50 protein-coding genes, 1 tRNA gene and 1 riboswitch (1 of these 52 cut by a window edge) are annotated in these 56800 nt (G+C 61.8%); of the genes, 18 read left to right on the top strand and 33 right to left on the bottom strand.

Annotated features, from left to right (window positions below; translation table 11 throughout):
• From ACIPO9_RS13770 to ACIPO9_RS13760, 3 genes are all read right to left on the bottom strand, one after another.
• Positions 1-330, bottom strand: the beginning of a protein-coding gene (locus ACIPO9_RS13770; protein WP_400604682.1) for an MDR family MFS transporter. It extends 1179 nt beyond the left edge of the window; the window shows 330 of its 1509 coding nt (coding positions 1-330); it begins with the start codon at positions 328-330; the stop codon falls past the left edge of the window.
• Positions 331-454: 124 nt separating this feature from the next.
• Positions 455-631 carry a hypothetical protein gene (locus tag ACIPO9_RS13765; RefSeq protein WP_274134801.1) on the bottom strand — a complete coding sequence of 59 codons (177 nt, stop codon included), beginning with the start codon at positions 629-631 and terminating at the stop codon, positions 455-457.
• 1261 nt (positions 632-1892) lie between these two features.
• Positions 1893-2774: a LysR substrate-binding domain-containing protein gene (locus tag ACIPO9_RS13760; protein WP_400781485.1), complete on the bottom strand. Its 882-nt coding sequence runs from the start codon at positions 2772-2774 to the stop codon at positions 1893-1895.
• A gap of 160 nt (positions 2775-2934) precedes the next feature.
• Between ACIPO9_RS13760 and ACIPO9_RS13755 the strand changes: the two genes are divergently transcribed.
• Together ACIPO9_RS13755 and ACIPO9_RS13750 are read left to right on the top strand one after the other, a co-directional pair.
• Complete coding sequence (locus tag ACIPO9_RS13755; RefSeq protein WP_400781483.1) at positions 2935-4572, top strand: 5-guanidino-2-oxopentanoate decarboxylase; 1638 nt, start codon at positions 2935-2937, stop codon at positions 4570-4572.
• A gap of 14 nt (positions 4573-4586) precedes the next feature.
• A complete protein-coding gene (locus tag ACIPO9_RS13750; protein ID WP_400781780.1) occupies positions 4587-6029 on the top strand; it encodes an aldehyde dehydrogenase family protein in 1443 nt (480 codons plus the stop codon).
• Here the strand turns inward: ACIPO9_RS13750 and ACIPO9_RS13745 are convergent, their stop codons facing one another.
• Positions 6030-6917, bottom strand: coding sequence for an AraC family transcriptional regulator (locus tag ACIPO9_RS13745; RefSeq protein WP_274136693.1), 888 nt, complete (start codon positions 6915-6917; stop codon positions 6030-6032).
• 409 nt (positions 6918-7326) lie between these two features.
• Here ACIPO9_RS13745 and ACIPO9_RS13740 point away from each other — a divergent pair, with 409 nt between their 5' ends.
• Complete coding sequence (locus ACIPO9_RS13740) at positions 7327-7680, top strand: antibiotic biosynthesis monooxygenase family protein (protein WP_274136689.1); 354 nt, start codon at positions 7327-7329, stop codon at positions 7678-7680.
• 178 nt (positions 7681-7858) lie between these two features.
• Complete coding sequence (locus ACIPO9_RS13735) at positions 7859-8098, top strand: hypothetical protein (RefSeq protein WP_274136688.1); 240 nt, start codon at positions 7859-7861, stop codon at positions 8096-8098.
• On the opposite strand, the gene ACIPO9_RS13730 is transcribed toward ACIPO9_RS13735, so the two are convergent.
• The 7 genes from ACIPO9_RS13730 to bglX all read right to left on the bottom strand — a co-directional run bounded on the left by ACIPO9_RS13730 (position 8099) and on the right by bglX (position 17653).
• Positions 8099-8722, bottom strand: coding sequence for a flavin reductase family protein (locus tag ACIPO9_RS13730; protein WP_400604675.1), 624 nt, complete (start codon positions 8720-8722; stop codon positions 8099-8101).
• 187 nt (positions 8723-8909) lie between these two features.
• Positions 8910-9389: a hypothetical protein gene (locus ACIPO9_RS13725; protein ID WP_400781481.1), complete on the bottom strand. Its 480-nt coding sequence runs from the start codon at positions 9387-9389 to the stop codon at positions 8910-8912.
• 421 nt (positions 9390-9810) lie between these two features.
• Entirely contained in the window at positions 9811-10275 is a 465-nt protein-coding gene (locus ACIPO9_RS13720; RefSeq protein WP_400604672.1) for a hypothetical protein, read from the bottom strand.
• A gap of 250 nt (positions 10276-10525) precedes the next feature.
• Entirely contained in the window at positions 10526-11854 is a 1329-nt protein-coding gene (locus ACIPO9_RS13715; RefSeq protein ID WP_274136683.1) for an MFS transporter, read from the bottom strand.
• 266 nt (positions 11855-12120) lie between these two features.
• On the bottom strand, positions 12121-13464 hold the full coding sequence (locus ACIPO9_RS13710) for a sigma-54-dependent transcriptional regulator (RefSeq protein WP_400781479.1): 1344 nt from the start codon (positions 13462-13464) through the stop codon (positions 12121-12123).
• Positions 13458-15215, bottom strand: coding sequence for an ATP-binding protein (locus ACIPO9_RS13705; RefSeq protein WP_400781477.1), 1758 nt, complete (start codon positions 15213-15215; stop codon positions 13458-13460). Before ACIPO9_RS13705 ends, ACIPO9_RS13710 begins: the two co-directional genes overlap by 7 nt.
• A 137-nt stretch (positions 15216-15352) precedes the next feature.
• Positions 15353-17653 (bottom strand): beta-glucosidase BglX, encoded by a 2301-nt coding sequence (gene bglX, locus ACIPO9_RS13700; protein WP_274135864.1) that lies wholly within the window; start codon positions 17651-17653, stop codon positions 15353-15355.
• A gap of 292 nt (positions 17654-17945) precedes the next feature.
• On the opposite strand from bglX, the gene ACIPO9_RS13695 reads away from it, so the two are divergent.
• The 4 genes from ACIPO9_RS13695 to ACIPO9_RS13680 all read left to right on the top strand — a co-directional run bounded on the left by ACIPO9_RS13695 (position 17946) and on the right by ACIPO9_RS13680 (position 21438).
• Positions 17946-18569 carry a LemA family protein gene (locus ACIPO9_RS13695; protein WP_274135862.1) on the top strand — a complete coding sequence of 208 codons (624 nt, stop codon included), beginning with the start codon at positions 17946-17948 and terminating at the stop codon, positions 18567-18569.
• Positions 18569-19318 carry a TPM domain-containing protein gene (locus ACIPO9_RS13690; protein WP_400781475.1) on the top strand — a complete coding sequence of 250 codons (750 nt, stop codon included), beginning with the start codon at positions 18569-18571 and terminating at the stop codon, positions 19316-19318. The genes ACIPO9_RS13695 and ACIPO9_RS13690 overlap by 1 nt, the downstream gene beginning before the upstream one ends.
• Before the next feature lie 26 nt (positions 19319-19344).
• Positions 19345-19965: a TPM domain-containing protein gene (locus ACIPO9_RS13685; RefSeq protein WP_400781474.1), complete on the top strand. Its 621-nt coding sequence runs from the start codon at positions 19345-19347 to the stop codon at positions 19963-19965.
• 255 nt (positions 19966-20220) lie between these two features.
• Positions 20221-21438 carry a class I SAM-dependent methyltransferase gene (locus ACIPO9_RS13680; RefSeq protein WP_400781471.1) on the top strand — a complete coding sequence of 406 codons (1218 nt, stop codon included), beginning with the start codon at positions 20221-20223 and terminating at the stop codon, positions 21436-21438.
• Here the strand turns inward: ACIPO9_RS13680 and ACIPO9_RS13675 are convergent.
• On the bottom strand, positions 21435-22334 hold the full coding sequence (locus ACIPO9_RS13675; RefSeq protein WP_274135855.1) for a DMT family transporter: 900 nt from the start codon (positions 22332-22334) through the stop codon (positions 21435-21437). The two genes, ACIPO9_RS13680 and ACIPO9_RS13675, sit on opposite strands and share 4 nt — an antisense overlap.
• A gap of 248 nt (positions 22335-22582) precedes the next feature.
• Between ACIPO9_RS13675 and ACIPO9_RS13670 the strand changes: the two genes are divergently transcribed.
• Positions 22583-22813: a hypothetical protein gene (locus ACIPO9_RS13670; RefSeq protein WP_274135854.1), complete on the top strand. Its 231-nt coding sequence runs from the start codon at positions 22583-22585 to the stop codon at positions 22811-22813.
• Between the two features lie 298 nt (positions 22814-23111).
• The gene (locus tag ACIPO9_RS13665) at positions 23112-23570 is read left to right on the top strand and encodes a type II toxin-antitoxin system PemK/MazF family toxin (RefSeq protein WP_400781468.1); all 459 of its coding nucleotides are present in this window, start codon (positions 23112-23114) and stop codon (positions 23568-23570) included.
• Between the two features lie 35 nt (positions 23571-23605).
• Here the strand turns inward: ACIPO9_RS13665 and ACIPO9_RS13660 are convergent, their stop codons facing one another.
• Positions 23606-24637, bottom strand: a complete 1032-nt coding sequence (locus ACIPO9_RS13660; RefSeq protein WP_400781466.1) for a DUF4917 family protein — start codon at positions 24635-24637, stop codon at positions 23606-23608.
• Positions 24638-24823: 186 nt separating this feature from the next.
• On the opposite strand from ACIPO9_RS13660, the gene ACIPO9_RS13655 reads away from it, so the two are divergent.
• Complete coding sequence (locus tag ACIPO9_RS13655) at positions 24824-25051, top strand: hypothetical protein (RefSeq protein WP_274135866.1); 228 nt, start codon at positions 24824-24826, stop codon at positions 25049-25051.
• A gap of 98 nt (positions 25052-25149) precedes the next feature.
• Positions 25150-25401: a DUF2188 domain-containing protein gene (locus ACIPO9_RS13650; RefSeq protein ID WP_400781465.1), complete on the top strand. Its 252-nt coding sequence runs from the start codon at positions 25150-25152 to the stop codon at positions 25399-25401.
• Positions 25402-25453: 52 nt separating this feature from the next.
• Here ACIPO9_RS13650 and ACIPO9_RS13645 read toward each other — a convergent pair whose 3' ends face one another.
• Together ACIPO9_RS13645 and ACIPO9_RS13640 are read right to left on the bottom strand one after the other, a co-directional pair.
• Complete coding sequence (locus tag ACIPO9_RS13645) at positions 25454-25813, bottom strand: type II toxin-antitoxin system HigA family antitoxin (RefSeq protein ID WP_400604650.1); 360 nt, start codon at positions 25811-25813, stop codon at positions 25454-25456.
• Positions 25803-26111: a type II toxin-antitoxin system HigB family toxin gene (locus tag ACIPO9_RS13640; protein WP_400781463.1), complete on the bottom strand. Its 309-nt coding sequence runs from the start codon at positions 26109-26111 to the stop codon at positions 25803-25805. Before ACIPO9_RS13640 ends, ACIPO9_RS13645 begins: the two co-directional genes overlap by 11 nt.
• Before the next feature lie 223 nt (positions 26112-26334).
• Here ACIPO9_RS13640 and ACIPO9_RS13635 point away from each other — a divergent pair, with 223 nt between their 5' ends.
• Positions 26335-28632 (top strand): TonB-dependent receptor, encoded by a 2298-nt coding sequence (locus tag ACIPO9_RS13635; protein ID WP_400781462.1) that lies wholly within the window; start codon positions 26335-26337, stop codon positions 28630-28632.
• A gap of 128 nt (positions 28633-28760) precedes the next feature.
• The gene (locus tag ACIPO9_RS13630; protein ID WP_400604646.1) at positions 28761-29660 is read left to right on the top strand and encodes a LysR family transcriptional regulator; all 900 of its coding nucleotides are present in this window, start codon (positions 28761-28763) and stop codon (positions 29658-29660) included.
• Positions 29661-29663: 3 nt separating this feature from the next.
• Here the strand turns inward: ACIPO9_RS13630 and ACIPO9_RS13625 are convergent, their stop codons facing one another.
• The 13 genes from ACIPO9_RS13625 to ACIPO9_RS13565 all read right to left on the bottom strand — a co-directional run bounded on the left by ACIPO9_RS13625 (position 29664) and on the right by ACIPO9_RS13565 (position 46515).
• Positions 29664-30881 (bottom strand): YbfB/YjiJ family MFS transporter, encoded by a 1218-nt coding sequence (locus ACIPO9_RS13625; protein WP_400781460.1) that lies wholly within the window; start codon positions 30879-30881, stop codon positions 29664-29666.
• Positions 30882-31095: 214 nt separating this feature from the next.
• Positions 31096-31169 (bottom strand) — tRNA-Gly (locus tag ACIPO9_RS13620).
• Between the two features lie 168 nt (positions 31170-31337).
• A complete protein-coding gene (locus tag ACIPO9_RS13615) occupies positions 31338-32222 on the bottom strand; it encodes an alpha/beta fold hydrolase (protein ID WP_274135844.1) in 885 nt (294 codons plus the stop codon).
• A 310-nt stretch (positions 32223-32532) separates the two neighbouring features.
• Positions 32533-33225 (bottom strand): pseudouridine synthase, encoded by a 693-nt coding sequence (locus tag ACIPO9_RS13610; protein WP_400781457.1) that lies wholly within the window; start codon positions 33223-33225, stop codon positions 32533-32535.
• Positions 33226-33414: 189 nt separating this feature from the next.
• Positions 33415-33630: a cysteine-rich CWC family protein gene (locus ACIPO9_RS13605; protein ID WP_400781455.1), complete on the bottom strand. Its 216-nt coding sequence runs from the start codon at positions 33628-33630 to the stop codon at positions 33415-33417.
• Positions 33627-35108, bottom strand: coding sequence for a sensor domain-containing diguanylate cyclase (locus ACIPO9_RS13600; protein ID WP_274135841.1), 1482 nt, complete (start codon positions 35106-35108; stop codon positions 33627-33629). Before ACIPO9_RS13600 ends, ACIPO9_RS13605 begins: the two co-directional genes overlap by 4 nt.
• 101 nt (positions 35109-35209) lie before the next feature.
• Positions 35210-38422, bottom strand: a complete 3213-nt coding sequence (locus ACIPO9_RS13595; RefSeq protein WP_400781453.1) for a dermonecrotic toxin domain-containing protein — start codon at positions 38420-38422, stop codon at positions 35210-35212.
• A gap of 161 nt (positions 38423-38583) precedes the next feature.
• Positions 38584-42210, bottom strand: coding sequence for an urea carboxylase (uca, locus tag ACIPO9_RS13590; RefSeq protein WP_400781450.1), 3627 nt, complete (start codon positions 42208-42210; stop codon positions 38584-38586).
• A gap of 121 nt (positions 42211-42331) precedes the next feature.
• Positions 42332-42955: an urea amidolyase associated protein UAAP2 gene (locus tag ACIPO9_RS13585; RefSeq protein WP_400781449.1), complete on the bottom strand. Its 624-nt coding sequence runs from the start codon at positions 42953-42955 to the stop codon at positions 42332-42334.
• 10 nt (positions 42956-42965) lie between these two features.
• Positions 42966-43691: an urea amidolyase associated protein UAAP1 gene (locus ACIPO9_RS13580; RefSeq protein ID WP_400781447.1), complete on the bottom strand. Its 726-nt coding sequence runs from the start codon at positions 43689-43691 to the stop codon at positions 42966-42968.
• Positions 43692-43703: 12 nt separating this feature from the next.
• A complete protein-coding gene (locus ACIPO9_RS13575) occupies positions 43704-44468 on the bottom strand; it encodes an ABC transporter ATP-binding protein (RefSeq protein ID WP_400781445.1) in 765 nt (254 codons plus the stop codon).
• Complete coding sequence (locus ACIPO9_RS13570) at positions 44465-45280, bottom strand: ABC transporter permease (RefSeq protein WP_274135834.1); 816 nt, start codon at positions 45278-45280, stop codon at positions 44465-44467. The genes ACIPO9_RS13575 and ACIPO9_RS13570 overlap by 4 nt, the downstream gene beginning before the upstream one ends.
• Positions 45281-45447: 167 nt before the next feature.
• Positions 45448-46515, bottom strand: coding sequence for a putative urea ABC transporter substrate-binding protein (locus ACIPO9_RS13565; RefSeq protein ID WP_400604624.1), 1068 nt, complete (start codon positions 46513-46515; stop codon positions 45448-45450).
• 62 nt (positions 46516-46577) lie between these two features.
• Positions 46578-46679, bottom strand: a riboswitch (guanidine-I (ykkC/yxkD leader).
• Between the two features lie 280 nt (positions 46680-46959).
• Between ACIPO9_RS13565 and ACIPO9_RS13560 the strand changes: the two genes are divergently transcribed.
• A complete protein-coding gene (locus tag ACIPO9_RS13560) occupies positions 46960-47487 on the top strand; it encodes a hypothetical protein (RefSeq protein WP_400781442.1) in 528 nt (175 codons plus the stop codon).
• A 159-nt stretch (positions 47488-47646) separates the two neighbouring features.
• Here the strand turns inward: ACIPO9_RS13560 and ACIPO9_RS13555 are convergent, their stop codons facing one another.
• On the bottom strand, positions 47647-48759 hold the full coding sequence (locus ACIPO9_RS13555; RefSeq protein ID WP_400781441.1) for an enoyl-CoA hydratase/isomerase family protein: 1113 nt from the start codon (positions 48757-48759) through the stop codon (positions 47647-47649).
• 170 nt (positions 48760-48929) lie between these two features.
• On the opposite strand from ACIPO9_RS13555, the gene ung reads away from it, so the two are divergent.
• A complete protein-coding gene (ung, locus tag ACIPO9_RS13550) occupies positions 48930-49625 on the top strand; it encodes a uracil-DNA glycosylase (RefSeq protein WP_400781439.1) in 696 nt (231 codons plus the stop codon).
• Between the two features lie 93 nt (positions 49626-49718).
• Here ung and ACIPO9_RS13545 read toward each other — a convergent pair whose 3' ends face one another.
• The 4 genes from ACIPO9_RS13545 to ACIPO9_RS13530 form a co-directional block, all read right to left on the bottom strand.
• Positions 49719-50750 (bottom strand): AbrB family transcriptional regulator, encoded by a 1032-nt coding sequence (locus tag ACIPO9_RS13545; protein ID WP_400781437.1) that lies wholly within the window; start codon positions 50748-50750, stop codon positions 49719-49721.
• Positions 50743-52257, bottom strand: coding sequence for a tripartite tricarboxylate transporter permease (locus ACIPO9_RS13540; protein WP_274135541.1), 1515 nt, complete (start codon positions 52255-52257; stop codon positions 50743-50745). Before ACIPO9_RS13540 ends, ACIPO9_RS13545 begins: the two co-directional genes overlap by 8 nt.
• Position 52258: 1 nt before the next feature.
• Positions 52259-52717: a tripartite tricarboxylate transporter TctB family protein gene (locus ACIPO9_RS13535; RefSeq protein ID WP_400604615.1), complete on the bottom strand. Its 459-nt coding sequence runs from the start codon at positions 52715-52717 to the stop codon at positions 52259-52261.
• 77 nt (positions 52718-52794) lie between these two features.
• A complete protein-coding gene (locus ACIPO9_RS13530) occupies positions 52795-53781 on the bottom strand; it encodes a Bug family tripartite tricarboxylate transporter substrate binding protein (protein ID WP_400605183.1) in 987 nt (328 codons plus the stop codon).
• 437 nt (positions 53782-54218) lie between these two features.
• Here ACIPO9_RS13530 and ACIPO9_RS13525 point away from each other — a divergent pair, with 437 nt between their 5' ends.
• Both ACIPO9_RS13525 and ACIPO9_RS13520 read left to right on the top strand, forming a co-directional pair.
• Positions 54219-54890 carry a response regulator gene (locus ACIPO9_RS13525; RefSeq protein WP_400781434.1) on the top strand — a complete coding sequence of 224 codons (672 nt, stop codon included), beginning with the start codon at positions 54219-54221 and terminating at the stop codon, positions 54888-54890.
• Positions 54883-56295: a sensor histidine kinase gene (locus ACIPO9_RS13520; RefSeq protein ID WP_400781433.1), complete on the top strand. Its 1413-nt coding sequence runs from the start codon at positions 54883-54885 to the stop codon at positions 56293-56295. Before ACIPO9_RS13525 ends, ACIPO9_RS13520 begins: the two co-directional genes overlap by 8 nt.
• Positions 56296-56800: the final 505 nt, after the last annotated feature.

Raw genomic sequence — 56800 nt, 5'->3', positions numbered from 1 at the left:
CTGCAGCACTCGCGCCAGCACCAGTTGTTCCATGTTTTGCGCCATGGCGCAGAACAGCGAGGCGAGGGTGAAGGTTCCCAGGCCAAACAGCATCAGGCGCCTGCGGCCGTACAGGTCGCCCAGTTTGCCGTAAATCGGCACGGCGACGGTCAGGGCTACCATGTAGGCCGAGATCACCCAGGCGAGGAGGTCGAAGTCGTTGAACTGGGCCGAGATGGCGGGCATCGAGACCGCGACTATGGTCTGGTCCAGCGCACTGAGAAAGACGGCCATCATCAGCGCGAAAAGAATGCTGCGGATGTCCGTATGGGATTGATTCAGACTGGTCACGGGGCAGGACTCGAACAGGCAGTTTGACCCGCCGCAATCACGGCGGGGGAGTGTGCCCAGTCTAATCCGTTAGCTTCCTAATCGATAGCGTGCACGTGCCGTTTTATCGAGTCAGCTGGATAGGTCAGCGCAGTGAGCTGAAGGTGGCATCGGCGGGGGCGCAATGGCCGAAGGTGCAGACCAGGGCGCCGCGTGGCTGTTGTCGCAGTTGTTCGATCCGGTAGGCGCCTGCGCCATAAATGGCCAGAACCACTGCAACGGCGACTACATAAACGCATTGTCTTTTTATTGTGGTTTGCATGACAGTTGCCTCGATCCGGTTAAAAAATGATCTTTTCTACGGATAAGGTCAGTGTAGGCCCGTATCGGGGGTGATGGCGTGGTGATGGGTATTGAATGTTTATATCGGCAGCGCCGGGGTGTTGGCGTTATGACGATGGAACTAAATTCTGAGGCTTGCTGATCGTTCCTATGGTGATCGTTCCCACGCTCCGCGTGGTAACGGATGTCTTGACGCTCCGCGTCGGCTGGCGACGCTGACGTTGCGTGTATATCCGTTCCCGAGGGTGATGCTGATTTGGCTTTCCGCCCTTACGGCGGGTCACTTTTTCCAAGAGCTGAAAAAGTAACCAAAAAAGCCCTGCGACAGGCTGGGGTCCTTCGGACTTCCCTCGACTCCGGCGCCGTTCCGGGGGCACGCCATGATGGGCCATCCATGGCCCGCACGGCTTTCGCGGCATCCCTGCCGCTCATCCCCCTCCACGACACCTGCGCTCGGCCTGGCGCCTTAACGTCGCGCCCTGTGTCGCCTGAACCATCGCGCACCAAGATCAAAAGCAAGATCAAAATCTTTGGTTGTACACAGCTCCGTAGCAGCACGGCTTGCCGGCGGGGACGTCCTCAAAATCGCCCCCGCCGGCAAGCCGTGCTGCTACGGGCTGGTGTTCGCATCTGTAGGAGCGCGCTTGCCCGCGACGGCGGCCTGTCAGTCACATCTTCATTACCCGAGACACCGCCATCGCCAGCAAGCTCCCTCCCACGGCCCCCGGCCAGAAACACTTCGAGGCCACCCCACCAAACCCGTAGCAGTCCGGCTTGCCGGCGTCGGCGGCGTCAAAATCGCCCCCGCCGGCAAGCCGTGCTGCTACGGGCCGGTGTTCGCATCTGTAGGAGCGCGCTTGCCCGCGACGGCGGCCTGTCAGTCACATCTTCATCACCCGACACACCGCCATCGCGAGCTAGCTCCCTCCCTCGGCCTCCGGCCAGAAACAGTTCGAGGCCACCCCACCAAACCCGTAGCAGTCCGGCTTGCCGGCGTTGGCGACTTTGAGGGCGCCCCCGCCGGCAAGCCGTGCTGCTACGGGCCGGTGCTCGCATCTGTAGGAGCGCGCTTGCCCGCGACGGCGGCCTGTCAGTCACATCTTCATCACCTGCCGCACCGCCATCGCGAGCTAGTGCTCTCCCACGGGCCCCGGCCAGAAACACTTCGAGGCCACCCCACCAAACCCGTAGCAGTCCGGCTTGCCGGCGTTGGCGGTCTTGAACGCGCAGCAGGCTTTGGATCAGCGTTGTGCCGCCTGGATCAGCAGCCAGTCGAGCAATTGCTGAAGGTGCGGGGAAGGCGCGGTGCGGTTGGGATAGACGAAATAATAGGCCGCGCCGGTGCGCACCTTGAGGTCGAACGGGGTGACCAGCCTTCCGGCGCTGAGGTCTTCGCCGATCAGGGCCCAGTCGCCCATCGCCACCCCCGAACCCTGGGAGGCCACGGTCATCGCCAGGTCCATGGTGTCGAAATGCTGCCCCTTGCCGAGGTTGCTGAGCCTGACGCCTGCTGCCTTGAGCCACTGCCCCCAATCCTGTTCGCCCAGGGTCGGATGCAACAGCATGTGCTTTTCAAGGTCGCTGAAACGCTCCAGAGGTTGTGGCGCTTCAAGCAATGACCGCGAACACACAGGAGTCAGTTGTTCGTCGAACAGGTGGTGAACCTGCATCGAATCGTCAGGATGTACGCCGTACACCACCGCAGCGTCGAACCCTTCATGGCGGAAATCCACGCCATGGGCGATGGTCGTGGTCAGCTCGACCGGAACGTCCGGGCGTTCCCTCTGCCACTGCATCAACCGGGGCAGCAGCCAGCGAGTGATGCACGTCGGCGCCTTCAATTGCAGCGCCTGGCGGCGTTCGCCGACCTGATCCACAGCGTCTTCGATGAGCCCGAAAATATGCTCTATCCGTGGAAACAGCTCGCGCCCCTCGGGCGTCAGGCTCAAGCCCCTGGCCTGGCGCTGGAACAGCCTATAACCCAGATGACTTTCCAGCCCTGCGATCTGCCGGCTCACCGCGCCTTGGGTGATGTGCAGCAGTTCGGCGGCCCGGGTGAAATTGCAGCATCGGGCAACCACCAGAAATGTGTGCAGCGAGGGCAGGGGAGGCAATCGTTTCATGGGGCTACTGGTCATGAGGCATGAGCTGGGGACATGGCTAAGCATGACATTTTTTGCGTTGTCACCGATATCTCCCCGCAGGTCCAATGTTCGCCTTATCTGCCGCTTTTTCCAGGCAGACCCGTGAACCGGCAATCAGAACAACGAAAGGTCCAGGCATATGGCGACGTGCGGCGAAGTATTGGTCAAGTTACTCGAAGGCTACGGTGTCGAGCAGGTGTTCGGCATTCCCGGTGTGCACACGGTGGAGCTGTACCGTGGGCTGGCCGGTTCCTCAATCAGGCACGTCACTCCGCGCCATGAGCAGGGCGCAGGCTTCATGGCTGACGGCTATGCACGCACCAGCGGCAAGCCGGGGGTGTGTTTCATCATCACCGGGCCTGGCATGACCAACATCACCACTGCCATGGGCCAGGCCTATGCCGATTCGATCCCCATGCTGGTGATCTCCAGCGTGCAGTCGCGCAGCCAGTTGGGCGGCGGGCGCGGCAAGCTGCATGAGCTGCCTGCGCAGGGAGCTCTGGTTGCAGGCGTGGCGGCCTTTTCCCACACGCTGATGTCGGCGTCCGAGTTGCCATCAGTGCTGGCGCGGGCCTTTGCGTTGTTCCAGGCAGGGCGTCCGCGGCCGGTGCACATCGAAATCCCGCTGGATGTGCTGGTGGAAAACGCCGATGACCTGCTCACCAGCCAGCCGGTGTCGGTCACCCGTGCAGGCCCGTCCCCTGCGGCGATCAAGCAGATGGCGAGTTTTTTGGCCAACGCCAGGCGGCCGTTGATTCTGGCCGGTGGCGGCGCCATCGATGCCGCACCTGCACTGACCCGCCTGGCAGAACAGCTGGACGCGCCGGTCGCGCTGACCATCAATGCCAAGGGCATGCTGCCTTCGCACCATCCGCTGCTGATCGGCTCGACCCAGTCGCTGGACCCGACCCGCGAGATCATCGAGGGCGCCGACGTGGTGCTGGCCATCGGCACCGAGCTTGCGGAAACCGACTACGACGTCACCTTCCAGGGCCATTTCAAGATCCCGGGCACCTTGCTGCGCATCGATATCGACCCCGATCAGACGGTGCGCAACTTACCGCCGAAAGTGGCGTTGGTGTCCGATGCCACAACCGCTGCCCAGGCGTTGGTCGACGCCCTGGCTGAGTTCACCCTGGCCGAGCGCTCCCAGGATTGGGGCAGCAAACGCGCCGCCGCGCTGAAAGCCACGCTGGACACCTCATGGGATGAAGCCACCCGCGGGCAGACGCTCTTCCTCAACACCGTGCTCGAAGTGCTGCCGGAGATCGTGATCGTCGGCGACTCCACCCAGCCGGTCTACACCGGCAACCTGACGCTGGATCTGGACAAGCCACGCCGCTGGTTCAACTCATCCACCGGCTACGGCACCCTGGGTTACGCGCTGCCGGCTGCGATTGGCGCCTGGCTGGGCAGCCAGGACGCAGGCGAGCGCAACCCCGTGGCCTGCCTGATCGGCGACGGCGGCCTGCAGTTCACCCTGTCGGAGCTGGCCTGCGCGGTCGAGGCGAAGACTCCGATCATCGTGCTGCTGTGGAATAACCAGGGCTACGAGGAGATCAAGAAATACATGGTCAACCGCGCCATCGAGCCGGTCGGCGTGGACATCTACACCCCGGACTTCATCGGCGTCGCCAAGGCGCTTGGCTCTGCGGCGGAAGCGGTGGACGGCGTCGAGTCCCTTAAGGCAGCGCTGCTGACGGCGAGCGACCGTCAGGGGCCGACCGTTATCGAAATCGACCAGCGCGGCTGGATGAATGGGTTGAAAGCATCGTGAGTGAGGCAACTGTGTTGAGTCCGGTTCTGGCAGGTCTGTACATCGATGGCAAATGGCGCTCGGGCGACGAGCAATTGCCGGTTATCAATCCTTCAACCGAGGAACGTCTGGCCATCGTCACCGGTGGCGATGCCCGTGCGGTGGACGATGCAGTCCATGCAGCTCGCGCAGCGTTCGGCGGCTGGTCACAGACCACTGGCGCGGCGCGGGCGATGATTCTGCGCAGAATTGCCGAAGGGGTGACGGCGCGTCGCGAACGGCTGATTGAGTTGCAGTCGAGCAACAACGGCAAACCGGGCTTCGAAGCGGCCATCGACGTGGACGATGTGATTGCCACCTTCAACTATTACGCCGACCTTGCCGAAGCGTCCGATGGCCAGCAGGATCGCGCAGTGCAACTGCCTGTCGAGGACTTCACCGCGCGGCTGCGGCGTGAGCCCTGTGGCGTGGTCGGGCTGATCGTGCCGTGGAACTTCCCGATGGTCACCACCGCCTGGAAACTGGCCCCGGCACTGGCGGCCGGTTGCTGTGTGCTGCTCAAGCCGTCGGAGGTCACGCCACTGGCCGAGCTGGAACTGGCGCAGATCATTGCCGCCAGCGGTGTTCCGGCAGGCGTGTTCAACGTCGTCTGCGGCACGGGTGTGTCGGTGGGCGCGTCGTTATCTGCGCATCCGGGGATCGCCAAGGTTTCGTTCACTGGCAGCAACGCCGTGGGCGTGCAGGTCATGCAGCGCGCCGCCGAAACAGTGAAAGGCGTGAGCCTGGAGCTGGGCGGCAAATCTTCGCTGCTGGTTATGGCCGATGCCGATCTGGACCTGGCGGTGGATCTGGCCAGTGGCGGCGGCTACTTCAATGCCGGGCAGATGTGCTCGGCCACCAGCCGCGTACTGGTTGCGCAGGAGATTCTGGAGCCGTTTCTCGAGCGTCTGGTGGCCAAGGCCCGGTCGATCAAGGTCGCAGGCCCAGGCAACGAAGACGCCGAGATGGGCCCGCTGGTGAACCAGGCGCAGTACCGGCGCGTGGTCGCGCATATCGAGGCGGGCAAGGATTCAGGCGCGCGCCTGCTGTGCGGCGGTGTGCGGCCGGCGGATCAGCCTCGCGGCTATTTCCTCACCCCCGCGATTTTCACCAACGTGCCGCTGGACAGCGCCCTGTGGCGTGAAGAGATCTTCGGCCCGGTGCTGTGCGTGCGTGGTTTCAGTTCCCAGGCCGAGGCCATCGCGCTGGCCAACGACACCCAGTTCGGCCTGGTGGCCAGTGTGGTCAGCCGCGATCTCGACGCCGCCGAGCGCATCGCCAACGCCCTTGAGGCGGGCATGGTGTGGATCAACGCGCCGCAGGTGATCTTCCCGCAGGCCTCATGGGGCGGCTACAAGCAAAGCAGCCTGGGGCGCGAACTGGGGCCTTGGGGTTTGCAGGCCTTCCAGGAGATCAAGCACGTGGTGCGCGCGGTCTGATCACAGCGTCTTGCGCAGGCGCGCCAGATCCCGCAAGGGCGGCGCGCCGAACAGCCGGCTGTACTCGCGGCTGAATTGCGAGGGGCTTTCATAGCCCACCTTGTACCCGGCCGCCGACGCTTCGAGCCCGTCGGACAACATCAGGCGGCGGGCCTCCTGCAAGCGCAGCTGCTTCTGATATTGCAGCGGGCTCATGTTGGTCACGGCCTTGAATCTATGGTGCAAGGTCGAGACGCTCAGGTTCACTTCTTTTGCCAGCTCATCGATGCGTAGCGCTTGCTGAAAGTTTTCGTTCAGCCATTTGATTGCCTGGGTCACGCGATGGGTCTGGCAGTTGGAAATGGCAATCTCGTACAGCCGATACCCTTCGCTCCCACGCAGCAGGCGGTAAAGAATTTCCCGGGTAATCAGCGGTGCGAGCATGGGGATGTCTTTCGGGCTGTCGAGCAGGCGAATCAGCCGGATCACGGCGTCGAGCAATTGCGAGTCGATGCGCTCGACATACATCCCGCGTCCGCTGGGGCGGCTCGGAACGCTCATGGGGCCGGCCTCGGCGATCAAGGCATTGATTTGCGCAGGGTCGATGTCCAGGCGCATCGCCAGGTGCGGCTCGTCCGGTGTCGCATAGATCACCTTGCCGCTGATCGGCAGGGCGACTGACAGCACCAGGTAATTGAGTGGATCGTAAGTGAACACCTCGTCACCCAGAGTCACGTCCTTGCGCCCCTGGGCCATGATGCACAGCGCTGGATGCACAAGCCCCGGCACTGACTGCTGCGCATGGTCGTGGCGCACCATGAACAGGGACTTGATGACGGTCTGAAAACTGCCATCGGTCGGCGCATGCCGGCGAATCAGTTCTGCCAGCTCGGCGCGCTGTTGCTCCATCTGCGGGGTCAGTTCTGCAATGGGCTGGCTATCTGTCCCGGCTGGCGGGGCGGAAGAGGCGACGGTGGGCAGCATGGGAAACGTCCTCTGGCGATGCATCGATGGGGCACAGGATATTTTTGTGCAATCGACGGCGGTAGACGAATACTGCCGGATGATTGCCCGATTCTGCATCAGGTTGTTGCAGCGTGCGACGAAGCCCCGTGCCCATCGGAGTTTATTGCTCAAAAGTCCAAGGCGGGCTGTGACAGCTTTGTGACGGCTCCCGGCCCTGAAAAAAAGTGCCGGCGCAGGATCAGGCAATTACCGGGCAGTAATTGGCTAACGACAGTTGCACCCATGCCCCTAATCTTCATTCCCGGCCGCAAAGCATTTCCTCTGTCGCGGCTGGACCAAGGGAGCACGGACAATGCAAAGCACCTCCATCGTCAGTCATCTGGTATACGCCCGCGCCAGCGCCGGGAACAGCGTGCAACTGGGCGCACGCCTGAGCACCCTGATTGCCCAGACCTCGAGAACGGCCGGCTGCCTGCATTTCGCCTTGCAGCGGTCCATGACCGAGCAGGATCTGTGGGTCATTTCCGGATTGTGGGCGGATAAATCCGCGATGAACGACTGGTTTGCCAGCCCGGAACTGAATGTATTCGCCGAGTTGATGAGCGAGCGAGTGGTCAGCAGCCTGGATTTTCAGACGTTTGCCAATGTGACGGCATTACAGGCCAGGGCCGCTTATGCCTTGCCGGATGCGCGGATGGCAGGATGATTGGCCTGGCTGTGAATGGCGCCGATCGCGAGCAAGCTCACTCCTACAGGTGCGCGCGGTTTCTTGTAGGAGTGACCTTGCTCGCGATGGCGTCATCCCACGCGATGAAAGTTGGCGGTTTTCAGGCCGCTCAGGTTTAAAATCCCTGCCTTTCCCTACCAAGGCAGATCTTGCTCTTATGGCACGCAAAGAATTCCAGCATCACGAAGCCGTTTCCGCCGCCGTTCCAGGTGAAGGCGGGTACAGCGCCGCCATCGCGGTCAAAGGCCTGGGCGCCGGGGGCGCGCCGACTTTTCACCGACTGCTCGTCGACCAGAAATTCAAGACTGCGCTGGACGCCGATCAGGCCGCCGTCCAGGAGCTGGAGCGGCTGATCGACGTGACCAGCGAAGGCGAGCTGATGTTTGCCCAGGACTGATCAGGCCTTTGGCCGGTACATCTTGAACAACGCCTCGGGGCCCAGCTGGAAATAGTCGGCCGGGCCACCGCCGCGCAGTATCGGCTCACCGGCAGCGGTGTCGTACACGCCGTCCTTGAGGAGCCGCTTCTCGATATGCACGGCCACCACCTCTCCCAGAATCAACCAGCTCGGCACGACCTCTTTATCGGCGCGCTGCAGTTGGATGATCTGCGTCACCTTGCACTCGAACGCCACCGGCGTTTCCTTCACCCGTGGCACTGACACGATGCGCGAAGGCGCGGCCGTAAGGTTCGCCAATTCGAATTCGTTGATGTCGGCCGCCACCGGCGCGCAACTGGCGTTCATCTGCTCGGCCAGCGGGCGGGTGGCCAGGTTCCAGACGAACTCGCCCGTCTGTTCGATGTTGTTCAGGCTGTCTTTGCGGCCGATGCTGCAAAAGCCAATGATCGGCGGCACGTAGTTGAATGCGTTGAAGAAGCTGTAGGGCGCAAGGTTCAGGTTGCCCTGAGCGTCTTGGGACGAAATCCAGCCGATGGGACGTGGACCGACGATGGCGTTGAACGGATCGTGGGGCAGGCCGTGGCCTTTGGAGGGTTCGTAGAAATGAATATCGTCTGACATCGCGGCTCCTGGGAAATCAGGCAGAACGGGGCGGCTGCTGGTGAGCAATCAAGGCCGTCATAGTGCAAGCGAAGCGCCGATGATGCCAGTCCTTGCCCGTTTTGCAGGCAAAAAAAAGCCCGACATAAGCCGGGCTACAAAGGGAGTTCGGAGGAGAACTGTGAAACGTGAAGCGTGAAACCTTGAATCAGCTGACGCGGTTGGCGCCTACGTGGTCAGCGCCGTCAGCGGCCAGGCGGTTTGCACCGACGTGGTCAGCGCCATCGGCGGCTTGGCGGTTGGCGCCTACGTGGTCGGCACCATCAGCGGCCAGGCGGTTTGCACCAACGTGGTCAGCGCCATCGGCGGCCTGGCGGTTGGCACCAACGTGATCAGCACCATCAGCGGCCAGGCGGTTTGCACCGACGTGGTCAGCGCCATCAGCGGCTTGGCGGTTGGCGCCTACGTGGTCGGCACCGTCAGCGGCCAGGCGGTTCGCACCGACGTGGTCTGAACCATCGGAAGCCTGACGATAAGAGCCAGTGTGCGAAGCATTAGTGTGGGAAGAACCACCTTCGGCGACTACATTGCCCCTCACTGCAGAATGAGTATCCGAAACAGGCAGGGCGAAAGCGCTCGATGCCAGGATGGACAGACTAAGACCAAAAAGGATGTTTGAAGTTTTCATGAGGGTTGCTCCAACTAAGTTCAATAATTTTTTCAACTTGGGTATGGAGCTAATGTTACGCGCGTACGGATTAAGTAGAAGTTAACAAGCTTGCTAACGATCATCGTTGAAAATGATAGTCCTCTGCAGCGCCCGGTTTTGAGGCGTTCCAGCGATTTTGGCTTCGAAATGGGGCGAAAACTGTCAGAACCGACAGTTCTGCATGTTGACAGATTCAATATTGTGTGATCTGTGTATTTGCTGCGTATCTGTTTGCGTGATGAGGCCCGATTCAGCCGATCCATGTCGCCATTTGCGCAAATAGCGATTATGACCGTTCAATGGCCGGGAAAGGCCCGCAAATTCAAGGGGTTTGAGAATCTGGACTGCCAGAAAAAACTAAGCCCGGCAGAAGCCGGGCTGGGAAGGAACAGCTTTTGAATCAGCTCAGGCGGTTTGCACCGACGTGATCTGCACCGTCAGCAGCCAGACGATTTGCACCAACATGGTCAGCACCGTCAGCGGCAACGCGGTTGGCACCTACGTGGTCAGCACCGTCAGCGGCAACGCGGTTGGCACCTACGTGGTCGGCGCCGTCAGCGGCAACGCGGTTGGCACCTACGTGGTCAGCGCCGTCAGCTGCAACGCGGTTGGCACCTACGTGGTCGGCACCGTCAGCGGCAACGCGGTTGGCACCTACATGGTCAGCACCGTCAGCGGCAACACGGTTGGCACCTACGTGGTCAGCACCGTCAGCAGCGACACGGCCGATGTTGGTGTGGGAAGAGCCGTTCTCTGCAACTACCGGTGCGTTGACTTGTTTGGTTGCGTCAACACTTGGAAGTGCAAAAGCGCTGCTAGCCAGAATCGAGAAAGCCAGGCCGAAGATCAGTTTGTTAGTTTTCATGGTAGTTGCTCCAGATCGATTTAAGTAGTGGGTAACTCGGTATGGAGTTAACTTTACTCGGCTCTGGATTATTAAGAAGTCAATCGCATTGGTAGCGAACATCGCTGAAATTGATACTACAGAAACCGGTTGAAGATTCAGTGGGTTAGCTGCCATGGCAGCGAAAAAAAGGGCGGCTCACCTGAGTGGCCGCCCCCTTCGTTGCGTACGAGAAACCCGTAGCAGCCCGGCCGGGCGGCTACGGTCCGTGTCAGTCGGTTTCGATCCGCGAGTGCTTCTGGGTGTCCTTCATGAACACGTAGACCAGCAGCGATACCGCGATGCAGCCCGTGACGTACCAGTAGTACCCGGTCTCCATGCCAATGCTCTTGAACCACAGCGCGATGTATTCAGCGGTGCCGCCGAAGATCGACACGGTCAGTGCGTACGGCAGGCCAACGCCTAGTGCACGGATTTCGGTAGGAAACAGCTCGGCTTTGACCACCGCGTTGATCGAGGTGTAGCCGCTGACGATGATCAGCGCCGCCATGATCAGGAAGAACGCGCCCCACCAGGTCTGGATGGTGTGCAGGGTGCTGAGGATCGGCACGGTGCAGATCGTGCCCAGCACGCCGAAAGCGATCAGGATCGGGCGACGGCCGATCTTGTCCGACAGTGCGCCGATCACCGGTTGCAGGCACATGAACAGGAACAGCGTGGCAGCAGAGATGGTGGTGGAGTCGGAGATACTCATGCCGACCGTGTTCACCAGGTATTTCTGCATATAGGTGGTGTAGGTGTAGAACGCCAGCGTGCCGCCCATGGTCAGGCCGACCACGGTCGCCAGTTCCTTTGGATGACGCATCAGGGTGCGCATCAGGCTTTCCTTGGCCTTCTCCTTTTCCTTCTTCTGGGTGAAGGATTCGGTTTCTTCCATGCCACGACGCAGGAACAGCGCGACCACTGCGCACAGGGCGCCGATGGCGAACGGAATGCGCCAGCCCCAGGCGTTCAGTTGCTCGGTGGTGAGGGTCTGTTGCAGCACAATCAGCACGCCCAGCGCGATGAGCTGCCCGGAAATCAGGGTCACGTACTGGAAGCTGGAGAAGAAGCCGCGACGCTCCTTGGTCGCCATCTCGCTGAGATAGGTCGCCGAGGTGCCGTATTCGCCTCCCACGGACAGGCCCTGCAGCAGGCGGGCGAAGACCAGCAGAATCGGTGCGCCGACGCCGATGGTTTCATAGCCTGGTGTCAGGGCGATGATCAGCGAGCCGAAGCACATCAGCAGCACCGAGGCCATCAACGCAGCCTTGCGGCCCTTGCGGTCGGCGTACAGCCCCATCAGCCAGCCACCGATAGGGCGCATCAGGAAGCCCACGGCAAAAATCGCGGCGGTGTTGAGCAGTTGGGCGGTGGTGTCGCCCTTGGGGAAGAAGACTTTGGCGAAGTAGAGGGAGAAAGCGGCGTAGACGTACCAGTCGTACCACTCGACCATGTTGCCGACCGAGCCTGAGAAAATGGATTTCAGGCGGCTTCCGGTGGTTTTTTCAGCGACAGGCGTGGCAGCCGATCCGTGCGGGACAGCGTTGGGAATAGCCATAGGTTTTCCTGCAAGTCATTGTTTTTAGAGGAGCGCAGCGATGCGGTCTGACTTGGGTAATAGCAGGAGATGTGCCAAGGGTTGAGAGGCCCGGTCTAGAGGGGTTTGCCGTGTGGTGATGAGCGGAAATCCGCCGATTGGCCTGTCATGCGTAAGCAAGATTTCGCCGATTCAAGAGGACCTGTAGGAGTGAGCTTGCTCGCGATGGCGGTGTGTCGGTGACAAATACGCTGACTGATACACCGCCGTCGCGGGCAAGCGCGCTCCTACAGGGTTGCGTCGTTTGAGAGGAACTGTTCGCGCACCAGCCCATGGCGCTGCATCTTCTCGTTCAGCGTCCTGCGCGGCAGCTGCAACTCGTGCATCACGGCCTTGATGTCGCCCTTGTGCCGGCTCAGTGCCGAACGCAGGCAATGGGCTTCGAAAGCCTCTTGCTGGGCTGCCAGGGACTGACCGCTGGGCGGCTCGACCGAGGCGGGACTGTCCAGCCCCAGTAATTGCCGTTCGGCGGCGTTGGCCAATTCGCGCACGTTGCCGGGCCAGTCGTGGCTGAGCAAATGGCTCAACTGCCCGCCGCTGAGCACCGGCGCTGCGCGGCCCAGGCGCTCTGCGGCCTGGCGCGAGAAGTGGCCGAACAGCAGCGGAATGTCTTCGCGTCGTTCACGCAAGGGCGGCAGGCGCAGTTCGGCGATGTTCAAGCGATACGCCAGGTCTTCACGGAAACGTCCGGCGCGCGCCTCTTCGAGCAGGTCGGGCTTGGTCGCGGTTATGATGCGCAGGTCAACTTCGATACTCTGGTTGGAGCCCAACCGCTCCAGGCGCCGGTCCTGAATCACCCGCAACAGCTTGACCTGCTGGGCCAGCGGCATGCTTTCGATCTCATCGAGAAACACCGTTCCACCGTGGGCGAATTCCAGCTTGCCGATGCGCTTGCCCTGGGCGCCGGTGAAGGCACCGCTTTCGTGGCCAAACAGCTCAGCCTCGAACAGTTGTTCGGGAATGGCCGCGCAGTTCACCGCCACGAAGGGCTTCTTTGCCCGAGGCCCGAAGTCGTGCAGGCAACGGGCGACCATTTCCTTGCCGCTGCCGGTCTCGCCGCGGATCAGCACGTTGACCGGCAATGGCGCCAGATCGAGCACCTGACGGCGCAAGGTCTGCATGGATGGCGACAGGCCCAGCAGCGTAGCGTCGAGCCGGGTGCGGGTGTCGGCCTGATGAAGCAGACGGCGGTTCTCCAGCACCAGTTCGCGTTTTTCCAGGGCGCGGCGCAGGCTGTCCAGCAATGTTTGCGGGGTGAAGGGCTTTTCCAGGAAGTCATAGGCGCCGTCGCGCATGGCGTCCACGGCCATGGGCACGTCGCCATGACCGGTCAGCAGGATCACCGGAAGATCCGCGTCCTTGGCGCGCAATTGCCCCAACAGTTCCAGGCCGCCCATCCCTGGCATGCGCACGTCGCTCAGGATCACACCGGGAAAGTGTTCCGGCAGTTGCTGCAGGCAGTCTTCGGCGCGGCTGAACAGCTGTACCTCGAAGCCTGAAAGTGACAGCCACTGCTGCACCGCCTCGCGGATGGGGGCTTCGTCGTCGACCACGATCACCGAGTTCAACATGCGGGTTCGACCTCCGGGGCACGGTTCAGGGAAAAGGAAAAGCGCGCGCCGTCGTTCAGGTTCTCGGCGCACAGGCGCCCGCCCGATTCATGGACGATGGCGTAGGACACCGCAAGCCCCAATCCCAAGCCATCGCCCACCGGCTTGGTGGTGAAGAAGGGGTCGAAGATGTCGGGCAGATGCTCGGCGTCGATGCCGCCACCGCTGTCGCCAACCGACAGCTGCCACTGATCGCCATGCTCCTGGATGCGGATTTCCAGGCGTTTGTGCGGCTTGTCGCGCATCGCATCCAGAGCGTTGCGCAGCAGGTTGATCAACACCTGTTCCAGACGTATGGCGTCGCCACGGACCCAGGCCGGGCGGGTCAGGTCCAGTACGCAGCAGATGCGTTCATCGCGGATGCGCGCATCTAGCAGCAACAGTGCCTGATCCACCACGCACGCCAGGTCCAGCCGCTCGCGCAGGCCGCTGGGGCTTTTGCGGGCGAAGGTCTTGAGGTGTCCGGTGAGGGCGGCCATGCGCGTCAACTGCTGGTCGATCGGCGCCAGCGCCTTGTAGGCATCGTCGATCCGGCCATGATCAAGCAGCAGGCGCAGCGTTGCCAGTTGCATGCGTTGAGCGGTCAGCGGCTGGTTGATTTCATGGGCCAGCGCAGCGGACATCTGCCCCAGGGCCGCGAGTTTGGCGGATTGCACCAGCCCGTCCTGGGCGGTTTGCAGATCCCGGGTGCGCTCTTCTACCAGTTGCTCCAGTTCTTCGCGGCTGCGCTGGCGCAGTTTCGCCAGGCGCCAGCGCTGGTAGAGAAACAGGCCCAGAAACACCAGGGTCAGCCAGGCACCTGCCGCCGCCAGTCCGGCGTTGCGAATGTCTTCGTTGGCCGGTTGCGGTTTGCGCAGCAGGTGCAGTGTCCAGCCTTCCGGTTGCAGGGGCAGCGATTGCCACAGGTAGTCCGCCGGTCCGTTGGGCGCTTCGACGCGGTTCAACTGGCTGCTTTCGTTGAAGGTGCGCAGGGGCTGCCGGGTCAGGGGCGCCAGCGGTTGTTTGTCGTACTGGCGTGTGCTGGCCAGCTCGGCGCGGTCCTGTTCGGACAACTCATGCAGGGCGCGATAACGCCAGCCGGGCTGGTTGGCGATGAACACGATGCCTTTTGCGTCGCTGACCAGCAGCAAGTCATCACCCTGGGCCCAGGTGTGTTCCAGGTCGGGGAATTCGAGCTTGACCACCATTGCACCGATGAATTGCCCGGCATCGTCGCGCACGGCATTGGCCAGGAAGTAACCGGGAATGCCGCTGGTCACGCCCACGGCGTAGAACCGACCGACACCGGTAGCCTTGGTCTGGGTGAAATAGGGACGAAAGCCGTAGTTATGCCCGACGTAACTGCTGGGCAGTTTCCAGTTGCTGGCGCCGATGGCCAGCCCATTGCGATCCAGCAATTCCAAGGTCGAGGACTGCGCCGCGCCGTTGATCTGTTCCAGCTTGAGGTTGAGCGCCTGGGTCGTCTGCGGATCGACCGGGCCCTTGAGCGCGTCACGCAATTGCGGGTCCAGAGCCAGCACGGCCGGCAGGGCGCGGTAGCGCTCGATCAGGGTTTGCAGGGTGTTGGCGTACAGCGACAGTTGGGACTGGGCACGCGCGGCGTCGTCTTCCAGAGCGTGGCGCTGGGCCTGATGCATCGCCAGCGTGGCCACCATCGCGGCACCGGCGAGGATCAGTAGCACGTAGAGAAGAAGGCGAGCGGAGCGGGGCATGGTATCAGCCTGTACTCGACGATTTTCCGGTGGGTACACGGTCCGTAGCAGCACGGCTTGCCGGCGGGAGCGTCCTTGAGATCGCTCCCGCCGGCAAGCCGTGCTGCTACGGGACGGTATCGCCTGTCAGTCGATACTTACTGCAGGGTAAAGGTAGTTTCCTTCACGTCCGCCGAGTCCAGGCCGATCATCAGTTTGAAATCGCCCGCTTCGGCCGCGTACTTGAGCGACGGGTTGTAGAACTTCAGGTCTTCTTCGGTCAGGGTGAAGCTCACGGCTTTTTCTTCGCCCGGCTTCAACATGATTTTCTGGAAGTTCTTCAGCTCTTTCACCGGACGGCTCAGGGACGCCGCAACGTCGCGCAGGTACAACTGAACCACGGTTTCACCCGCGACCTTGCCGGTGTTCTTCACCTGAACAGTCGCTGTGATCTTGTCCTTGCGCGTCATCTTGTTGACCGACAGCACGATGTCCGAGACGCTGAACTGGGTATAGCTCAGGCCGTAACCGAACGGGAACAGCGGGCTGGTCGGCTCCTCGAAGTAGTTCGAGGTGTAGTTCGAATCGTTGACGCGATACGGACGCCCAGTGTTCAGGTGGTTGTAGTACGCAGGCACCTGGCCCACGGAACGCGGGAAGGTCATCGGCAGTTTGCCCGAAGGGTTGTAGTCGCCGAACAGCACGTCAGCCAGGGCGTTGCCGCCTTCGGTACCCAGGAACCAGCTTTCGACCAGTGCATCGGCTTGCTTGTTTTCCTCGCCCAGCGCCAGTGGCCGGCCGTTCATCAGCACGATGACCAGCGGCTTGCCGGTGGCCTTGAGGGCCTTGATCAGGTCACGCTGGCGACCCGGCAGCACGAGATCGACCCGGCTGGCGGCTTCGTGGGACATGTTGCGCGACTCACCGACCACCGCAACCACCACGTCGGCGCCTTGAGCGACCTTGACCGCTTCGTCGATCATCTCCTGTTCAGGACGGCCATCGATGTGAATCTGGTCGTCCATCTTGTTCAAGTAGGTGATGGCTTCCTGATTGTCGGTGACATTTGTACCTGCCGCGTAAACCAGCTTGGCCTTGTCGCCGACGGCATTGGCCAGGCCGTCGTAGGCGCTGACGGTCTGACGGGCAAGACCCGCTGCCGACCAGCTGCCGAGCATGTCCAGCGAGCTCTTGGCCAGCGGACCGACCACGGCGATGGTGCCTTGCTTCTTCAGAGGCAGGGTTTCGTTGGCGTTCTTGAGCAAGACGATGCTCTTGCGTGCCACTTCGCGGGCTTCGGCGCGGTGCAGGCGGTTTTCCGCGTTGCGGTCGACCGGGTCATCCACGGCGGCGCCGATGCGCAGGTACGGGTTGGCGAACAGGCCCATTTCCCACTTCGCGCCGAGCACTTCACGCACGGCGTTGTCGACTTCCTTGATCGACACTTCGCCGCTCTTGACCAGCGCCGGCAGTTCTTCGCCGTAGGCCTTGTCGTTCATGCTCAGGTCAACGCCAGCCTTGATGGCCAGCTTGGCGGCTTCGCGAAAGTCCTTGGCCACGCCGTGGTCGATCAATTCCTTGATCGCGCCGTGGTCGCTGACGGTGACGCCCTTGAAGCCCCAATCCTTGCGCAACACATCCTGCAGCAGCCAGGTGTTGGCAGTGGACGGCACGCCGTTGATCGAGTTGAGGGCGACCATCACGCCCCCGGCACCGGCATCGACCGCCGCGCGGTACGGCGGCAGGTAGTCCTGCTGCATGCGCACCGGGCTCATGTCTACGGTGTTGTAGTCGCGACCGCCTTCAACGGCGCCGTACAGGGCGAAGTGCTTGACGGCGGCCATGATGCTGTTCGGCGCCTGGGTGCTGGTGCCCTGGAACGCACGGGTCATGGTGGCGGAGATGCGCGACACCAGGTAGGTGTCTTCGCCGAAGCCTTCGGAGCTGCGGCCCCAGCGGGCATCACGGGTGATGTCGACCATCGGGGCGAAGGTCATGTCCACGCCGTCAGCTGCCGCTTCGATCGCCGAGACGCGGCCGGCGCGGGTGATGGCGTCCATGTCGAAGCTCGAGGCCAGGCCCAGGCTGATCGGGAAAATCGTGCGCTGGCCATGAACCACGTCATAAGCGAAGAACATCGGAATCTTGTTGCGGCTGTGCAGTACCGCGGCGTCCTGCATGGCGCGGTTGTCGGGCAGGACCACGGAGTTGAACGTACCGCCGATGCGACCGGCGGCGATTTCCTTGGCGATTTCCGGCTTGGGCATCTCCGGGCCGATGCTGATGAGGCGCAGCTGGCCGATCTTTTCGTCCAGGGTCATCTGCTTCATCAGATTGGAGATGAATGCATTCTTGGCCTGTAGCGTGGAGAGATTGCTGGCGGGTGTGGTGGCTGTCTGCGCCCAGGCGGACTGACTGGCCAAACCGACGACAAGACTCAATAAACACAGCTTATTCATGAATGATTTTCTCAGGACCTTGGCCGGCAACTCGCGCGTAATACCGGGCAGCCTTTGTTTTTGGTGTGAAACCTTTGGTTTTTATTGTCGCCAGGGCCGTGAGCCGCTGAACTCCTGATGCATCCGGGCATCATTAGCGCAGCGAGTTTTATCCGATTGCGCCCTGGCAATCCAGAGCCCTGATGACGCGATGGGGCAAGATTATGCCGGGGATCGTCCGATTTAGCTAAAGTCATGTCTGACGGGTGATTCTCCGAAGACGGATCGAAGGGCAGGAAGGAGCGTACAGACCATGCAGATAGAGCGTTACGGGCACATTCGGGGCAGTCGTTACAATTTGTCACTGACGCTGCTGATGTTGCTGAGCACCTTGCTGGCGGGCTGCGGCATCAACAACATCCCCACCTACGACGAACAGGTCAAATCCGCCTGGGCCCAGGTGCAGAACCAGTACCAGCGCCGTGCCGACCTGATCCCCAACCTGGTCGAGACCGTCAAAGGCTACGCCAAACAGGAACAGGAAACCCTGACCGCAGTCATCGAGGCCCGCGCCAAGGCCACCTCGATCCAGATCGATGCCAACACCCTGAACGATCCGGCCAGGCTCAAGCAGTTCCAGGATGCCCAGGGGCAACTGACGGGGGCGCTGAGTCGCCTGATGGTGGTGTCGGAGCGTTATCCGGATCTCAAATCCAACCAGAACTTCCTCTCGCTGCAGTCGCAACTTGAAGGCACGGAAAATCGCATTGCTGTGGCCCGCCGCGATTTCATCGCCTCGGTCGAGCGCTACAACACCGAGATCCGCACTTTTCCCGGTCGGCTCTGGCATACGGTGATGTACAGCGACTTGCCGATACGCCCCAACTTTGAAGCCACTGCTGCGGATGCCGACAAGGCCCCGCAAGTGAAATTCTGATGCGCCACCGCGCGCTGTTGCTGTGCCTGGCAATGTGCCTGGCGCTGTTCGCAAGCGTGGCCGAGGCTGCGCTGAAATTCCCGGCCTTGAGCGGTCAAGTGGTCGATAATGCCGGGATGATCGACAACCAGAGCCGCGAGCACATCGCGCAGATGCTGCGTGCCCATGAAGAGCTGACCACCGAGCAGGTCGTGGTGGTCACTGTGCCCAATCTGCAAGGCAGCACCATCGAGGATTTCGGCTATCAACTAGGGCGCTTCTGGGGCATCGGCCAGCAAGGCAAGGACAACGGCGCGCTGCTGATCGTCGCCAAGGAAGAGCGCAAGGTGCGCATCGAGGTGGGGTATGGCCTCGAGGACCGTCTCACCGATGCCCAGTCTTCGGTGATCATCAACCAGATCATCACACCGGCGTTCAAGCAGGGCGATTTCGTCACGGGTATCACCCAGGGCGCCGAGGCGATAGTGCAGGTGCTGGGCGGCGATCCGTTGGCCGAGCCCGTGGTCGGGGCGTCGGGTGGCGACGATGTGACGGACTGGAAGATGAGCCTGTTGTATCTGTTGCTGTTCGTGGCCTTCATCTATATCAACATGCGCTGGGGCCGTGCGTTCGGCGGGCTGGGCGGTGGCTACATCGGCTCGGGCGGCGGTGGCGGTTTTGGGTCGGGCGGCTCCGGTGGCTCGGGCTCGGGAGGCATGCGCGGCGGTGGCGGCAGTTTTGGCGGCGGCGGTGCGTCGGGTGGCTGGTAGTCGATCATTGAAAAGGGTTGTTGTGCATGGCATTGCTTAATGAAGACGGACAGCGACAGGTCGCCCAGGCCGTCGAGGCGGTCGAGCGGCTGACCGACGCGGAGCTGGTCACGGTACTGGCCGCCAGTGCTGACGACTACGCCTATGTGCCGCTGATCTGGGCGGGCCTGGTGGCGTTGCTGCTGCCGGGGCTCATCAATTTCTACCCTGGCTGGCTCAATGCCAACGAGCTGCTGTTGACGCAGATCGCGACCTTCATCCTGGTGGCGCTGGTATGCCGGCATCCGGACGTGACCTCGCGCCTGGTGCCCGCTTCGGTGCGGCACTGGCGGGCCGGGAGCCTCGCGCGGCGGCAGTTCCTCGAACAGAACCTGCACGCCACCGCCAATGGAACCGGGGTGCTGATCTTTGTCAGCGAGGCGGAGCGCTACGTTGAAATCATCGTCGACGACGGGATTGCCCGGCACGTGGACGATCTGGTCTGGCGCTCGATGGTCGATGTGTTTACCACCCAGGTGCGTGACGGCAAGGTGCTCGAAGGCTTTCTAGGTTGCATTCGTTCATGCGGCGAAGTGCTGGCCGACCAGGTGCCCGTGACCCAGCCACGCAATGAACTGCCGAACCGGTTGGTGGTACTGAACTCGTAGCAGACGAGGGCGTTCTTCAGATCGTCCCGCGGGCAAGCCCGGCTGCTACGGGGAGGCGGTGTACACATAATCTTCGTCCAACCCGCTCCGTAGCAGCACGGCTTGCCGGCGGGGGCGTTCTTCAGGTCGCCACGCCGGCAAGCCGGACTGCTACGGGGGGGGGGGGGGAAGGCCGCGCCATAATAAAATGCACACATTGATCGTCCCGGCCTTAAAATACCACCCTCGCATTTTCTGCTTCCGAGGCTGTACCCGATGTCCGCCACCGCACCCAACGCCGCTCCGGCACAGGATCACCGCGCTCAGTTCCTGAGCCTGCTCGACACCTGCCTGACCCAGAACTCGCTCGTCAAGCTGGTGCTGGCCAAGCATGTCGGGAGCGAAGCCGGGTTGCAGCGGATCATCATCAAACCCACCACGATCAAGGACCAGCCGTGCCTGTCCTTCGTCTACCGCTACCAGACCCGCGACATCACCAAGAATCACCCGCTGGCCGAAGCCCAGGCGCTGATTGCCGACCTTCTCCCGGCCTCGTTCAAGAACGCCCACCTGCTGTCACTCACCGATGAAATCCAGCTGGAGTTCAGCAAGAAGGGCAAGACCACGCTGTTTCGCAACTCCTCCCAGCAGCAGCGCGAGGCGCCTTCGGCCGGGCATGATCGTGAGAAAAAACGTTATCTGGAGCTCAGCCGTCCGTTCCTCACCGACCTGGGTGTCACCAACAGGCAGCATGAGCTGATTCCCGCGATGTCGCGCAAATGGAAGCAGATCAACAAGTTCATCGAGGTGTTTTCCCACGCCCTGACGACCTCGCCGATCAAGCTCGACAAACCGGTGACCGTGGCGGATTTCGGCTCGGGCAAGGGCTACCTGACCTTCGCCATTCACGACTACCTGCGCAACACACTGCAGGCCGAGGGCAACGTCACCGGCGTCGAACTGCGCGAAGACATGGTCACCCTGTGCAACACCGCAGCTGCGAAGCTGGAGCATCCGGGGCTGGTGTTCAAATGCGGTGATGTGCGTTCGGTGGCGCCGAGCGAACTGGACGTGATGATCGCGCTGCATGCCTGTGACATCGCCACCGATTACGCTATTCACACCGGCATTCGCTCCGGGGCATCGATCATCATGTGCTCGCCGTGCTGCCACAAACAGATCCGCTTGCAGATCCAGAGCCCGACGCTGCTCAAGCCGATGCTGCAATACGGCCTGCACATGGGCCAGCAGGCAGAAATGGTCACCGATGCGCTGCGCGCCCTGTTGCTGGAGGCCTGTGGCTATGAGACCAAAGTGTTCGAATTCATTTCTCTGGAACACACCAACAAGAACAAGATGATTCTCGCGGTCAAGCGCGCAACCCCTGCCGATCCGGCCGAGCTGCTGGCGAAGATCCAGGAATTGAAGACCTTCTACAACATCAAGGAGCAGTGCCTGGAGACGCTGCTCCAGGCGGATGGGCTGCTTGGTTAAACCCGGGTTGCCACCACGGGCCTGGGCGCGATGACGGCCGTCTTGCGCCCGATGGCCAGGGTCACCACGACACCTGCGGCGAAGATCCAGGTGATCGGGTCGATGTGTTCACCGAAGAACAGCGCCGAAAACGCCATGGTGAAGAACAGCTGCACCAGTTGAATCTGGCTGACCCGGGCAATGCCGCCCATCGCCAGCCCCGCGTACCAGGCGAAGAAACCGATGAATTGCGAGAACAGCGACACGTAGCCGAATGCCCACCAGGCGCCTGGCGAAATCGGCCCCTGATGTTGCGATGCCAGGTAGCCGACCGGAACGATCAGCACCGGAATCGAAATCACCAGTGCCCAGCAGATCACCTGCCAGCCGCCCATCTGCTTGGCCAGCCGACCGCCTTCGGCATAACCCAGGCCGCCAATGGCTACAGCGCCAACCATTAACAGATCCCCCGCCTGAAGATTGCCCGCCCCGCTGATCAGCGCGTAGCCCAGTACCAGAACGCTGCCCATCGCCGCGCAGACCCAGAAGGCTTTCGACGGTCGCTCGTGGGACAACCACGCCGCGTAGATCGCCACCAGCAAAGGCTGCAGCCCGTTGACCAATGCCCCGTGGGAGGCGGGCAGGGTTTTCATCGCCCAGGCCGAAAGCACCGGAAAGCCGATGATCACCCCCAGCGCAACCACCATCAGCGCCTTGAACTGCGCGCGCGTCGGCCACTTCTCCCGACGCCAGAGCAACAGTGCCGCCGCCGGTATCGCCGCAAACAGCGCGCGGCCCAGGCCGTTGAGCAGAGGATGGATTTCCTGGACGACAATGCGGGTCATGGGCAGCGTCAGGCTGAAGATCACCACCCCGATCAGCCCGAGGGCCATACCGGTGTTTTCGCGAGAGGACATGTTGAGTCGTGCCTTGTTGTTATGAGTCGGAACAGGCATCCATTCAGCCATAAAACCTGCGCCAGTCCCCTTAACAGATACCGACAGAATCGACCGTACACTTCCCTCAAGGAGGGAAATGCCATTCATGAGGATTTTTCGCAGCAGGGCTCAGGCGGACTGAATATTGGTTCAAAACTTGAATGCAATCTTGCTGCAACAGTTTGAAGGTCAAATAGCTGCCGTCGAAATTAGCCAGGAGAACGATCGTGTCGGTCATCGGAAAGTGGGCGTTGCAAGGTGTCGTGATGTTTCTGTTCGCATGGATGGCGACTGTAGCGGCTCAGTGGTCAGCGAGCGTCGGCAATTCGACGAGCAGCGACCGCCTTGCCGCCTTGACCAGCACCCGGATCGGCACCGGGACCCTCGCCGTCGGCGTCAACAAGCATGTAGCCGGTAACGTGGTCGTGGCCGGGGCCTTGTCGGAAGGTAACGAGTAAGCCATCGGCGCTGGGAAGATTGGAAGCGGCGTTGGTTTGAGGGATTGGAAACCGGACCTTTTGAGGTCCGGTTTTTTTGTTTGTGGGGCGCGAAGGATGGGAGTGCGAGCGTCGCTGTAGGCAAGCAGTCAAGACTCGTGCTTCATGGACATCGGGTCTAGGCGTAGGACGATTCTGAATTGTCGCCGTCGTGTTGAAACGCCTATTCCCTCTCGTCATACTTCTCCCGTGATCAGCGAGAGCTGAAAGGAGTCTGGGTCCCTCACCTGGGGTTGATCCAGCGGCGCAGCCGGGGACGATGCAAGTTCTGCTGCGTGTCGATAGAAGCCGCCTTCGGGCGGCTTTGCTTTTACTGGAGAAACGGATGCCTCTCTATTATCTACCTAAGCAGGGCGATGTCCTGATTTGTGATTTCACGCGGGGCTTCGTACCTCCGGAAATGATCAAGGTGCGCAAGGTCGTCGTCATCTCCCAAGCCTCCAGACATCGCCGCCGCCTGTGTACAGTGGTCCCGATTTCTTCTACGTCACCAGAGGCCGAGTTCGACTGGCATCATCTGCTGCGTGAAAATCCTTTGCTTTCGGATGGGATGACCCAGTTGTGGGTCAAGTGCGACATGATCTACACCGTAAGTTTTGACCGGCTCGACAAGGTCCATCGCAAGACAAGAAAGGGCAGGGAGTATTTCGTGCCTCGTCTGTGCCCCCATGACCTTACAGCAGTGATCGACGGCGTAAGAGCATACTTGCCAACTTAGGTGCATTGGCCCTGGATCACGCCGCCAACCCTGGTTCAGCCCTTCTTCTGCTCCACCATTTCCTTCAACCGGGCCACCGGCACTTGCAACTGCGGATCGCCGAGCGGGTGGGTTTTGGCGTCGAAGAATTTCAACTCGATGTTCTGCCCCTCGAACAATGCCGTGTAGTGGCGCTTCTGGTGCTGGATGAAGGCTTCGCTGCGGGGCAGGATCGAGATGGCCAGGGTCTTGGGGCGGGCTTGAAGCACGGCGTCGAGGATGTGCCGGTCCTGTTTGCCCAGGGCGTGGCCGAATATGCACAGCGCACCCTGATGCTGTGCAAGCTGGGCGTGGCAGTACGACAGGTAGTCCGAGCCGCGAATGATCTTCATCTTGTCGCTGCTGCGGCCCTCGCAGACGAACAGAGGCACGTCCTCCAGCGCGTTGACCGCGAAACTGCCGAGCAGGGTGCTTTCCGATGACAGCAGCTTGCGTGCGCTGCCGTCGAAGTTCTTCACAAGGTGCATGCCGCCGTGCAGGTAAAGGATGCGTGTGGCATTGCTCTCGGTGCGATGCAGGTTGAACACGGCGTCGTCATCGAACAGGTCGTCGAACGGTTGCGCGCCGTGCATCACGGCCCAGTAGGCGAGCAGGTCGTAGTTCGTCGAATAGACGGTTGCGTACTGACTCAGCGCCTTGCTGATCTGCGCGACGCTCGATGCCTGCATCAGGCGCCACGGGATATGCGCTGAGCGGATGCCGTGGATCAGCGCTTCCTTGATCGCGAAGTAGCGGTTGCGCGGCGACGACGAACTGATGGTCAGCGCGGCGTTGACCCGCATGGCGACCTTCAGGCCACTGAGCACAGGCTCGAAATTCTCGGTCTCCATGGACTTGAACAGCGCAAGCTCGGTCGCGCTCAGGGGCTTGTTGCGCGTGGTCTGCGCCAGTTCGAACAGCGAGTCATAGGAGAAGTTTTTCCACACCGCCAGGCTCGCGCCATTGCCCAGCAACAATCCGGTGCAGGGGTGGGCGGTTTGCAACTGGGTCCAGTCGGCCAGTTCGGCATCAAAATCCGTGAATTCCATTGTCTCGCTTCGCAATCAGGTGAGCAGGCTGACCTGCGGCCAGAACGGAGTGGACTTATAGGAAAGCGCGGTCGGTGTTGTCAACGCCCGATCTTTCGTCGCACCGCCTGGCAGATATTTCGAACTGCCACACAGCGCCTGTTTCTAACCCTTGAACCCCAAATCCGGTTCGCTTGAGAGGCGATCATGAAAACCGATCCTGTGAACACCGCCGCCGCCCAGAGCCCCGGCCCGAACCCCAATCCCATGGAAACGACGAAAGGCACTGAAGCCGAGCGTCAGGCCCGTGAATTCGAACGGGTTGAAAAGACTGACGATCAAGCCCGCGAAACCCCACCGCCACAGACCTGGAAGCACCCGGACGATGGGAAAAGCCTGTCAGAAAAAGACGAAGAAATACCGCTGAAACCCTGACGACCATCTGTCCAGTGCGCGCCTTCACGCGTGCCGTCGGGTGTAACGTCTTTCGGGATAACTGCACACAACACTCTCGAAACGAGAGGGAGGTTTCCATGCACAGTGCGATGCTCAGCAAAACGCATTTCAATGGTTACGACGTGATTAACGTCAACAACGGTCCATGGCGGGTCTGCACCCATCACGACCGCCTGGCGAGTTTTGGTACTCGTGAGGAGGCAATGGCGTTCGCTGCGTCTTTGCCGGCGCATCAGGAGCGTACGGCGATGCGCGCGCAGGAAAGCGTTGTGGAGATGAAAGCGCCCGAGGCGAAAAAATCGGCGCCGAAGGCCAAGTCGAAGAAGTAGCGTCGGGTTTTCGAGAGCCTCAAGGTCATTGAGGCTCTTACCCATGCTCTTGTCATGCAACGCCTGCGAACAAGCTTTCATAGGGGATGTGCAAGCCGTCATGCAGCCGCTTGATCATGCTCACGCTCAGCCTGCGTTTCCTGTTCAACACTTCCGAGACTCGCCCACTGGGCCCGATGAACGGCTCCAGATCTCGAGGTGTGAGCCCTTGTTGATCCATTCGAAATTTAATGGCATCTACAGGGTCGCTGACATGAATCGGATAATGCTTGTTTTCGTAAACCTCTATGAGCGTGACGAGGATTTCCATTTCGTCTGCTTCAGGGGTTCCCTCATCGGCTTGAAAGATGACCTCCAGCCGTTGGAAAGCCGCCCGCAGATCGGCGTCGTCTCGAATTGGTTTAATATTCATTGACTGTCTCCGCATCGATCTCATCGTATCGCTTGTGTGTGCCTACAAATTTCACCCAAACAATTCCTGCTCGATACTGTATCTCAGTGATCAGTCGATACTTGTTGCCCCCGATGTTGAAAACTACCCGGTTGTTGCCGCAGATACTGGCAGTCCCGAAATGAGCTTTGACATCTTGAGGGCTTCTCCAGATGGCTTTGACGACTTCGTCGTGCCAGCTTTCCAGTGGAGACCTTGCATCTTCTCTCCCTGGTTCCTGCCAGAATCTGACCAATGAGCTTTTTGCAATTATTCGCATCGTTCAGGAATCCTCCCATTTTGGGAGATTTTATGTCGACAGGTCAATAGGGGCAACCTTCTCGACGACATTCATGGTCGATCGTCAGCGTGAAATGTAATGAATTGTGTTATTTCCCCATCCCACGCATCCCCATTACAAATCCCTGAACGTCCGAAAAATCGCGGTTGATAGAATTTCGCTGTTGTGAATGCGATCTATTCTCCTCCACGAAGGCCGACTGATGTCCTCCCCAACCCGACTCAACCTTTCGCGCGACGCCAGCCTGTCGCCTGTATCACCTCGTTCTCAAACCCTGGCTCCCTTGATGGGCCTGGCCACATTCATGGCGTTGCCGGTGTCGAGCTGGGCGGCGGATCAGGCCCAGGCCAATGGGCAGGCGGTCACGGGGGATCTGACCCTGCCGGCCACCAGCATCGAGAGTCAGAGCGATGCGCCCTACAACAGCGACAGGCTCAGTTCGTCCAAGTCGACCGAGCCGCTGCTGGACACGCCGCAAAGTGTGACGGTCATCAACTCGCAGGTGCTCAAGGAGCAGAACGCCCAGAGCCTCAAGGATGCGCTGCGCAACGTGCCAGGCATTACCTTCAACTCCGGTGAAGGTGGCGGCGGGGTAGGGGACAGCCTGACCATTCGCGGTTTCAATGCCGACGGCAACATCTATCGCGACGGCGTGCGCGATCCGGCCAAGTATTCGCGCAACGACTTCTTCAACACTGAATCGGTGGAAGTGCTCAAGGGCTCAAGCTCAGCGGGTTGGGGCGTGGGCGCGACCGGTGGTGCGGTCAACCTGGTGACCAAGGCGCCAGTGCTCGATGACTTCAATCATGTAAGCGCAGGTGTCGGCACGGCAGACTACCGTCGTGGCACGCTGGACGTGAACCACACCCTCGACGGTCTGGGTGAGGGCGCCGCATTTCGCTTGAACATAATGGGTAACAATTCCGGGGTCGACGGTCGGGACTGGGTCAATGACGAGCGCTACGGATTCGCGCCGTCGCTGGCGTTGGGGCTGGGCACCGACACCCGTTTCACCCTGGCCTACGAATACATCCACGACAACAGCAACCCTGACTACGGCATCCCGACCGTCAACGGCACTAACGGCAGCAGCCCGAGCCGTGCCGGTGGTGCCAGCTGGAACAGCTATTGGGGCTGGCGCAACCTGAACTACGAGGACAATGAATCCCATCGCCTGAACATGAAGTTTGCCCACGACTTCAACGACGCGGTGAGTTTCGACACCCAGTTCACCTATTTCCATCTGGATCACGACTACTTCATCACTACCCCAGGCGGCGACGCCACGGCGGGCGCTCCGGGCATTCAAGCGGGCAGCGGCATTTACCGGCGCAACGTCAACACGCCTGCGCGCAGCCAGACCAACGAGACTTTCAGCAACCAGACCAACCTCACGTGGAAGGTCGACACGTTCGGCATCGGCCATACGCTGGTGGGCGGTTTCGACCTGAGCAAGCAGACGCTGGACTCCAAAACCGGCGCCCTGACCGCCGCCGACCGCGCGCGTATGGGCAGCCTGCCGGTGGCGAGTAACGACTGGTCGCAATACCCCTTCAGCGCCAACACCTACACCTCGGCCAAACAGTCGGTGGAGCAGACGGACAAGGCGTTCTACCTGCTCGACACCCTGAAGTTCAACGACAACTGGCAGCTGCACCTGGCCGCGCGTCAGGATCACTTCGACACCCGCGTGACCGACAACGAAAGCCGCGCCAGCCAGACCGGCGCCTGGACTGACCTGGGCAATTCCGATCAGTCGGAAAAGCTCACCAGCGTCCACACCGCGCTGGTGTACAAACCGGTGCACAACGGCAGCTTCTATATCAGCTACGCCAACGCCAAGCAGCCTTCGGGCGTGTTGGCCGTGGCGCAAACCGGCAGCATCGCCTCGACCAAGGGCGATCGCGGCAAGACCTACGAATTGGGCACCAAATGGGAACTGTACGACGGTGCGCTTGAGCTGACCGGCGATGTGTTCGAGACCAAGCGTCAATTGACCTTCATCGATGATGACGAAGGTACGGCCTTCACCGGGGGCGAGGAGCGCGTGCGCGGACTCGAGTTGTCCGGCACCGGCAACATCACCCGCAACTGGTCGGTGTATGGCGGCTACATTCACGAAAACAGCAAGCTGACCAAGGCCTACAACGGCTCCGAGGAAGGGCTGGAGCTGGCGAACACCCCGCAGAATGCGCTGAACCTGTGGACCACTTACAAACTGCCGATGGATGTGTCGGTCAGCTATGGCGTGCGTTACGTCGATGAGGTGAAGATCTATCGCGGACAGGGCGCTGTGCTGACTCGCTCAGGCCAGACCACCGTACCAGACTACGTCGTCCACGACGCCATGGTCAGTTGGCAGGCTACCCCGGATCTGGATGTGCGCATGAACGTCAACAACCTGTTCGACAAGCACTACTGGTCCACCTACAACGGTCGTGGTTACGGTCTGCCGGGCGCCGGTCGCGGACTGATGCTGAGCGCCGACTATTCGTTCTGACAGTATCAGCTCCAAACCTCTGGGTGGCCCGAAGCGCTGCGGCTTGTTTTCGCAGCGCTCCGGGTTTAATCTCGAAATGAAATTGCCCAAGCGACGGATTATTGAAATTCGAGATAGCAGGTGAGACTTTGGACGTCATTGATCTGAAGGTGGTCGACGCGGTCGCCCGGCATGGCAGCATGAACAAGGCGGCGGTCGAACTGAACACCGTGCAGTCGAATGTTTCCTCAAGGATCCGTTCGCTTGAAGACGAGCTTGGCGTTTCGTTGTTCCAGCGCAGCGCCAAGGGCGTTCAGGTCACTCCCGCCGGCAGGCGCATCCTTCCCTATGCCGCCAGGCTTTCCAAACTGCTCAGCGACGCATCCGCCGCAGCCCGCGACGACGGCCAGCCCGCAGGTGTGCTGGAGATCGGCACGCTGGAAACCACTCTGGCCTTGCGCCTTCCATTGTTGATTGCCCGCTTCGCTACCGCCTGGCCCGATGTGCGGCCGCTGATTCGTACCGGCACCACCAGTAGCCTGATCCAGGATGTTGTCGATTGCAGGCTCGAAGGCGCCTTCGTTGCGGGCCCGGTCAGTCATCCCGAACTGCTCTGCGAAACGGCCTTTCAGGAGGAACTGGTACTGGTGACCTCCCGCGCGGTTCGCTCGCTGGACGCCGTGAACAGCATTGCGCACCTGAAAACCGTGGTGTTCCGCATCGGCTGCTCCTACCGGCAGCGGCTGGATTCGGTGCTGGCCGGCATGGGCATTCTGGCGCCCGAACCCCTTGAGTTTGGCTCTATCGACGCGATCATTGCCTGCGTGTCTGCAGGTGTCGGTATCACCCTGCTGCCCCGAGGTGTCGTCGCCAACGCCTGGCAGCAAGGGTTGGTGGCGGTTCATGAATTGCCGCCTGCTCTGTCCAGCGTGGAAACCCTGTTCGTACGGCGTCTGGACGGCCATTTCTCCAGTGCCCTGGCGGCTTTTCTCGACAGCGTGCATCAGGACAACGCCGCTCGCCTGCGCGCCGTCCCACAATTCGCTTGAAGTTCATGTGGCTGCGTGGTTTGCCCGGCGCGCAGCCACCAGATCGATGACAAGGGCCAGCGCAATGGCGCCGGTGCCGATCAAGAACAGCAGCGCATAATCCCCGCCGGTTGCCGAAAACAGATACGAAAATCCATAGGCCGCCACCGCCTGGAACAACGCAAAACCCACCGTCGCCGTGCGCCACGCCGGACCTTGCTGCGCGGGGTGATGCGCCAGCAATTCCTGCACCCGGCCCAGTACCAGCGGCACTGTGCCGGTAACGAATGCCCCCACCACGATGCTCGATGCCATCAGCGAGACACTACCCGTCGTGAGCGCCGGTATGCACACGCAAATCCCTTCCAGAATGAACGACAGGCGCAAGGCCCGGCCAAATCCAACCCGGTCCGCCAGCACCCCGGCCAACAGCGGCCCCAGCGTGGCCCCGATGCCGAACAGCACCCAATACTGCGCCCCGACCTCAAGCCCTTTGCCCAGGCCATGGGCGACGAACGCCACCAGGAAAATCATGTGCGGCACCCAGCCCGCGGCATTCAGCGCGTACTCGGCATACAAAGCCTTGAGGGTGTGATCCTTCGACTGACGCGGATGCTGACTCGCGGTTGCGGGCGCCGGATCCTGCTTCGGCCAGCCCAGCCAGGCAATGGCGGTGAACGCCAGAGAAATTACCCCCAGCCCGAGCCAGGTCTGCTGCAAACCCAGCTGCAACAACAGCGGCACCAGGGTTCCTGACGCAGCGACCCCCACGCCCACCCCCATGAAGATGATCCCGCCTGCCAGCCCGCGTTTAGAGGGCGAAATGTGCGCCAGCACCGCCGGCGCAGCCAGCACCATCAACGCCCCTCCGCTGATGCCGGACAGCAGCCGCCAGGTAAAAAACCACAGATACGACACCGGAAACGCACAGGCGATAAATGCAACACTGGCCAGCAACATCATCGCCCGCAGCGCAAATGCCGTGGACGAATTCTGCGCCATCACCCGTCCCGTCAACGCCCCGATCAGATACCCCGCCAGATTCGCCGCACCCAGATACGCCGCTTTCGAAGAATCGAACCAACCTGCATCGATAATCGCCGGCAGCAGGGGCGTATAGGCAAAGCGAGCAAGACCAATACCCACAAGGCTCGCGGAAAAACCTGACGCAATCCCCCACTTGCGGTTGTGGGATTGATCGCGGGAAGCCGTGCTGTGAGTTGATGCCTGAAGCTTGCTCATCGTCGTCGCCTGCTGAATTCGGATGGAGTCAGCGTACGTGCGGATGGGGTATCTCAGGAAACGAAAAGAAGAGATTGGGGTTCTCTGTAATTGAGATCGCTGGGGCGCATTCGCGGTGTCCGCAGCCTGATAGGCAAACGAATGACATTGCGACGTGTATATCGGATCAAGATCTAAAGCGGGGCTGAACGAAGGTTGTTGCAGGGGGGAAGACTGGAGCGGGTGAAGGGAATCGAACCCTCGTTATCAGCTTGGGAAGCTGGAGTAATGCCATTATACGACACCCGCTTTTGACGCTTGCAGCGGCTGACTTTGTACCAGATGCAGGCACTGAATTGAAGCGTTAAATGCGTTGCGGGCCAAATCCTTTATTGCAATGACAAGGGTCGGGATTCATCCGCCGAGGGCTGTGAGGCGGTGGCTGGCGGATGAATCCGTTCCTTGAGACCGGCATGGTCAGATTGCAAATGCATGGTTCGCGTGTACCTGTCGGTAGCGGTTTCGGCTGGGCTCGGGCGCCGGGGTGAGGAAGCTCAACAGGGCGTTTCGCGAGTCCAGGCAGGCGCTTTTATGCTCCATGTCTAAAAAGTGGCCTGCATTCTTGATGGTGCTGAAGTGGCAGTCACGCACGTGGTTCTTGAACAACCGGGCGTCGACGGCCGAGGTGTATTCGTCCCATTCCCCGTTCATGAACAGCACCGGAACATTGATCCGTTTGGCGGCCTTCAACTGTTTGTGCGTGGTGGCTTCCATCACATGGTTGATGTGGTGGTGCATCTGCGCGTACTCGTGCAGGTCCAGGGAGCTGACGTGTTTGTAGTTGAAGCGCTTGAACAGCGACGGCAGGTGTTTGCCGATGGTGCTGTTAATCAGCGTACCGACTTCGTAGCGATCGAATGCACCCAGGTGTTGCTGGCCACGTTGCAGGTAGTCGCGCATCGGCTCGTTGATGACCGGCGAGAAAGAGCTGATCACGGCCTTCTCGATGCGCTTGGGCCGGTGGGCGAGGGCCACCAGGGTCGGCGCGCCGCCCCATGAGAACGACATGATGTGTTCTGCGTTGAAGTGGTCGATCAGCTCCAGCAGGATCTGTCCCTCGGTTTCCTTGGTCAGCGGCCGGTCAATGATGTTGTGGGGTTTTGATTTGCCCGCGTAAGGCTGGTCGTACAGCACCACGTTGAACTGCGGGTGCAGGTTGCGGACGGTCTGGGCGAAAGATGCAGTAGTGGCCAGTGAGCCGTTGACCAGGATGATGGTCTTTTCTGCGGCATCTGCGCGATAGAACTCCGTGTAAACCCGAAACTGGCCCTGTATATCAAGCACAGCGATTTCTGGCCTCATATCCATGTCTCCTGACGAAAAAACAGGTGTGCGCGCAACCACGTTGCACGAGTTTCGTGACAGGTAGGCAATAGCCTTGAAGGGGGCCCATGTCGGATCGGAACAGCTTGTCCGACAGGTATTGTTATTGGCGGGCGGTTTGCCGAACGTGTCGCTTCGAGGCGGTCGTGACGACAAAAGGTTTCTTAGAATAGGTTGGTGACTCATCAGTCACATGTGGACCGACGATTGGATTCAAGCAGGCGATCCCGGAACCCGCAAGTGCCGTTCGTGAATTGTCCTACACGACCTGCCGGGCGGTCGAAAGACGTCAGATCTGCTGAATCTCTTCAGCTGTCAGCGGCCGGTACTGCCCGGGCGCAAGCGCAGGGTCGAGCACCAGCGGGCCCATGCTTTCGCGGTGCAGACGCACGACCTTGTTGTCGAAGAAGCCGAACATGCGCTTCACCTGATGGTAGCGGCCTTCGACGATGCTCAGGCGGGCGCGGTGGCTGTCCAGCAGGGTCAGTAGCGCGGGCAGGGTGGTGAGGTCTTCGAAGGCGAAGTAAAAACCTTCGGCGAATTTTGTGACGTAGTGCTCACCGATTTCCTGCTCGGTTTCGACGTAGTAGATCTTCGGCAACTTGGTGGTCGGCTGGGTGAGGCGGCGGGACCACTGGCCGTCGTTGGTGATGAGCATCAGCCCCGAGGTGTTGAAGTCCAGGCGACCGGCGATATGCAAGTCGTGCTTGTCGGGCTCGTCGAGCAGGTCCAGCACGGTGGGGTGTCGCGGGTCGACGGTGGCGCTGACGCAGCCTGGCGGTTTGTGCAGCATGAAGTAGCGCGCGGGTTTGCCGGATTGCAGGAGTTCGTCGTCGAGCATGACCTGGCTGAATTCGCGAACTTCATGCAGCGGATCCCGGACGGTCTGGCCATCGACCCTGACCCGGTTGGCCAGCAGTGCAAGGCGCACCTCCTTGCGGCTGAAGCGGGGCAGGTTGCTGAGGAAACGGTCGAGGCGCATGGGGTTTGGGTCGGTGTGTGGGCCCTCAATGGTACGTGAAAACCTTGGAGCTGGATTGACCTTGAGGACGCCCCCGCCGGCAAGCCGTGCTGCTACGGGATCTGCAGGCAACACAAATGATCGTAGCAGTCCGGCTTGCCGTGCCGGCGACGGGGGCTTCGGAATCGCTGACGCCGGCAAGCCGGACTGCTACGGGGTTTGTGTGGATTCGAGGAGGCCCGCGCAGCGCGGACACAGGCACGCCTTGTTGCGCAGTTCTTCGGGCAGCGCGGCCAGGACGGCCGGGTCGATGGTTTCGCTGAAGCACCAGCAGGCCTGGTCGGCCGTGCGTGGGTCGGCCAGGGTGCATTTGTTGCTCTGGCCGCAGACGGGGCAGGTGTCCGGGCTGGTTGAAACGGTGGTCATGCGGGCTCTGCCATCTCGGTACAGACCCGATTGCGGCCGCTCTGTTTGGCGCTGTAGAGCGCCTGGTCGGCGCGGGCGATCAGGCTTTGCAGGGTGTCGCCTTCGTGCAGCTCGGTGAGGCCCAGGCTGACGGTGACTTGCAGGGCCGAACCCGTGAACACGTAGGTGTGTTGCTCGGCCAGCAGGCGAATTTTCTCGGCGACGCGTCGGGCACCGCTGGTGTTGGTGTCCTTGAGCAGGATGATGAACTCTTCGCCACCCCACCGGCAAATGATGTCGCTGTCACGCAGGCAGCGCCTGACGTCGTCGGCGAAACCGGTGAGCACTTCATCGCCAGCCAGATGACCGTGGGTATCGTTCAGACGCTTGAAGTGATCCAGGTCCAGCAGCATGGCCGACAGCGCCTTGTGGTCACGACGAGCTTCGGCAATGGCGCTCATCGCAACCTGGTCGAACCCGCGCCGGTTGGGCAGGCCGGTGAGGCTGTCGAGCATCGCCTGGCTCTCGATGCGCATCTGGAAGCGGCGGATGACGCGATTGAGCAGGTACAGCACCAGCAGCATCACCGCCAGGCAAATCGTCAGGTTCAGGTACAGCGACTGACGAATGTCGGTCAGTGCGCCGTCCTCGCGCTTGTCGACGAACAGGTACCAGTTCAGCTCGGGGATGTATCGCACGTTGAGAAAATGCGAGTCGTCCGGCGAGTCGTATTGGTAGCTGCCGCTTTGCGGCTTGGGCATTTGCTGGCGCAATTCCTTGAGGTCGGGAAGGTCGCGCAGCACCTGGCCGATCTTCGCGCCCTGCGGCCCGCCCTCGGCGCCAGTCAGCACCAGGCGCCCGAAAGCGTCGACGAAATACACGCTACGTTGGTAGCGCTGCTGGTAGCGGTCGATCAGCTTGATGACGGCATCGACGGTCAGCCCCACGCCAGTGGCGCCGATGAGCTGGTCGTTGTAGTCGAAGACCTTGTAGTTGATGAAGAAGGTCAGGTTGTCCTTGTTGGCAAGGTCCGGGTCGACGTTGATTTCGTACGGCTCGGCCATGTCGCGCACGCGGTAATACCAGACATCCCGGGGCTCGTCGGGGCTGATCTTTTTCAGCACGCCCTTGGCCTGGTAATAGGTCAGGCTTTTGTTGGAGACGAAAAACGAGGTGTAGGCGCCGTAGTGATCCATCACCTCCTTGAGGTAGCGGGTCATTTGTTGCGGATCTTTTTCGCCGGCCACGACCCAGTCGCGCACGAAGGTGTCGCGCGCCATCATCGACGAGATCAGCACCGGGCGCACCAGGTCCTTCTGGATTTCGGAATAGACCGTGTCCGAGGTCAGGGGCAGCTCGGTGTTGACGATGCTGTCGCGGATGGCGTCCCGCGAGGCAAAGTAGCTGAGCAATGACGTCGCCAGAAAGCCGCTCCCCAGAAGGATCACTAACGTCAACAACAGGGAGCGCTGTGAGTGGAGCGTGGAACGAAAGGGCATGACCAGTCCGCTTGAGTGAAAAAGAGTCCATTAATAGAGACATGCTAGCCTGAGGCCACCCTGTTGCGCCATGCCAGCCTCGCTTTTATGAACCGGATGTTTCAGGGCGTGATCCTGTGCGTTCCCCCGGGCGCATCGAATGCCGGCGCTCGTCCCAGCACTGCCTTGATCGCCGAGCATCGACAGTGCACCAGCAGGATCTTGTCGTAGTGAATTCCCAGGCGTTGCAGCTCGTTGAACAGGTCTTCCAGGCTTGGGCTGGTGACGCCGAAGCGATTGCGTATGGTCAATACGTCCATCGGCGTGGCCGGCACTGTCGGCCAGGATACGTGTTGGCTGTCGCTGACGAAATTGCTGATGTCCTGGTAGCTTTCGTAGGCGTCGCTCTGGAATTTCATCAGCTTGTAGTTCTTGATATGCCCCGGCAGGGTGGTGCCCGCCAGCAATCGTTTGCCCTCGGTCAAAGTGGCGAAGGGCGCCACGCCGGGCCCGGGGACGGCGCGAGTGTTGTCCAGCAGTGCGTAGGGCTTGATCAACTGGCTGACCACCTTGTGCAGCCCGGGATCGACCAGTTCATGGCCGTGGGGGGCATACAGCCGGAGTTCGGTGCCGTTGGGTACCTGTGTCGCTCGGCTCCAGGGCAAATGGTAGCCGTGGCTGCTGACCACAAGCGTGCGGGCCTGGGCGCGTTGGGAGGTCCACAGCAGGAACCGCTGTCCCAGCTTCCAGACCCGCACCGATTCGCTGGCGAATGCTCTGTTGGCGACCACTTCCCAGTTTTTCAGGGTAAGACCTGTGTTGAAGTAAGGGCTGAGCACCGTTTTGCGTGGATGGGTGAGGCGTTGCAGCCAGGTGCCGAAGTTGCGCAGCGGCAGGGAAGGGGTCACCGTGGGCGCAAGCCTTGCCTTCGCGCCCACCCGCATGAAGCTTCCCAGCAGGCGTGGGGTCGCGGGGCCCAGTTGCAGCAATCCCAGAGACAGGATTGCCACCAGCACCTGGCGACGCTCCGCATCACGGTCGCCGGGTAGACTGGCCGCCTGAATCTTCAGTGCCAGGCTGGCGGCGCTGGCGGTCAGCGAGGCAATGGCCACAGGTGGCAGCAGCAAGGCCATCGGCGCCAGCATCAATTGCAGGCGATCGACCCACCGCGACCAATAGTTCAGCGTGAGTTCACGCTGGGTGACGATGCTGTCTTGCGCATCATGGAGGCTGTCGCTGCGCAAATGCTCTAGGATGAAGCCGGTGGGCGATTGCGCCACCTCGTGCATGAAAAACACGTGATTGCTGGCCTTGTGGATGGCATCGTTGTACAGCCTGATGGATGTGGGCCGCAGTATCGAGGGCGGCAGCGGCGGCCGTTCCACTCCCCCCCAGATCTGCAGTATGTAGTCCAGCCGCTCATGGAAGCGCATCGGCATGTACTGTAGAAGCGTCCGACGCCAGTCTTCATTGGCCGCCGATTGGCGAAGATGGGCGACCAATTCTGCTCGGTCCCGAAGCTCCACGAATGTGGCTTGCTGACCTGACTGATACAGGATCCAGCCAGGCTCGCGCTCATGGTGCAGTAACAGCAGGCCCGGACAAGGCGGATTGACGCCACCGGTCAGGTGACCGCTGTCCAGTTGGAAACCCAGTGCGCTCCAGCGCGTCTGACGTGTGATGGGAGACGTGCGGTCCTCCTCCAGTGCGAATACCAGGCAATTGAACCCCTTGCGCGTCAGCTCGCCGTTTTTCAGACAAAACAGCGCCTGCGCTATCAGGGTGGACGAGAGTGCGCGCTCGATGGTCGTGGCTTTGCGTTCCCAGAAGCTGTTGAGCCGCGCGGTCATGACCTCCAGAAACCCGATGCTTCTGATGTAGGCCTCGATGCTGGCCGCCTTGACCGGAATTTCCTTTTCCTGCTTCCAGGTGCCTTGCCCGCTGAGGTCGGTGTAGACCACCCAGCGTCCCCCCAGGTCGTCGTAACCGCTCGGTTCAAGGGCCCGGAAATTCTGTACCAGCGCCTGGCCGAGGGCGACCGGGCGCTCGCTCGGCACTATCAGGATGTTGGTCGCCGGGGTTGTTGCGCTACCCCAGGGCTTTCTCGACGTCCCCGGCCGGTAGCGGATGAACACTCGCCTGGGGTCCAGATCGATCCCGTGGGCCTGTTTGAGCCACTTGCCCATGATCCGGTCAGCCACTACGTGTGGCGTAGGAATGCTCTCGCGCAGACCGGGTTCGCTGTGCCAGCAGCCCAGCGCAGCGAGGATTGCCAATGCCGGTTCTATGGGAGGCAGCAGGTAATCCTGTTGCGGCAGCTCACTGCCGTCGAACACCTCCAGAAACCCTTCAGTCTCGGGGTGTATCAGGGCAAACAGACGCTGTGCATTGCACAGGTAGGTAAAGACATCGCTGATCTCGCTGCCCAGTTCAAGGCCATTTGCAGTCGGTGCCAGGTTCAGATGCAGGCGGTGCCAGGGCGATGCGTTGAGCGCCTGCATCACCTTCTCGGGTTTCCAGGGGGCGGTATCGCTGATGTATTCGTGACAATAGGGTTGCTCGCCCAGCACGTGGATGTAGCAATGCCCGGTGGTCCGGGAGCGCTGGTGGAATACCCCCGGGATGGGGTCGTCGTTGAGCATCACGCCGTGCAGCGTCGAACGGTGGGTCAGTGCGGTTGTGCCCAGGCGCTGCAGGGTGTCCGGCAACTGCACGAGCCCCAGCACATCCAGCCCGAGCCGGTAGCCGTCGCTGCTGATTTGCCGACGTCGTTGTTGATGATCCAGGCCGTCCAGAAACGACAGCTTGGCAAGCATTTGCCAGGTCTGGCCGTGACGGGCCCAGAAGTGGCTCAGCTGCTGGTCGTATTCCCACGACCAGTTGCCTTGCAACAGCAGCTTGAAGAGTTTTTCCAGGGTAAAGCCCGGCAGGTCATCATGCACCGCGCGGTCGGGAACCGCGCCGCGTTGCAGGGCCAGCAGCGAACGGGTTTCCAGGGTCATGCGCCCCAGTTGCCGCAGGGACAGGCGCCATTCGAAGTGTTCATTGCCAGCGGCATCCACTGCAGGATCCTGATCGGTGGTGAAGTCGACATACAGCGCGTCCAGGTTCACAGGTTTGCCCAGATGGCTGGCCAGGGCCTGGCTCCAGCGTTCATCCAGCCAGGTCAGAATCGAGGGCGGGCAGTCCAGCGCCAGTTGCCAGGCCTTGAGCAGCCAGGGCGAGCCCGAGAGCAGCCTTGCCACCCGCCGGTTGCGCAGTCTTGCCAGATGTTTGTGATGCAGCGTTGCAGGTGGGGTGCGGGGTGGGGCGGGGTTGCTGTCGGTGTTGTCCATGGCGGGCATTCAGTGAGCTCAAAAGCTGCTCACTATGGCGATTTCTGGCGGCAGAAAGCGGTAACTATGTACCACCATCGTCTGTCGCCATGGTGCTTGTTATTGCGGTGCACAGATGCCGCAGGGGCAAGGCGCGATACCGGCCGCCTTGCCCGCAATTGTCAGCCTTGCGCTTGCAGCACCACCACTCGCTGCCCGGAGCGCACGGCCGAACCCGGCTGCACGCGAATCTCGCTGACCACCCCGGCAAACGGCGCCAGCACCGGGATTTCCATTTTCATCGACTCCAGAATCACCAGCGTGTCGCCTGCCTGCACTTGCTGCCCGACGCTGACCTGTACCTGCCAGAGGTTCCCGGCGATGTGGCTGTCCACGCTCATCTGCCCCGGCAGCAGCGCAGCCTCCTCGGTGAGTTCGGCCACTGCTTCGTCGCTTTCGAACGTGGCCTGGCCGTTGGCGATCCAGCGCTCGCGCTCGGCGTTGAAGGCGCCTTGTTGCTGCGTGCGAAACGCCTGGATGCCCTGGGCTTCCTGCGCCAGAAACGCCTGGTATTCAGCAAGGTTCAGCGTGCTGTGTTCGATCGAAAGCGGGTAGCGCCCCAGCGGGAAGTCACGGCGGATTTTCAGCAGTTCATCGGCGCTGACCGGGTAGAAACGGATCTGGTCGAAGAAGCGCAGCAGCCAGGGTTTGCCGTCGAAGGCTGCGACGTCCCGATAGCGGTTCCACATCTGCAGGGTGCGGCCCACGAACTGGTAACCGCCGGGGCCTTCCATGCCATAGACGCACATGTAGGCGCCCCCGATGCCCACCGAGTTCTCGGCGGTCCAGGTGCGCGCCGGGTTGTACTTGGTGGTCACCAGACGATGGCGCGGGTCCAGCGGCGTGGCCACCGGCGCACCCAGGTACACGTCGCCCAGGCCCATCACCAGGTAGCTGGCGTCGAAGACCGTGCGCTGTACTTCGTCCAGATTGGGCAGGTCGTTGATACGGCGGATGAACTCCAGGTTGCTTGGGCACCAGGGTGCATCCTTGCGCACCGTGGTCATGTATTTCTCGATGGCCAGCTGACAGGCCGGGTCGTCCCAGGACAACGGCAGGTGCACGATGCGCGAAGGCACTTCCAGGTTGTTGCTGGCGCACACGTGTTCCCATTCGGCAGCGACGATTTTCAGCAGGTCGGCCAGCGGCAGCTGTTCCGGCTGGTAATGCACTTGCAGCGAGCGAATGCCGGGGGTGAGGTCGATCACGCCATTGAGTTGTTTGCTCTCCAGCGCCTGCATCAGCGCGTGGCCGCGGAAGCGCAGGACCAGGTCCAGCTCCGGCGCGCCGATTTCCAGCAGCAGGTGGGTGTCGCCACTCAAGCGCGCTTTGATGCGGGTGTCGTTTTCGCCGATGTCCAGAACGACGGGGGACTGTAGGAGCGCGCTTGCCCGCGATGACGATTGTTCTGCCTCTACAAGTGTGTCGGATGTACGGGCCTCGTCGCGGGCAAGCGCGCTCCTACAGACGAGCGAGCGGGCGTGCTCTACGGTGACCGGGATGAACCTGACCTTGTCCCCCGCCTTGAGCTGCCCCAACTGCCACAAATCCGCTTCGATGATCGTCACCGGGCACACGAACCCGCCCAGGCTCGGCCCGTCCGGTCCGAGGATCACTGGCATGTCGCCGGTGAAGTCCACGGCGCCAATCGCATAGGGATTGTCGTGAATGTTCGAAGGGTGCAGGCCTGCTTCACCGCCATCGGCACGCACCCACTCAGGCTTGGGCCCGATCAGGCGCACGCCGGTGCGGCTGGAGTTGAAATGCACTTCCCAGTCGGTGGCGAAGAAGGTCTCGATATAGCCTTCGGTGAAGTACTCCGGCGCGCCGTGGGGGCCATAGATCACCCGGATATCCCGCACGTCTGGCAGCTCTGCAATCTGATGCGACGCAATCTGCCGTCCCGCTTCACGGTCGGTCAACGGCGCCAGGTGCAGCACGTCGCCTGCGCGCAGCGCCCGGCCGGCATGGCCGCCGAACTGGCCCAGGGTGAAGGTGCTTTTGCTGCCCAGATAATCCGGCACATCCAGCCCGCCGCGCAGGCACAGGTAGCTGCGCGCGCCTGATCCGGCGATGGTGCCCAAGGTCAGGGTCGAGCCTGCGCGGATCAGGATCGACTGGTTCATCGGCTGTGCCTGGCCATCGAGCGTCAACGGGATCACGGCGCCGGTCACGGCCACCACCGCATCGGTGTTGAAGCGCAGCATCGGCCCGCTCATGGTGATTTCCAGCGCGGCGCAGCCTTCGGCGTTACCCAGCAGGCGGTTGCCCAGGCGCAGCGAGCGACTGTCCATAGGACCCGAGGGCGGTACGCCGACGGCCCAGTAGCCGAGCCGTCCGGGGAAGTCCTGCACGCTGGTCTGGGTGCCGCCGCTCAATACTTCGAAGGTATCGGCGTGATAGACCAGGCCTTCCAGGCAGCGGGTCCACGGCTGGCCGCTGGCGAATGGCGCATCTTCGATGATCTGGCGCAGGTAGTCGCGGTTGGTTTCGACGCCATACAGGCGCGTGTCGGACAGCGCCCGGGTCAATCCTGCACTGGCCGATTCCCGGTCCGGCGCCCAACTGATGACCTTGGCGATCATCGGATCGAAAAACGGTGGGATCTCGCAGCCCGCTTCCACCCAGGTGTCGATGCGCAGGGCCTTGCCATCGGCGGCGGGGAAGTGCACTGAGGTCAAGAGGCCCGGGCTTGGCTGAAAATCGCGCCCCGGATCTTCGGCATACAGACGTGCCTGAATGGCATGCCCCGAGGGTTTCAGATTCGCAATCAGTTCCTGCAACGGCGGCAGGTCACCGGCGGCCAGTTGCACCATCCAGCTCACCAGGTCCACGCCCCAGACCTGCTCGGTCACACCGTGCTCGACCTGCAAGCGGGTGTTCACTTCAAGGAAATAGAAACGCTGATCGTCGCTGTCGAACACGAATTCCACGGTGCCTGCGCTGCGATAACTGACGGCCTTGGCCAGTTTGATCGCGGCGGCGCACAGCTCATCGGCCATGCCTTCGGGCAGGTTCGGGGCCGGAGTTTCTTCGAGGACTTTCTGGTTGCGCCGCTGCACCGAACAGTCACGCACGCCGAGGGCGATCACCTCGCCGAAGCCGTCGCCAAACACCTGCACTTCCAGGTGACGAGCGCGCTGAATGTACTTCTCGATGAACACGCCGGCGTCGCTGAAGTTGTTCTGTCCCAAGCGTTTGACCGCCTCGAACGACTCGCTCAGTTCGCTGGCACTGCGGCACACGCGCATGCCGATTCCGCCGCCGCCCGCCGTGCTTTTCAGCATCACCGGATAGCCGATGGCATCTGCCGCTCCCAGCGCATCTGCAAGGCTGTCGAGCAACTCGGTGCCTTCGAGCATCGGCACGCCGTGTTGCCTGGCCAGTGCGCGGGCGGTGTGTTTGAGGCCGAACACGCGCAGTTGTTCTGGTGTCGGGCCGACAAAGGCGATCCCCGCGTCTTCGCAGGCCTGGGCGAAGGCGGCGTTCTCGGAGAGAAATCCGTAGCCCGGATGAATCGCCTTGGCGCCGGTGGATTGGGCGATGGCGAGGATCTTGTCCACCGCAAGATAAGTCCCGGTCGCGCCGCCTTCACCGAGGCTGTGGGCCTCCTGCGCCTGGAGAATGTGCAGACTGGCGGCATCGGCTTCGGAGTAGACCGCCACACCCTCGACGTTCAGGGCGCGCAGGGTACGCAGGATGCGGCAGGCGATGGCGCCGCGGTTGGCGATCAGCAGTTTGTCGAACATGGTCTTTACCCCTGGGATCGCGCTCGTCGATCCCGAACCGGGTAGCGGGCCGTCCCGCTGTTGTACGCGTTGCGCGAAGGCCGTCCCTCGCGCCGAAAGCTTCGGTGAAAATCTGTGCCGCTCAATCCCAGACGAGCAGCTCGGCAGGCGTGGGGTTGTAGCCGTTGCACGGGTTGTTCAGTTGCGGGCAGTTGGAGATCAGCACGATCACGTCCATTTCCGCGCGCAGCTCGACGTATTTACCGGCAGCGGAAATACCGTCCTCGAAGGTCAGCCCACCTTCGGCGGTGACCGGCACGTTCATGAAGAAATTGATGTTCGGGCTGATGTCGCGCTTGCCCAGGCGGCCGTCGTGGGAGCAGGCGCGCAGGTAGTTGTCGCGGCAGCTGTGCATGTGGCGTTTTTCCAGGGCGTAGCGCACGGTGTTGCTCTCTTGTGCGCAGGCGCCGCCCAGGGTGTCGTGGCGTCCACAAGTGTCTTCGACGATGGTCAGCATCGGCTTGCCAAGGTTGGAATACAGCACGCTTCCTTTGCTCAGGTAGACGTTGTTCTGTTTGCGCAAGGTGCGTTGCACGTCGTAGCGCTCGCGGGGGTTGGCCAGACTGTAGAACAGCGTATCGACGGCCTGGTTGCCTTCCAGATCGAGCAGGCGCAGGGTCTGCCCGGCCTTGAGTTCGGTCAGGGAGGGCTCGCCAGCGGGGATGTGGGTGATGGAAACGGGGGCTTTCTTGGCTGCGGTGGTCATCAGAAGGTCCTCAGGCGAACAGGCGATCAGTGTTGATGAAGCCGCGCACGTTCTCTTCGCGCGAGGTGCGGCAGTGTTCGGCGACGCTGGCGTCGGCCTTCATCCAGCTCAGCTTGACCGGCTGTGGGGTGTACTCGGGGTTGGGGTCCATCGGGTGTTGCAGCGCGGTGAGCACCACCAGCGTGTCCATCGGCGCGTACAGCTCGATGTAGTCACCGGCTTTCGAGTTGCCGGGCACGAAGGCCAGCGCGCCGTGAGCGTCGACGTCGACCCGGCTGAACAGGTTCAGGGTCATCAGCAGGTCCGACAGGCCCAGGCCCCACTTGCCCATTTCCACCAGCAGGTTGTCGGCGCCGTTGCGAAAGAAGTCGTTGCGCAGTTCCTGGTAGCGGCCCCGGCCGTATTTCTCAGCAACTTCTTCAGCGCACAGCACGCCACCGAGGCTGTCGCTCCAGCCGCAGGTGTCGGCGGTGATGGCCGCCAGCACGCGACCCATGTCCGAGTACAGGCAGTGGCCGGCGGTGAGCTTGGCGGTGTGCTGGCACTTGAGGCTGTCGGGCAGGTTCAGGCGCTCGGTTTTTTCATGGGCGTTGAAAAGCGTGAGGCTCACGTTGGCACCGCCGTTGAGGTCGGTCAGGCGCAGCAACTCGCCGCGCTTGAGCACGAACGACAGGTGGCCGCCACCGGGCAGCAGCTCTTCGGCGAATAGCGGGAATACAGCGGTTGAGTCAGTCATGGTTGAAATCCTTCAGGCCGATTGCAGCGATTCGATGGCCGCGCGGGCGGCGCGACGGTCGCTGTTCAGGGGAATGTCGTAGGTGATGCGGGCCCCATAGGCGCCGGGGGCGTGTGGATCGATGCGGACCTTGTCGAAGACCATCAGCCGCGTGCCCAGGTTGAAGCCCTCGGAGAGGTCGTGGGTGACCATGAATACCGTGAGTTTCGTCTCGCGCCACAGCTCCAGCAGCAGGGCGTGCATGTCCTTGCGAATGCCGGGGTCCAGAGCGCCGAAAGGCTCGTCGAGCAGCAGTACGCGAGGCTTCATGATCAGCGCCTGGGCGATGGCCAGGCGTTGCTGCATGCCGCCGGACAATTGCGTCGGGTATTTGTCCAGCGCATGGCCCAGACCAACCTTGTTCAGCAGCGCGGCGGCCTGCTCGCGGGCGTCGCGCTTGGCGCTGCCGAACAGCCGGCCCAGCAGTCTGGCCCTGGGCAATTCCAGGCCCAGCGCGACGTTGTCCAGCACCGACAGGTGAGGGAACACCGAGTAGCGCTGAAACACCACGCCACGGCTGGCATCCGGTTCATTGGCCAGCGGCTGGCCGTCCAGCAGGATCGTGCCTTTGCTCGGCACTTCCTGGCCCAGCAGCAGGCGCAGGAAGGTCGATTTGCCACAGCCGGAGGCACCGACCATGGTGCAGAACTCGCCCTCGGCGATGCTCAGGTTCAGGCCTTCGAGCACCACCTGTTCGCCGTATTGTTGCCACACGTTTTTTACCGAAATGAAGCTCATGGCCGCGCGCCCTCGTACCAGGGAAAGGCCTTGCGGGTCAGGGCTTTCAGGCCCCAGTCCATCAGCCAGGCGAGGAAGGTGATCCAGACTACGTACGGCAGGATCATGTCCATGGCCAGATAACGACGCACCAGGAAGATCCGGTAGCCCAAACCGTCGGTGGAGGCGATGGCCTCGGCCGCGATCAGAAACAGCCACGCCGAGCCCAGCACCAGCCGCAGCGAGATCAGCAAACGCGGCAACAGTTGCGGCAGCACCACCCGCAGAATCAGCGTCCAGGTCGAGGCGCCCAGCGTCTGCGCCTTGATCAGCAATTCCACCGGAATCTCCCGGGCGCGCTGCTCCAGATCGCGGGCCAGCACCGGGGTGATGCCGATCACGATCAGCATCACCTTCGACAGCTCGCCCAGGCCAAAGACAATGAACAGGATCGGCAGGATCGCCAGCGGCGGCACCATCGACAGCACCGTCAGCAACGGCGACAAGGGCGCGCCGAACAGCGGCAGCACCCCCGAGGCGATACCCAGGCACAGGCCCACGACCGCGCTGATCGCAAGGCCAATGGCCAGGCGTTGCAGGCTGGAGGCGCTGTCCTGCCAGAGCAGGTATTCACCGGTGCGCTGATCTGGCACGAAGGCCACGCGCTTGATCGCATCGGTCATCTGCACGGCGCTGGGCAGCAGCTTGTCGTTGGGGTTTTCCGTCAACCGCGTCGCTGAGCCCGTAAAGTAGGCGAACAGCAACAGGGCGAACGGCAGGATCACCAGAACCAGGCGGCTGGCGCCATCGGGGCGGCGGTTTATCAAGCGCATGTCAAATAACCTGTTTGAAGCGGATTTTAACGTGATCGCTGCGGCCTCTTCGCGAGCAAGCTCGCTCCCACAGGCTCTGCGTATAGGCTCGCCATCCCACGTCCTCTGTGGGAGCGAGCTTGCTCGCGAATGGCTGTCACGGATTGCAGAGCAGGTCGCCCAAGCCTTTACAATTTGCCGTCAGCGGCCAACTGCACGTAGCTGGGGTCGAAGTGCAGCTTGAGGTTGCCCTTGTCGCCTTCGGTCACGCTGTTGGCGAAGCTCATGCCCACGGCGCTGGCATCCTTGGCGCCTTCGCCGAGCAGGCCGTGCTCGAAGGAGAAGTCCGCGACCTTGCGCATGGTGACTGGCAGCTGTTTGCTGGTGGCAAACTCCAGTGCCTCTTTGGGCGTGGCGAACAGCTTGGTGGTGTCCAGTTGCGACTGGAAACCTGCCAGGTCCGTGCCCGAGGCCTTGGCCATGTGTTCCAGTGCGGTTTTGGCTTCGGCGTTTTTCGCGTTCATCAGGGCGACGACTTCGAACCAGGCGCCGGTCAGTGCCTTGCCCAGTGCAGGGTTGTCTTTGAGGGTCTGGGTGTTGACCACCATCATGTCCATGATCTCGCCCGGGATCTTGCTGGAGTCGAACACCTGGGTGACGCCCGGCTTGGCCTTGATCTCGGAGAGCATCGGGTTCCAGGTGGTCACGGCCTTGACCTGATCGGTGTTGAAGGCGGCGGCGATGTCGGCGTCGGAGGTGTTGACCACTTTCAGGTCTTTCTCGGTCAGGTCTACCGAGTCCAGCGCGCGGGCCAGCAGGTAGTGCGAGACCGACAGCTCAACCAGGTTGACGTCCATGCCCTTGAGGTCGGCGACCTTTTTGCCATCGCCCTTGATGACGATGCCGTCATTGCCGTTGGAGAAGTCGCTGACCACCAGCGCCGTGCTTTCCACCCCGCCCGCAGCCGGAATGGTCAGGGCGTCCATGTTGGTCATGGTGCATCCGTCGAACTGGCCGGCGGTGTACTGGTTGATCGATTCGACGTAGTCGTTGAGTTGGGTGACCTTGATGTTGATGTTGTACTTCCTGGCCCACTTGTCGACGATGCCCTGGGTCCCTGCGTACTCCCATGGCATCCAGCCGGCGTAGATGGTCCAGCAGACGTCGAAGTCCTTTTTCGGGGCGGCGGTGGCCGAGAGGCTCAGGGCAGCGATGAGGCCTGCGGTCATCAGGCCGAACAGACGGGATTTTTGCATCGTGAAAAACCTCCAGTAACGAAAAGGGGCGGGCAGGAGTCCGGCGACACCAATGGTGTCCTGTCTCCCGGGCTTTTATCCCGCCGTGTAACCTCTACTGGAGGTCGTCGACTCTCGGACCAGCCACTCGCTTGAAGCGAGCCGGAACCCTAGTCGGCTATTTGCAAATTGTGGTGCCGCGAACCTTGAGTGACTCCTGCACAAGGTTCGCTTAAGCGAGAGACGTGCCAATTATCGGCAAACCATGCGGGCTGTGGCGCGGGCGGGAAATGGCGGAATAACAAGGTGCATCGGGGTGCACTGTTGCGGGGCGCCGTCTGGCGGAAGGGTTTTACAGTGGGGCACTCGGGAGGGATCTTGCGGTCTTAATTTACGTTCTCGGCAGTTATGAGAACGCCGACCAGCGCCGCTGGTTTGAGCTCTATCGCGGTCCAGGAGGCCGCCATGTATCGACGAAGCTTGCACCTCAAAAGCCTGATGGCAGCTTTAATGACCTTGTCCCTGGCCGGTTGCTACGGAGGCTACTACGAATCGGAGACCTACACGCAGCCCGTCTACAGCAGCGGCTACGTGTATGACAGCTATCGTCCCTACGGGCCGACCGGGTATTACGGCGGCTCCTCGGTCTATTACTCGTCGCCGCGTTATTACTCGGCCCCACGGTATTACTCGCCACCTCGTTATTACGCGCCTCCTCCGCGCTACTACGGGCCAGGCTACGGTCGCCCGGGCTACGGCGGCGGCCACTGGAATGGCGGTGGCGGTGGTGGTAACTGGAACGGCGGCTCCGGCTACCGTCCTCCACCCACAGGCCCAAGGCCGGGCATGGGCGGTGGCGGCTGGAATGGTAACCACGGCGGTGGCGGAGGCGGCGGTGGATTTGCCCCGTCCAGGCCATCGGGCGGCAACATGAGGGAGGACGGCAACTTCGGTCGCGGCGGTCACGGCGGACCGGGTGGCGGCAACCGCTGAATTCAAACCCACATCAAAACGGCGCTCTCAACAGCGCCGTTTTTATGAGCGACGCAATCTTTGTAGGAGCGCGCTTGCCCGCGACGGCGGTGTGTCATTCACCGATGCATCGTCTGATACGACCCCATCGCGGGCAAGCGCGCTCCTACAAATATCGATTCAGTAACCTGACAAATCCGCCAGCGGATGCCGGCCCTCCCACGCCTTCTCGAAATGCGCATCCACCACCGCCAGCGGGATCTTGGCAATGTCCTGCCAGTGCCAATGGGGCGTGTGGTCCTTGTCGATCAATCGCGCCCGCACACCTTCGGCAAACTCAGGATGCCGGCAGCAATTGAGGCTCATGGTGTATTCCATCTGGAACACTTCGGCCAGGGACAGATGCCGGGCGCGCTGGATCTGCTCCCAGACCAGGTGCGCGGTCATCGGGCAGCCTTCGCTCAAGGTTTTTGCCGCCTTGGCCAGCAGCGCATCGCTGGAATGCAGTTGACGCTTGAGCGCAGTCCACGCGCAGGCAATATCGGCGACATCCAGCAACTCATCGATCTGCTGGCGACGAGGCAGCCACTGCGGCTCCGGGCGTTGATCCAGTGCTTCCTGCTCCAGCGCCTTGAACAGACTGTTGAGCTGCACGGCGGTCTGTTCCTGCCAGTTGAGTTGCAGCAGCCGGTCGATCATTTCCTCCTGCTGGCCGTCGAGCAGGAAGCGGTCCGCCAAATCCAGGTCCAGCGCATCGCGCCCGTTGATGTGCGAGCCGGTCAGGCCCAGGAACAGCCCCAACTTGCCAGGCAGGCGCGACAGAAACCAGCTGGCGCCAACGTCGGGGTACAGGCCGATGTTGATCTCGGGCATCGCCAGGCGGCTGCTCGGGGTGACGACGCGAATGCCGGCGCCTTGCAGCAGGCCCATGCCGCCGCCGAGCACATAACCGTGGCCCCAGCAGATCAGCGGCTTGGGATAGGTGTGCAGGGCGTAGTCCAGGCGATATTCCGCCGCGAAGAACTGCGCTGCCAACGGTGGGACTTTTCCGGGCTTGCCGCGAGCAGCCTCAACCAGCGCACGTACGTCGCCGCCGGCGCAGAACGCTTTTTCACCATTGCCGCGCAGCAACACGCAAACAACCTGGGGGTCGCTCGCCCAGGCATCGAGCCGATCCTGCAACGCCAGGATCATGGGCAGCGACAATGCATTGAGTGATTTTTCCGCGTCCAGCGTGGCGATGCCCAGACGGGCGCCGTCGGTTCCGGTGAGCTCTTCGAATTGCAGATTCATCGTGACCTCGTGTTCGTGGAACAGGCTTTCATCAAGGACTGGGAGTGCTGCCTGCGCCGGGAAGTTGCACCGAACTGATGCAGTGGAGTGTAGGAAACCCGTGGCGCGTTGCGCTGGAAATAAATGGTGGTTGCCCCTAAAGTCCGCCCATTGTTTTTCCGGATATGACCATGACCGACGACGACCGCATCAAACTCGAGCCCAGCTGGAAGCAGGCCCTGCGCGAAGAATTCGAAAAGCCCTACATGGGCGAACTGCGCGAGTTCCTGCGCCAGGAGCACGCGGCAGGAAAGGAAATCTATCCGCCCGGCCCGCTGATCTTCAACGCCTTGAATTCGACCCCGCTGGACAACGTCAAGGTGGTCATTCTCGGTCAGGACCCGTACCACGGTCCAAACCAGGCCCATGGCCTGTGCTTCTCGGTGCAGCCGGGTGTGCCGGCGCCGCCGTCGCTGGTCAACATCTATAAAGAGCTCAAGCGTGACCTGAACATCGACATCCCCAACCACGGCTACCTGCAGTCCTGGGCCGACCAGGGCGTGCTGATGCTCAACACCACCCTGACCGTCGAGCGGGCCAATGCGGCGTCTCACGCAGGCAAGGGCTGGCAGCATTTCACCGACAAGATCATCGAAACCGTCAGCGCCCATCAGCCGCATCTGGTGTTCCTGCTGTGGGGCGCCCACGCCCAGAGCAAGAAGAAGCTGATCGATGCGTCCAAACACCTGATCCTGACCTCCGTACACCCCTCGCCGCTGTCGGCCTACAAGGGTTTCCTCGGCTGCGGGCATTTCGGCATGGCCAACAAGTATCTGCAGCAGAATGGTCTGACGCCGATCGAGTGGCGGTTGCCCGCTAACGTCTGATCGCCCCTTGCCCGTAGCAGCACGGCTTGCCGGCGGGGGCGTTGTCAAGGACGCCCCCGCCGGCAAGCCGTGCTGCTACGGGTGGGTATTTCGTCAGGTCGGCTGTTTGTTCCAATACCTGAACAACGGCTCAGCCAGAAACAACACAAACAACAGCCGCATTACCTGCATCGCCGTCACCAGCGGCACTGACAACTGCAATACCTCCGCCGTCAGGCTCATCTCGGCGATTCCACCGGGCATCATGCCCAGGGTCAGCGAGCGCAGATCCAGGTGCGTTGCGGCGCTGAGGATCCAGGCGCACAGCGCGGCGATGCTCATGGTCAGCGCCGTGCCGATCAGCGTACGGCCCATGAACGACGGCGCGCGGCGAAAGAACGCGCGGTTGAAGTGGCAACCCAGGCCGCTGCCGATCAGCCACTGGCCGATCTGGCTGCCGCCGTTGGGCAGGCCGGTGTGCAGGTCGAAACCGATGCTGACCACCGCACTCACCAGCAACGGCCCGAACAGCCACGGGTTGGGCTGTTTCAAGCGCTGCCAGCCCCAGGCAACCAGGGCACCGAGGGGAAACAACACCGCCAGCCAGGTCCAGTCCACCACAACCGCGTGGGAGGGCGGGGCGCCGTTGCCCATCAGGTATTTGAAGATCGCCGGAACGCATAGCACCACCGCCAGCACCCGCAGGCTTTGACCGGCCGCGACGTTGCTGAGGATCGCGCCATTGCGCGCGCCGAGGTTGACCATCTCCCCAGAGCCACCGGGCATGCTGGAAAAGAACGCCGTGGCGCGGTCTTCGCCGGTGCGCAGCATGAGCCACACGCCGACCACGCTGGAGACGCTGGTCACCAGTGCGCCGATGAAAATCAGGCCAAAGTGCGAGAGGACCTGTTCGATAACGACAGGGGTGAAGTGCAGGCCAATGCCGATGCCGACCACCCATTGGCCGCATTTGCGGCCGCCGGGGATTTCAGCCAGCTGCCACGGGGTTAGGCAGCGGACCAGGATGATCGCCAGCAACGAGCCGACCATCCAGGGCAAGGGCCAGCCGACCTGGCTGGCGAGGTATCCCCCCAGCAGGCCGACCAGCGGTGTACCCCACCACGTCTTGAAGGGCCGGTCAGACATCGGCCAGTGCGCGACGCTGGACGCTGCGCTTGCGCCAGATGCGAATCAGCGGCAGGACCAGCATGAACGCAGTCACGACCCACACGCCCAGGGTGATCGGGCTGGACCAGAGGATGTCCATCGAGCCGTTGGAGATCGACAGTGCGCGACGCAGGTTCTGTTCCATCAAGCCGCCGAGAATGAACCCCAGCAGAATCGGCGACAGCGGGAAGTCCAGCTTGCGCAGGATGTAACCGAAGATGCCGATGCCGACCATCAGGAACAGGTCGAAGGTGGTGGCGTGAACCGCGTAGACGCCGATCCCGGTGATGATCGCGATCACCGGCACCAGTGCCCAGTTCGGCACGGCGAGGATGCGGGTGAAGATGCGGATCATCGGGATGTTGAGGATCACCAGCATGATGTTGGCGATGAACAACGACGCGATCAGGCCCCAGACGATGTCCGGTTGCTGTTGGAACAGCAGCGGGCCGGGGGTGATGTTGTACAGCGACAGCGCGCCGATCATCACTGCCGTGGTGCCCGAACCTGGAACGCCCAGGGTCAGCATCGGCACCAGCGCGCCGCAGGCGGTTGCGCCGATGGCGGTTTCAGGAGCTGCCAGGCCGCGCATGTCGCCTTGTCCGAATTTTCCGCTCGCGCCTGCGATACGTTTCTCGGTCATGTAGGTCACGGCGCTGGCCAGCGTTGCACCGGCACCCGGCAGCACGCCCATGATGAAGCCCATCAGGCCGCAGCGGATGTTGACGATGAACACCGAGCTGGCTTCCTTGAAGTTGAACATCATGCGCCCGGTGGCTTTCACCGCTTCCTGGCCGCGATGAGTCTTCTCCAGCAACAGCAGGATTTCACTGACCGAGAACAGGCCCAGCACCAGCACCACGAACTGAATGCCGTCGGCCAAGTGGATGTTGTCGCCGGTGAAGCGGTACACGCCGCTGTTGGCGTCGATGCCGATGCTCGACAGGAACAGGCCGATCAGCGCCGCGACGAAGGTCTTGAGCGGTCGGTCACCGGCCATGCCGCCGAGGCAGACAATGGCGAAGACCATCAGCACGAAATACTCCGCCGGTCCGAAGGCAATCGCCCATTTGGCCAGCAGCGGGGCGAACATCACCATGCCGCAGGTGGCGATGAAGGCGCCAATGAACGAACTCCACGCCGACAGCGACAACGCAACGCCAGCCAGACCCTGACGGGCCATCGGGTAGCCGTCCAGTGCGGTCATTACAGTGGATGCTTCACCTGGAATGTTGAGCAGGATCGAGCTGATGCGCCCGCCGTACTCGCAGCCCAGGTACACCGCCGCCAGCAGGATCAGCGCCGATTCAGGCGGCAGGCCAAGGGCGAAGGCAATCGGAATCAGCAGCGCCACGCCGTTGATCGGGCCCAGACCCGGCAACAGGCCGACGATGGTGCCGATCAGGGTGCCCGAAAGGGCGGTGACCAGGTTGTACGGGGTCAATGCGACGCCGAAGCCCTGGCCGAGGTAACCGAGCGTATCCATATCAGTTCTCCAGAACGTCGAGCAGGCCCAGGGGCAGAGGCACATCCATCACTTTGTCGAAGAGCACGTACAAAAGGATGCTCATCAAGGTGGTGATGACGATGCTCGGCAGCCAGCGACCGCCGTACAGGCGGGCCATCGGAATGCCGATCAGGATGCTGCTGAGCACGAAGCCCAGAGGCTCGAAGCAACCCGCGAAGATCAGCAGCAAGGCGGTGCAGGCAGTGATCTTGATCAGGGTTTCACGATCCAGCGGCGGCTCGTCTTCGGAGTGCTTGATCGGTGCCGGACGAAACACCATGTACAACAGCGAAATGCCCATAAGCCCCAGCATCAGCAGCGGAAACGCGCGGGGGCCAACAGGTTCGTAGGAAAACGGGGCCTGATAAGGCCAGGCCATCAGTGCCAGGCCGATACAGGCCAGCAGCAGCACGAAGGCGAACAGTCGTTGCAAGACCATAGGAAGCTCCTGGGCAGCGCCTGTTTCAGAGGCGCTGCACCTAGTCGATCAATCGAGAACCGGTTAAGAGGGTTCAATCACTGAATCAGGCCGAATTCCTTGGCCAGCATCTTGTAGTCCGCGACCTGCTTCTTCACGTAGGTGTCCAGCTCAGGGCCGGTCATGGCGAAGGGGAACAGCTCGCGCTGGTCACGCAGCTTGGCGAAATCTTCGGAGGCCAGCAGTTTGTCGAACGAGGCTTTCCACCAGTTGTATTCCTCGTCGGTCACTTTTGGCCCCAGGTAGAAGCCACGCACCACCGGCCAGACGATGTCGTAGCCTTGCTCTTTGGCGGTCGGGATGTTCTTCATTTCCGGCTCGTCCAGGCGCTCCTCGGAGAACACCGCCAGCAGGCGCATGTCGCCGCTGAGGATGTGCGGCATTGAGTCGGAGATGTCGGTGGAACCTACCTGGATGTGGCCGCCGAGCAGGGCCGTGGCGATTTCACCACCGCCTTCCAGGGCCACGTATCGCAGGTCGCGCGGGTTGATACCGGCGGCCTTGGCGATCAGCGCGGTCTGCATCCAGTCCTGGCTGCCGACGGTGCCGCCGGAACCGATCACCACTTTGCTCGGGTCGGCTTTGAGCGCCTTGACCAGATCGTCGAGGCTCTTGTATGGCGAATCTGCTTTCACAGCGATGGCGCCGTAGCTGGTGCCGACGGCTGCCAGCCAGCGCACCGCGTTTTCATCGAAGCGACCGAACTTGCCTTGCGCCAGGTTCAGCAGCGAGCCGCTGGACCACGCCACCAGGGTGCCTGCATCGGCCGGACGCTGAGCGACCACTGCGTTGTACGCCACCGCGCCCACGCCGCCTGGCATGTAGGTGACGCGCATCGGCTTGCTCAGCAGCTTCTCGTTGACCAGCGCGCTCTGCGCCAGCTTGCAGGTCAGGTCGAAGCCGCCGCCGGGGGAGGCCGGGGCGATGCATTCAGGACGGTTGGGTTCTGCGGCCCACAATTGAGTGGCCACCAGCATGCAACTGGCAGCGACGCTGATACGGCGCAACGATAGGTTCATGGTCAGTCTCCGACGGAGTTGTTGTTTTTAAAGGGCGTACGGTCAGGCAGATACGGACGGGAATGCAGACGTGACGACACATCGCGCGCGCAAGCGGCGAAGCGAACTCGAAACAGGACGGGATTCAGACGGCACAAGGGCCTGTGATTGCAGTGATGGCATCACCGATGACTCCGATATTGTTTTTATTGTTGAAAACGCATCGAGGCGTTTTTCGTCACGACCCTGGGGCGTTACGCAGGCCGTGAATGGCGCAATCGTAACGAGTCGTGACCGGATCCTAATCAGTGAAGCTTTCATCAACCTTTCAACTACCTTTCATGAACCTTTCGTCAGCCGCACAGCCGTCGGTTCTGTCTATTCTTTAAATGTTTCAGCCCTTCACAGACGGCGGCGCGTCTGTAAACTCCGCTCCCACCAAACGCCTCAATCGGGAGAAACCGATGCGTGTCCTGCTCGTCGAAGATCATCTGCAACTGGCCGAAAGTGTCGCGCTGGCGCTCAAGGGCAGCGGCCTGACCGTGGACGTGCTGCATGATGGCGTCGCCGCCGACCTGGCTTTGAGCAGCGAAGAATACGCGGTCGCGATTCTTGATGTCGGCCTGCCGCGCATGGACGGTTTCGAGGTGCTGGCGCGTTTGCGTTCCCGGGGCAAGAACACCCCGGTGCTGATGCTCACTGCCCGCAGCGACGTCAAGGACCGGGTCCACGGCCTCAACCTGGGCGCCGACGATTATCTGGCCAAGCCGTTCGAGCTGTCCGAGCTTGAAGCGCGGGTCAAGGCGCTGCTGCGGCGCAGCGTGCTGGGTGGCGAGCGCCAGCAGCGCTGCGGGGCGCTGGTCTATGACCTGGACACCCGCCGCTTCACCTTGGGCGATGACACGCTGACCCTGACATCCCGCGAGCAGTCGGTGCTTGAAGCGCTGATCGCCCGCCCTGGCCGGGTAATGAGCAAGGAGCAACTGGCCTCGCAGGTGTTCGGTCTGGATGAGGAAGCGAGCGCCGACGCCATCGAGATCTATGTCCACCGCCTGCGCAAGAAGCTCGACGGGCACCCGATTGCCATCGTCACCTTCCGTGGCCTGGGTTACCTGCTGGAAAGCCGGGATGCTTAATCCGTTTCGCGCAGCGGAAAACAGCCTGCGCTGGCGCCTGCTGTGGAACCTGGGCTTGTTGTTGGTGGTGTTGATGATCGCCAGTGGCATGAGCGCCTACTGGAATGGCCGGGAAGCGGCCGACACTGCTTACGACCGTACGCTGCTGGCCTCGGCGCGCACGATTGCCGCCGGCCTTTCCGAGCGCGACGGCACCCTGAGCGCCGACGTGCCCTATGTGGCGCTCGACACCTTCGCTTACGACAGCGCAGGGCGGATCTACTACCAGGTCAACGACATCGACCAGAAGCTGATTTCCGGTTACGAAAATCTTCCCGCGCCGCCATCCGGCACCCCGCGCACTGACGATTACCCCGCCTTGGCCAAGTTCTACAGTGGCCGCTATCTGGGGCAGGACGTGCGGGTGGTCAGCCTGCTCAAGCCGGTGAGCGAGCCGAACATGAACGGCATGGCAGAGATTCGCGTGGCCGAGACCGAAGAGCAGCGGGTCAGCATGGCTCGGGCGTTGATGGCCGATACGCTGCTGCGGCTCGGCATGCTGGGTGGTGGTGCTTTGTTGCTGGTCTGGTTCACGGTCAGTGCTGCGCTGCGCCCGCTGGATCGCCTCAGTGCGGCAGTGGAGGAGCGTGAGCCCGACGACTTGCGCTCGCTGCCGTTGGTGGAAGTGCAGCATGAACTGCGTCCGCTGGTGAGTTCGCTCAACCACTTCACCGAGCGCCTGCGCATGCAGTTCGAGCGGCAGGCGCAGTTCATTGCCGACGCGTCCCATGAACTGCGCACTCCGCTGGCGGCCCTCAAGGCGCGGGTAGAACTGGGACTGCGCGATCAGGAGCCGGCCGCGTGGCGCAGCACTCTTGAAAGTGCCGCAACGGGTACTGACAAATTGACCCATCTGGCCAACCAGTTGCTGTCTCTTGCGCGCATCGAAAACGGCGCGAGGGCGATTGCCGAAGGCGGCGCCGAATTGCTCGATCTCAGCCAGTTGGCGCGGGAGTTGGGCATGGCCATGGCGCCGTTGGCCCATGCCCGCGGTGTTTCGCTGGCGCTTGAGGCCGACCAGCCGGTGTGGATGCGCGGTGAGCCCACCTTGCTCAATGAATTGCTGAGCAACCTGGTGGACAACGCCCTGGCCCACACGCCCAAGGGCGGCAACGTGGTGTTGCGGGTGCATGCGCCTTGCGTGCTGGAAGTCGAAGACGACGGCCCGGGCATCCCGATGCATGAGCGCGACCGGGTGTTCGAACGGTTCTATCGTCGTCAGCAGCAGGGCAATGGGGCAGGATTGGGATTGGCCATCGTCGGAGAAATCTGTCGCGCACATCTGGCGAAGATCACCTTGCATGACGGCTCAGAGCGGGGCCTGAAAGTCCGCGTGACCTTCCCGGCCCCCGAAACCGCCTCGTAGCAGCACGGCTTGCCGGCGGGACATCTTGAAGATCGCTGACGCCGGCAAGCCGGACTGCTACGGGTCAAGGTGTGTCAGGACTTGTCGGAACGAACACCGCGTCCCGACGTAGCAGTCCGGCTTGCCGGCGTCGGCGGCCTCGGCATCGCCCCGCCGGCAAGCCGTGCTGCTACGGGGAGTGGTGCATCGACAACCGTGGGACCTGGCTTGCCCGCGAAGGCGTCCGGCCAGTGCTTCGATGGTGCCTGATCCGCCGCCTTCGCGGGCGAGCCCGCTCCCACAGATCGGGGCCAGACAAAGGTCGCAAAATCCCCACAAACCCCGTAGCAGTCCGGCTTGCCGGCGTCGGCGGCCTCGGCATCGCCCCGCCGGCAAGCCGTGCTGCTACGGGGAGCGGTGCATCGACAACCGTGGGAGATTCTATGGTTGAGGGCAAAGTTTTTTAGCCCTCTTTCCTGCCTGGTATGCGTCCTTGTTCTGCATCAGGGAAAATGCGACGCGGGCG

Origin of the sequence: Pseudomonas sp. NPDC090203 (genome assembly GCF_044746765.1) — a bacterium.
GTDB classification, from domain to species: Bacteria; Pseudomonadota; Gammaproteobacteria; order Pseudomonadales; family Pseudomonadaceae; genus Aquipseudomonas; species Aquipseudomonas putida_AD.
The sequence above is the reverse complement of the archived record's forward strand: the minus strand, read 5'-3'. Positions and strand labels throughout refer to the sequence as shown.

Coding starts and splice junctions, on each gene's coding strand:
- ACIPO9_RS13765 (WP_274134801.1), bottom strand. CDS start 631: ATGCAAACCACAATAAAAAGACAATGCGTTTATGTAGTCGCCGTTGCA.
- ACIPO9_RS13760 (WP_400781485.1), bottom strand. CDS start 2,774: ATGAAACGATTGCCTCCCCTGCCCTCGCTGCACACATTTCTGGTGGTT.
- ACIPO9_RS13755 (WP_400781483.1), top strand. CDS start 2,935: ATGGCGACGTGCGGCGAAGTATTGGTCAAGTTACTCGAAGGCTACGGT.
- ACIPO9_RS13745 (WP_274136693.1), bottom strand. CDS start 6,917: ATGGAGCAACAGCGCGCCGAGCTGGCAGAACTGATTCGCCGGCATGCG.
- ACIPO9_RS13740 (WP_274136689.1), top strand. CDS start 7,327: ATGCAAAGCACCTCCATCGTCAGTCATCTGGTATACGCCCGCGCCAGC.
- ACIPO9_RS13735 (WP_274136688.1), top strand. CDS start 7,859: ATGGCACGCAAAGAATTCCAGCATCACGAAGCCGTTTCCGCCGCCGTT.
- ACIPO9_RS13730 (WP_400604675.1), bottom strand. CDS start 8,722: ATGTCAGACGATATTCATTTCTACGAACCCTCCAAAGGCCACGGCCTG.
- ACIPO9_RS13725 (WP_400781481.1), bottom strand. CDS start 9,389: ATGAAAACTTCAAACATCCTTTTTGGTCTTAGTCTGTCCATCCTGGCA.
- ACIPO9_RS13720 (WP_400604672.1), bottom strand. CDS start 10,275: ATGAAAACTAACAAACTGATCTTCGGCCTGGCTTTCTCGATTCTGGCT.
- ACIPO9_RS13715 (WP_274136683.1), bottom strand. CDS start 11,854: ATGGCTATTCCCAACGCTGTCCCGCACGGATCGGCTGCCACGCCTGTC.
- ACIPO9_RS13710 (WP_400781479.1), bottom strand. CDS start 13,464: ATGTTGAACTCGGTGATCGTGGTCGACGACGAAGCCCCCATCCGCGAG.
- ACIPO9_RS13705 (WP_400781477.1), bottom strand. CDS start 15,215: ATGCCCCGCTCCGCTCGCCTTCTTCTCTACGTGCTACTGATCCTCGCC.
- bglX (WP_274135864.1), bottom strand. CDS start 17,653: ATGAATAAGCTGTGTTTATTGAGTCTTGTCGTCGGTTTGGCCAGTCAG.
- ACIPO9_RS13695 (WP_274135862.1), top strand. CDS start 17,946: ATGCAGATAGAGCGTTACGGGCACATTCGGGGCAGTCGTTACAATTTG.
- ACIPO9_RS13690 (WP_400781475.1), top strand. CDS start 18,569: ATGCGCCACCGCGCGCTGTTGCTGTGCCTGGCAATGTGCCTGGCGCTG.
- ACIPO9_RS13685 (WP_400781474.1), top strand. CDS start 19,345: ATGGCATTGCTTAATGAAGACGGACAGCGACAGGTCGCCCAGGCCGTC.
- ACIPO9_RS13680 (WP_400781471.1), top strand. CDS start 20,221: ATGTCCGCCACCGCACCCAACGCCGCTCCGGCACAGGATCACCGCGCT.
- ACIPO9_RS13675 (WP_274135855.1), bottom strand. CDS start 22,334: ATGTCCTCTCGCGAAAACACCGGTATGGCCCTCGGGCTGATCGGGGTG.
- ACIPO9_RS13665 (WP_400781468.1), top strand. CDS start 23,112: ATGCAAGTTCTGCTGCGTGTCGATAGAAGCCGCCTTCGGGCGGCTTTG.
- ACIPO9_RS13660 (WP_400781466.1), bottom strand. CDS start 24,637: ATGGAATTCACGGATTTTGATGCCGAACTGGCCGACTGGACCCAGTTG.
- ACIPO9_RS13655 (WP_274135866.1), top strand. CDS start 24,824: ATGAAAACCGATCCTGTGAACACCGCCGCCGCCCAGAGCCCCGGCCCG.
- ACIPO9_RS13650 (WP_400781465.1), top strand. CDS start 25,150: ATGCACAGTGCGATGCTCAGCAAAACGCATTTCAATGGTTACGACGTG.
- ACIPO9_RS13645 (WP_400604650.1), bottom strand. CDS start 25,813: ATGAATATTAAACCAATTCGAGACGACGCCGATCTGCGGGCGGCTTTC.
- ACIPO9_RS13640 (WP_400781463.1), bottom strand. CDS start 26,111: ATGCGAATAATTGCAAAAAGCTCATTGGTCAGATTCTGGCAGGAACCA.
- ACIPO9_RS13635 (WP_400781462.1), top strand. CDS start 26,335: ATGTCCTCCCCAACCCGACTCAACCTTTCGCGCGACGCCAGCCTGTCG.
- ACIPO9_RS13625 (WP_400781460.1), bottom strand. CDS start 30,881: ATGAGCAAGCTTCAGGCATCAACTCACAGCACGGCTTCCCGCGATCAA.
- ACIPO9_RS13615 (WP_274135844.1), bottom strand. CDS start 32,222: ATGAGGCCAGAAATCGCTGTGCTTGATATACAGGGCCAGTTTCGGGTT.
- ACIPO9_RS13610 (WP_400781457.1), bottom strand. CDS start 33,225: ATGCGCCTCGACCGTTTCCTCAGCAACCTGCCCCGCTTCAGCCGCAAG.
- ACIPO9_RS13605 (WP_400781455.1), bottom strand. CDS start 33,630: ATGACCACCGTTTCAACCAGCCCGGACACCTGCCCCGTCTGCGGCCAG.
- ACIPO9_RS13600 (WP_274135841.1), bottom strand. CDS start 35,108: ATGCCCTTTCGTTCCACGCTCCACTCACAGCGCTCCCTGTTGTTGACG.
- ACIPO9_RS13595 (WP_400781453.1), bottom strand. CDS start 38,422: ATGGACAACACCGACAGCAACCCCGCCCCACCCCGCACCCCACCTGCA.
- uca (WP_400781450.1), bottom strand. CDS start 42,210: ATGTTCGACAAACTGCTGATCGCCAACCGCGGCGCCATCGCCTGCCGC.
- ACIPO9_RS13585 (WP_400781449.1), bottom strand. CDS start 42,955: ATGACCACCGCAGCCAAGAAAGCCCCCGTTTCCATCACCCACATCCCC.
- ACIPO9_RS13580 (WP_400781447.1), bottom strand. CDS start 43,691: ATGACTGACTCAACCGCTGTATTCCCGCTATTCGCCGAAGAGCTGCTG.
- ACIPO9_RS13575 (WP_400781445.1), bottom strand. CDS start 44,468: ATGAGCTTCATTTCGGTAAAAAACGTGTGGCAACAATACGGCGAACAG.
- ACIPO9_RS13570 (WP_274135834.1), bottom strand. CDS start 45,280: ATGCGCTTGATAAACCGCCGCCCCGATGGCGCCAGCCGCCTGGTTCTG.
- ACIPO9_RS13565 (WP_400604624.1), bottom strand. CDS start 46,515: ATGCAAAAATCCCGTCTGTTCGGCCTGATGACCGCAGGCCTCATCGCT.
- ACIPO9_RS13560 (WP_400781442.1), top strand. CDS start 46,960: ATGTATCGACGAAGCTTGCACCTCAAAAGCCTGATGGCAGCTTTAATG.
- ACIPO9_RS13555 (WP_400781441.1), bottom strand. CDS start 48,759: ATGAATCTGCAATTCGAAGAGCTCACCGGAACCGACGGCGCCCGTCTG.
- ung (WP_400781439.1), top strand. CDS start 48,930: ATGACCGACGACGACCGCATCAAACTCGAGCCCAGCTGGAAGCAGGCC.
- ACIPO9_RS13545 (WP_400781437.1), bottom strand. CDS start 50,750: ATGTCTGACCGGCCCTTCAAGACGTGGTGGGGTACACCGCTGGTCGGC.
- ACIPO9_RS13540 (WP_274135541.1), bottom strand. CDS start 52,257: ATGGATACGCTCGGTTACCTCGGCCAGGGCTTCGGCGTCGCATTGACC.
- ACIPO9_RS13535 (WP_400604615.1), bottom strand. CDS start 52,717: ATGGTCTTGCAACGACTGTTCGCCTTCGTGCTGCTGCTGGCCTGTATC.
- ACIPO9_RS13525 (WP_400781434.1), top strand. CDS start 54,219: ATGCGTGTCCTGCTCGTCGAAGATCATCTGCAACTGGCCGAAAGTGTC.
- ACIPO9_RS13520 (WP_400781433.1), top strand. CDS start 54,883: ATGCTTAATCCGTTTCGCGCAGCGGAAAACAGCCTGCGCTGGCGCCTG.